We start from the raw sequence: 55,569 nt of genomic DNA on the forward strand, positions 1-55,569 counted from the left end.
GTCCGTTTCACACCTTGTCCCATCGGGTTCTCCATTTATTGGGGGGAAAGGTGTAAACCATATTCAGGACGGGACAGTTGCCACAAAAAAAGCGCCTCAGAGGAGGCGCGGGGAAAAAGACAGATTGGAAGCGTCACATGGGTGCTACTTGAATCAGCGAATGAGCCGTGCCATTCAAGTATGGAGCCATCATGCCAAGCTCAATCTGAAGTAGTTCTGAGGCGATTCTTCATTTTCTGTTCATCTTGTCAGCAAAGCGTGGCTACTGGCTGAAAGCCTTTTCATTTTGGCCACCATATTGTCCCGTTCCTCTCCGGGGCGGTCATCGTGTCATGGGGCCAGCTCGAATGTTGTGCCTGTCTGTTCCAGAGCCAGCAACCAGCGCTTGATGGGAATGCCGCCAGCATAGCCGGTCAGATCGCCGCTGCGTCCGATCACCCGATGGCAGGGTACTATGATGCTCAGCGGATTGCGGCCATTGGCAGCGCCTACCGCCCGCACCGCCTTGGGATTGCCGATAGCCTGGGCAATCTCGAGATAGCTGACGGTCTCGCCATAGGGGATATCGCACAAAGCGTTCCACACCGATTGTTGAAACGGGGTGCCCTTCGTTGCCATGGGCAGATCGAACTGCTGCAATTTTCCGGCGAAATAGGCGGTGAACTGCTCGACGAAAGGAGCAAGAGCCAGGTCATCACGCAGCCACTCATCGGTCGGAGTTACCGGCTGCTCCCCCTGCACGAACTCCACATAGCGCAGGCCATCCTGATCGATGGCAATGAGCAGGGGACCGCGGGCGCTGTCGCAAAAACTGTATCTCATCGGCTGACATCCTTTGGGGGCTGGGGGTTGGCTCAGTCCAGAACCGGTTTGCCGCGGGCGGATTTGATATCCCCCTTGCGCTTTTTGGCATCGACCCGTTTGCGCTGGGAGCTGCGGGTCGGCTTGGTGGCATGACGAGCCTTGGGGCGCCAGGCTGCTTTCTTCAGCAACTCCACCAGACGGCTCATCGCCTCCTTGCGGTTCATGTCCTGGCTGCGATGGCTCTCGACCCGGATCAGGATAAAGCCATCGTGTACCCGGCTGTCGCTCAGCTTGTCGAGACCCTCATTGTAGAGGGGCGTCAGGCTGGGAGAGTTGCGGTAATCGAAGCGTAACCAGACGGCGGAGTCGGTCTTGTTGACGTGCTGTCCACCGTTGCCCTGTGCCCGCATGGTCTGAAATTGCAGCTCATGCCAGGGAATCGTGACGCTGTTGGAGATAACTAACATGCTGTTTTGCTCTTGTTTGGTGCATACCCGCTGACCGCTGCAGCATGGTGCCTCATTATGGGGCGTGCTGGCCAGTTATGGGGATGTGCCTGGCGAATGGCGCCGACATTAAACTCTATCTATATGAAATAAAACAATAAAAATACTTGGCATAAGAATTGAAACCCGATTCATGACACACCATGGATTGGGAGCAACCAGATGAAGCTGATTAGTGCGATTATCAAACCGTTCAAGTTGGACGATGTCCGCGAGGCTATTGCCAACCTGGGGGTGGAAGGGCTGACCGTGTCCGAGGTCAAGGGATTTGGCCGCCAGAAGGGACACACCGAATTATACCGGGGAGCCGAGTATCAGGTCGACTTCCTGCCCAAGGTGAAGCTGGAGATTGCCACCGCTGATGATAACGTGGAAGGGGTGATCGAGGCGATCTGCAAGGCGGCTTATACCGGCAAGATCGGTGACGGCAAGATTTTTGTCTACGACTTGCTGCAAGCGGTGCGCATTCGCACCGGCGAGAGTGACGACGAGGCGCTGTGATGAACCGCATCCGTGACGTACAGATCTGTTGACCTCCCGACCTCGGGGCATCCCGATGGCGTGAGCGCTTATTGAAGCCTGATCAACATAACGTTTTGCTCAGAAGAGGCCGAATGGGATTCCATCCGGCCCTTTTCATTTATAGGCGATTAAATATGTGATGTGGCGACGGCGAGCTTTCTTGATCCGCTTATAAGATGTATGCAGAATGCAAACGGAAATCGTTATCACTCTGTATAGCTAATCAAGGAATGGATGATGAAAATGAAGATGTTGGCACTGGCTTTCTCTGCGTTGGCAGCTCAGTCGGCATTGGCGGCCGGGGAAGTGAATGTCTACTCCAACCGCCAGGATGAGCTGATCAAGCCCATCATCCAGCAGTTCGAGAAGGAATCGGGCATCAAGGTGAACGTGGTGTTTGCCAAAGAGGGGTTGAACGAGCGTCTGGAGCGGGAAGGCAAGCTCTCTCCGGCCGACCTGATGCTGACTGTCGATATCAGCCGTCTGACCGATCTGGTGGACAAGGGGCTGGTGCAGCCGGTGGACAGCAAGATCCTGCAGGAGAACATCCCCGCCATCTATCGTGATCCGGAGAATCGCTGGTTCGCCCTGACCACCCGGGTTCGCGCCATCTACTCCAGCAAGGAGCGCCTCGGCAAGCTCGACACCATCAGCTACGAAGATCTGGCCAAACCGGAATTCAAAGGGAAAATCTGCACCCGCAGCGGCAAGCATGAGTACAATGTGGCGCTGGTCTCCTCCATGATTGCCCATCACGGCATGGCCGAGACCAAAACCTGGCTGGAAGGGGTCAAGGCCAACCTAGCGCGCAAGCCGCAGGGCAACGACCGGGATCAGGTCAAGGCGATCAAGGATGGTATCTGTGACGTGTCACTCGGCAACAGCTACTATCTGGGTGCCATGTTGAAAGATCCTGCTCAGAAGTCCTGGGCGGATGCGGTCTATATCAACTTCCCGAACCAGGCTGACCGCGGTGCCCACGTCAACGTGAGTGGCGTGGCCATGACCAAGTATGCCAAGAACAAGGCCGAGGCCCAGAAGCTGATGGAGTTTCTGGCTGGCGATACCGCCCAGCACATGTATGCGGACGTGAATGCCGAATATCCGGTCAAGGCCGGGGTCGAGCCTTCCGCCATGGTCAAGTCCTGGGGCAGTTTCAAGTCTGACGCACTACCGGTCAGCGATTACGCCAAGCACCGCAAGGACGCCTTGCAGTTGCTGGATGAGGTGAAGTTCGACTTGTAATCAGATGGGGCCAACGGCCCCATCAACATCTGTGGTCTCATGAAAAATTTTGGATGGATGACCGGCAGCTGGGCTATCGCCCTGCTGCTGGGTTTACCGGTTATAGCCCTGCTTTTCTCTGCCTTCTCGGCTGAGGGGGAGCTGTTTCGCCACCTCGCCGATACCGTGCTGCTCGATTATCTGGGCAATACCCTGGGGCTGGTGGTCGGTGTGGTACTGCTCAGCCTGCTGTTTGGTATACCCACCGCCTGGCTGGTGGCCATGTGTCAGGTGCCGGGGCGCCGTGCCCTGCAGTGGGCCTTGATGCTGCCGATGGCTATGCCCTCCTATATCGTCGCCTACGTCTATACCGACTTGCTCGATTACTCGGGCCCGCTACAGGCCGGGTTGCGAGCACTCTTTGGCTGGAACAGTCCTGCCGATTACTGGTTTCCGGCCATTCGTTCCCTTGGCGGCGCCGCCTGGGTGCTGGCGCTGGTGCTGTTCCCCTATGTCTATCTGCTGACCCGCGCCTCTTTTCTCGAGCAGTCAGTCAGCCTGATCCACTCCAGCCGCCTGCTCGGCTGTACCCCGTGGCAGAGCTTTCGCCGCCTCAGTTTGCCGTTGGCGCGTCCCGCTATCATGGTGGCGGTGTCGCTGGTAGCCATGGAGACGCTGGCCGATTTCGCCACCGTCCACTTCTTTGCCATCAACACCCTGACCACCGCGGTCTACGACACCTGGCTCGGTTACGGCAGTCTGGCCACCGCGGCCAAACTCTCCTGCCTGATGTTGCTGGCTGTGGTGCTGCTGATCGCGCTGGAGCGCCGCTCGCGCAGTCGGCAGCAGGTGTTCCAGAAGTCCATGGGCCATGAGCAGCCGCTGCGCTATCCGCTCAAGGGGGTTGGCCGTTGGTTGGCCGGTCTCTGGTGCTGGGGGCTGGTGCTGGCCGGTTTCGGCCTGCCATTCGTCATCCTGCTCGATTACGGCGTGCGTTACTTCGAGTTGTCGTGGACGCCGGAGTTTGTCCGCTTCGCCGGCAACAGCTTAGCTATCTCGGCGCTGACGGCACTATTGGCGATGGGCATCGCCCTGCTGCTCGGCTTCTTCCGCCGCCTCGATGGCGGGATAAAGAGTCTGTTGCCCCTGCGCATCGCCGCCATGGGCTACGCCATGCCGGGGACCGTGCTGGCCATCGGGGTGCTGGTGCCGCTCACCGCCCTCGATTTTGCCATCAACGATCTGGCCGAGTGGCTCGGGCGTCAGGGGCCGGGCTTGCTGCTGACCGGTACCATCACCGCCATCGTGTTCGGTTATCTGGTGCGCTTCGTGGCCATCGCCATCGGCTCGGTGGAGAGCAGCATGGGCAAGATCTCCCCCAGTCTCGACATGGCAGCCCGCTCCTTGGGGCAGGGGGATGGCGGCATGCTGCGGCGGGTCCATCTGCCGCTGGTGCGCCGAGGTCTGTTTGCCGGTGCCATGCTGGTATTCATCGAATCCATGAAGGAGCTGCCCGCCGCCCTGCTGCTGCGGCCGTTCAACTTCGATACTCTGGCGACCCACGTCTACCAATTCGTCTCGGACGAGATGCTGGAGCGCGGCGCGCTGGGGGCCATCGTCATCGTGCTGGTGGGGCTGTTGCCGCTGATCTGGGTCAACCGCAGTCTGGACAGTCCGGGCCACTGAGTCGCCACGTCGGCCAATGAAATTGCATGCGGTGCGCTGAACCAAAAGGCTGCGCGCCGCCAGAAACGAGAGGAAGTCAGCCTTGTCCTGTTTGCAGGTTGAAAATGTCAGCTGCCGTTACAACGGCCGCAATGTGCTGGAACAGCTCTCCCTGACGGTGGCAGACAACGAGATCGTCTGCCTGCTGGGAGCCAGTGGCTGCGGCAAAACCACGCTGCTCAAGGCCATCGCCGGGCTGCTGCCGCTGGCCGATGGCTCGATTCGCCTCGGCGATACCCTGCTCGACGGGCCGGGTGCCAGCGTGCCGCCCGAGGCGCGCAACATCGGCATGATCTTTCAGGATTACGCCCTCTTCCCCCACCTGACGGTGGCCGACAACGTCGGTTTCGGTCTGACCAAATTCGATCGCCGCGCCCGCCAGCAGCAGGTTGACGAGGCGTTGGCGCTGGTCAATCTGCAGGGGCTGGGGGATCGTTATCCGCACCAGCTCTCCGGCGGCCAGCAGCAGCGGGTGGCCATCGCCCGGGCGTTGGTGTGCAAGCCGCGGCTGATGCTGCTGGATGAACCTTTTTCCAACATCGATACCCAGGTGCGGATGAAGTTGATCCTCGAGATCCGCGCCCTGCTCAAGCAGCAGGGGATCGGCGCCATCTTCGTCAGCCACAGCAAGGAGGAGGCTTTCGCCTTCGCCGATCGGCTGGCGCTGTTTCGCGCAGGCCATATCGAGCAGGTGGGTCAGCCGGAGCAGCTCTATCGCCGCCCGCAAAATCGCTTCGTGGCGGAGTTTCTCGGCGGGGTCAACTATCTGGCTGCCGAGGTGGTGGACAGCCACTGCGTGCAGACGGCGCTCGGGGTCATTTGTGGCAGCGAGCCTCATGGCAGGGCGGTGGGCGAGCAGTTGCAGCTGATGCTCAGACCCCAGCAACTGCTGCTGGAGAGTGCCGCAGATGGCGAGCTCGAGGTGGTGGAGCAGCAGTTCCTCGGCCACCACTGTCGGGTGCTGTTCGAGTGTGGCGATCTGCAGCTGGAGGCGAGCATTGGCGAGCCCCTTGATGGGATGCGGGCACGGATCAAGGTCGCACCCCATGGGCTGGTGTTGTTTGACCCTTTGCCCTGAACGCGTGATATCGTCGTGAAATCAAAGAACTGGATCCACTCTGGTTTATAATCGCGCAACGCAAATAGCCCGTAACGCTAACGCCTACTCAGGGGAGAGATATATGAAAGCCCAAGCCGGGATCTGCGCAGAGCCGAATCTGCACGCCCTCTATCTGATGTTCAATCGCACCGGCGACGCCGCCGAACTGGTCGGCCGTCTGGCCAAACTGCCCGCCCTGTGGCAGGCGGTTGCTGCCGATTTCCCTGATGCCGGGTTCAGCGGTCTGGTTGCCGTTGGCGCCGATGCCTGGGATGGTCTCTATCCTGCCGCCCGTCCGCCCCAGTTCCGCAGTTTTATGGCGCAATCCGCCAACGGTCAGGAAGCCCCCAACACCCCGTTTGATCTCTTTATTCAGCTGCGCGCCGATCGGGTGGATGTGCTGCACCACGCCGGTCACCGTGTGATGGCGCTGCTGGCCGGACTGGTCGAGCTGGCCGAAGAGGTGCGCGGTTTCCGCAACCTGGATTGCCGTGACCTGACCGGTTTCGTTGACGGCACCGAGAACCCGCAGGATGAGCACCGTGCCGAAGTGGCGCTGCTGGCCGATGGCGAGTTTGCCGGTGGCTCCTACATTCACGTCCAACGCTGGGTCCACGCCATGAGCGACTGGGAGAAGCTGGCGCAGAAAGAGCAGGAAGACATTATCGGTCGCACCAAGCCCGACAATATCGAGTATGAATCTGCCGCCAAGCCGCTGACCGCCCACATCAAGCGGGTCAACCTCAAAACCCCGAAGGGAGAGTCCATGGAGATCCTGCGCCAGAGCATGCCCTGGGGCACCATGACCGAGCAGGGGCTCTACTTCATCTCCTGCTGCCGCACACCGCAGCACTTCAACGCCATGCTGGCCAGCATGTACAAAGGTGAGGGCAGCCACTTCGACCACCTGCTGCGCTTCACCAGGGCAGTGACCGGCGCGGCTTTCTTCGCACCATCGGAAGGTTTTTTGATGGCGCAGGGCAAATAAGCCCGCCTGACGAAGACTCAGAAAACAAAAATCCCGGCCTTGGCCGGGATTTTTCGTTCTGGCGTGACCGCTATGACGCGGTGGTTGCCATTACGGCGTCTGTTCGAACAACTCGAGGGCGGAGAGGTAGAGCTCTTCGATATCGGTGTCGCTGGTCGGGGTGATGAAGATGGTGTCATCACCGGCGATGGTGCCGAGGATCCCCTCTGCCTTGCCGAGGGAGTCGAGCAGGCGGGCGATCAGCTGGGCTGCGCCCGGGCTGGTGTGGATCACCACCAGTGCGCCGTTGTGATCGACGTCCAGTACCAGATTCTTGAGCGGGCTGGAGGTAGTGGGCACGCCCAGTTCCACCGGCAGGCAGTAGACCATCTCCATCTTGGCGTTGCGAGTGCGAACGGCGCCGAAGCGGCTCAGCATGCGCGATACCTTGGACTGGTTGATGTTCTCGAAGCCCAGCTCTTGCAGGGCGGTGACGATCTCTGCCTGGGAGCCAAAGCGCTCTTCTTTCAGCAAGGCTTTAAAGGCCTTGGCCAGTTTTTCTTGCTTGTCGTTGTGTTTCATCTTGGTCTCACGAATGAGGAGGTGTGGCGGCCTGTGCGATACAGGCGGCAGATACGAACAGCGGGGCCATTTTGCATTCATATGCCGTTTTTTGCAAGGAAGCGGCGCTTGTTCTGCATATTGATTCAAAAATGGCTTGCATCAACCTTTATTAGGGATAGAATCGGGATGAAATTTTGAAAACTTATTCAATTGGGCTGTATGGGTATTGAATTAATAGGTATCGAGAAGTCTTGGCACAAGGTGCCGGTTCTGCAACAGGTCAGCTTTCGGACATCCCCCGGTGAAACCTTGGTGTTGCTGGGCCCGAGCGGTGCTGGCAAGAGTTCCCTGCTACGGATGATGAATCTGCTGGATACCCCGGATGCGGGTGTTCTGCGGATTGGCGAAAGTGAATTTTCTTTCCCGAACTCCCTCTCTGCTGCCGAATTCAACCGCCAGTCCCAACTGCTGCGCCGCAAGGTGGGCATGGTGTTCCAGCAGTACAATCTCTGGCCACATCTCACTGTGATGGAGAATCTGATTGAAGCGCCGGTCAAGGTGCTCGGCATGAGCAAGGAGGCCGCCATCGAGAAGGGGGCCTACCTGCTGGCCCAGCTGCAACTGGCCGACAAGCGCGATGCCTGGCCTGCCCGTCTCTCTGGCGGTCAGCAGCAGCGGGTGGCTATTGCCCGTACCCTGATGATGGACCCGGAAGTGCTGCTGTTTGACGAGCCGACAGCTGCCCTCGATCCCGAGATCACCAAAGAGGTGGCCGAGATCATCCGCAACCTGAGCCAGACCGGCATTACCCAGGTGGTGGTGACCCACGAGGTCGACTTTGCCCGCAAGGTGGCCAGCCAGGTGATTTATCTGGAGAAGGGGCGGATCATCGAATCCGGCACCGCCGCCATTTTCCAATCCCCGCAAACCAGCCGGTTTGCCGAATTCTTGATGCATTGATATTGAATCGATAAGGAAGCTGTCATGAAAAAGAGTCTGTTGTTGGTTGCTGCCATGGGCCTGTTGAGTACCTCCGTCATGGCCAAAGAGATCAAGTTCGCCACCGAGGCCACCTACGCACCGTTCGAATACCTGGATGACAAGAACGAGTTTCAGGGTTTTGACATCGATCTGGCGCGCGCCATCTGCGAGCAGGCCAAGCTGGAGTGCAGCTTCCACAACCAGGCCTTTGACAGCCTGATCCCCAGCCTCAAATTCCGTCGCTACGATGCCGCCATCGCCGCCATGGACGTGACCCCTGAGCGGGCCGCTCAGGTCGATTTCTCTGACATCTACTACGAGAACTCGGCCGTATTCGTCGCCAAGAAAGGGGCCTTCAAGGGGCCGGAAGAGATGGTCGACAAGACAGTCGGCGTGCAGAACGGTACCTCTCACCAGTCCTATCTGGTTGATAACTGGGTGAGCAAGGGTCTGCTGACCGTGCCGTACGCCAGCTACCAGAGCGCCTTCCTCGACATGATGAATGGCCGTACCGACGGTGTGTTTGCTGATACCGCCGTTGCTGCCGACTGGCTGAAGCAGCATAAGGAGTATGCCGTGGTGGGTACGCCGGTGACGGATGCCAAGTACTTCGGTACCGGCTTTGGCATCGCGGTCGCCAAGGGCAATCAGGAGCTGCTGACCCAGCTGAACAAGGGGCTGGCGGAGATCAAGGCCAACGGCACCTATCAGAAAATCTTCGACAAATACTTCGCGCAGTAAGCCATGTTGAGCCTGTTGTTGGATGCAGCCTGGATGACCCTCGGGCTGGCCTTGGCATCACTGGTCGGGGGCATGGTATTGGCACTGGCGTTCAGTGCCGCCGAGCTCAGCAAGCAGCGTGCGCTGGTGTGGCCGGTGGCCACCCTGACCACGCTGATCCGTGGCCTGCCCGAGTTGCTGGTGGTGCTGTTCATCTACTTCGGCTCGACCCAGGTGCTGTTCCTCCTCACTGGCGAGTATGTAGAGTTCAGTCCGTTCGCCTGTGGCGTGCTGGCGCTCTCCCTGCTGTTCGCCAGCTATGCGACCCAGACCCTGCGGGCGGCGCTCAATGCGGTGCCTTCAGGTCAACGGTTGGCGGCGCTGGCGTTGGGGTTGAGCAAGAGCCACATCTTCTTTCGCATCGTGTTGCCGCAGGCGTGGCGTCATGCCCTGCCGGGCCTCGGCAACCAGTGGCTGGTGTTGCTGAAAGATACCGCGCTGGTGTCGCTTATCGGGGTGAACGAGATGATGCGTCAGGCGCAGATGGCCTCGGCCAGTACCTATGAGCCTTTCACCTGGTATGCCGCCGCCGCCCTCATCTATCTGGCCATCAGTCTGGTGAGTGAATATGGCCTCGGGCTGGCTGCCCGCTACACCCGCCGCTACGGAGGCTAACTGATGCAAGAGTATCTCGTTACGTTGCTGGGCGGTCTGGTCACCACGCTGGAGCTGACCCTGTTCAGCCTGCTGCTGGGGATTGTGTTGGCAGCCCTGATGACCTGGGTGTTGGAGCTGCGCCTGCCGGTGGCGACCCAGCTGGTGCAGCTGTGGGTGCTGCTCTTTACCGGCACGCCGCTGCTCATTCAGATCTTCCTGATTTACTACGGGCCGGGCCAGTTCGAGTGGCTGAAAGCCGGCCCGCTCTGGCCGCTGCTCAAGCAGCCCTGGTTCTGCGCCGTGCTGGCGCTGGGTCTCAACACGGCGGCCTACTCCACCCGGTTGTTCAAGGGGGCGCTCGATGCCATCCCGGCTGGTGAGGTGGAGGCGTGCCGGGCGCTTGGTTTTAATGGCCGCCAGACCTTGTGGATGAAGGTGCGCCACGCCGCCCGTCATCTGGTGCCTGCCTACTCCAACGAGGTGATCCTGGTGCTCAAGGGGAGCTCCCTCGCCAGTACTATCACCATCATGGACATCATGGGGCTGGCGCAGGGGTTGAACGCCCAGACCTACGATACCCTGGCTGTGTTCGGGGTGGCTGGTGGGCTTTATCTGGCGATGAACGGATTGTTAACAATTGGTTTTCGCTGGTGTGAAAAACGGGCGCTGGCATTCCAATCCTGAGACCCTCAGATCTACCTCTTTATGGTAAGGAGAAGTGCAGAAAAACTGTGCTTCTCCTCCAACTTTTTGTATTTCCCTCCAATTTTTGCTCCCGCATGTTTCGTGGCTCACAGAACCCGTGACTGCAACTGTTATCAGATTGTTTTTTATGGGGGGATCCATTAAGGTTGGGCGCACAACAACAAACAACCTTAAACCTACGCTTAAACATGGAGTTGATCATGAAAGTTGCCGTTCTGGGTGCCGCTGGTGGCATCGGTCAAGCCCTCGCTCTGCTGTTGAAAAACCGTCTGCCGGCTGGCTCCGAGCTGAGCCTGTATGACATCGCCCCGGTTACCCCGGGTGTGGCCGTTGACCTCAGTCATATTCCTACCGACGTCGCCATCAAGGGCTTCTGCGGTGAAGATCCGACTCCTGCGCTGGTTGGGGCCGATGTGGTGCTGATCTCCGCCGGTGTGGCACGCAAGCCGGGGATGGATCGCTCCGACCTGTTCAATATCAACGCCGGTATCGTCAAGAATCTGGTCGAGAAGTGCGCGGCCACTTGCCCGAAAGCACTGATCGGCATCATCACCAACCCAGTCAACACCACTGTGGCTATCGCCGCCGAAGTGCTGAAGAAAGCCGGTGTCTATGACAAGCGTCGCCTGTTCGGTGTCACCACCCTGGACGTGATCCGCGCCGAGACCTTCGTGGCCGCTGCCAAAGGGTTGAACATCGACAAGGTACGCGTCAACGTGATCGGTGGTCACAGTGGCGTCACCATCCTGCCGCTGCTCTCCCAGATTGAAGGCGCTTCCTTCACCGCTGAAGAAGTGGCAGCCATGACCAAGCGCATCCAGAATGCCGGTACCGAAGTGGTGGAAGCCAAAGCCGGTGGCGGTTCTGCGACCCTCTCCATGGGTCAGGCGGCTTGCCGTTTCGGTCTCTCCCTCATCAAGGGTCTGCAGGGCGAAGCCAACGTTGTTGAGTGCGCCTACGTTGAAGGCAACGGCGAGCACGCCACCTTCTTCGCACAGCCGGTACTGCTGGGCAAGAATGGCGTCGAAACCGTACTGGATTACGGCAAGCTGAGCGCGTTCGAGCAGGAAGCGATGGAAGGCATGCTGGCTACCCTGAAAGCCGATATCCAGCTGGGTGTCGATTTCGTCAAGTAAGCGGGTCAACCGTGCCAACAAGGGAGCTTCGGCTCCCTTTTGTATTGATGAGATCCGCCCGGCAGGCTAAGGGGATGGGGCTTGGTGCCGATAACAGAGTGCAGCAGGAGATCCTTATGATGAAACCCCTTACCCTTCTCATTCTTGTCGGTACATTCACCGCGCCCCTCTATGGTGCCGAGGCGGTATCGGCTGCCGTATCGAGCGATGTGCCTGCAGCAAGTGCATCGGCACCGACCGCAAGCAGTGCTGCGGTGTCAACGGCCCCTGTCTCTGCTGCTACGCCAGCGCCCTCTGAGGCTGTCCCCGTCTTGCTCCCGGCCGAGCCGGTCACCCCCATTGCCAGCAGTGGCGAGGGGGCCGCGCCGCTGCCAAAACCGGTGGAACCTGCTGCTGTGGTGGCGCCTCCCGCACCTCTGGCCGCTGGCGAGTTGCAGGCGGTGCCACTCTATCGTCAGGACGAGTTGCTCAACTGGATTGAGCAGGGGCGTCACCTCACTCAGGTGAAGCAGGATCGCTGTCAGCTGACTCAGGATATCGAAGCGCGCGCCTCGGTGATGAAGATCCCGGCCTATCAATTCCTCTGGGGGGATATGCTGGCGTGGGGTGTCTGTACCAAATCCAATGCCGAACTCGGGGTGCAATATATGTGGGAGGCGGCCAATCAGGGGTTGGCGCCAGCGCTGGAGCAGCTGGGGCGCTACTACTGGAAAGGAACTTTGGTGCAGAAGGATTTGGTGCGAGCCGAAACTCTGATGCGCGAGGCGGCCAGCCTCGGTTTTCTGCGGGCTCGCATCGAGTGGGTCGAGATGCTGTTGCAGGGGATGGGCAGTCCGCTTGATTATGAGGACGCCTATCGCTGGCTCCATGGCTCCGTCATAGGTGACAAGGCGCTGCACCAGAAGGCGGCGAGTCTGCTCAGCCGTCTTGGCAACCGGATGCCGGCCAACGTGGTGGCCCGCGCCAAGGCGATGCACTGATCCAAAAAAATGACCCACAGATCTGCACCTGTGGGTCCGGTTCCAGCCGCCGTGCCATGACAAGCCGGAACCTCCCTCTGTTATATGGCTGCCTGCGCCTTAGAGATCTTGGTGGGGGCCAAAAACTTCGTAATGGAGCTGCCCGGCTGACACCCCAGCCGCCAGCAGCTGCCGCTTGATCTCTTGCATGAAGCCGACAGGGCCACAGAAGTAGTAGTGGGCCTGCGGCGTGATGCGCTCTTTCACGGCAGTCAGATCCATGGTGCCGGCCAGGTCATAATCTTCACCCTGTACATCGCTGGCCTCCGGCTCCCGATACCAGACCCGGCTCAGCAAGTTGGGATGCTGGCGGGATTTTTGCTGAATATCCTCCCGGAAGGCGTGTACAGCGCCCTGTTCGCAGGCGTGCAGCCAGGTGATCTCGGCCTGATGAGCACTTTCCAGCAGCTGGTTGAGCATGCTCATCATCGGCGTCACGCCGACACCGGCTGAGAGCAGTACCACCGGGGTCTGGCTGTCGGCTTTCAGGTAGAAATCGCCGGTAGGAGGCATCACCTCGATCTTGTCACCCGCCTGCAGGTGATCGTGCAGCAGGTTGGAGACCTGACCCTGCGGCTCACGCTTGACGCTGATGCGGTAATCCTGCCCGTTGGGGGCATCGGAGAGGGAGTACTGGCGGATCTCCTGATATTCCAGCTCGGGGTGAACCAGCTTGATGCTGAGGTATTGGCCCGGTTTGAAGGTCAGTACCGGCTTGCCATCTTCCGGTGCCAGCAGGAAGGAGGTGATGAGGTCGCTCTCGGCTCGCTTCTCCTTGATGATGAAGGTGCGGGTACCTTGCCAGCCGCCATCCTGACTTGCCTTCTCCTGATAGATCTCCCGCTCGCGGCCGATGAAGATGTCTGCCAGCACGCCATACGCCTTGCCCCATGCCTCCAGCACCTCGTCGGTGACCGCACTTCCGCCCAATTCTTTGAGCGTGGCCAAGAGATGACTACCTACAATGTGATATTGTTCTGGCTGGATCAGGAATCCGGTATGTTTGTGCGCAATCCGCTCGACCGCACCGGCGAGCGCTCCCAGATTGTCGATATTCTTTGCATACGCGGCGACTGCATTGAACAGGGCCAGCGGCTGGCCGCCACTGCGTTGGTGGGCCAGGTTGAAGATATCTTTCAGCTCCGGGTTATGGCTGAACATCCGTTGGTAGAAGTGCTGGGTGAGGGCAGGACCTGCCGATTCGAGCAGCGGAATAGTGCTTTTGATGACGGCAACGGTGGTTTGATCTAGCATAGGGGCCTCGTTCTAATTGAACATATAAAATGTCATTTAATAAGTGGCATCCTAGATGTTTATTTGATTTGAATCAATACTCCACTTTTCGCATCGCGCTAATCAGGTTTTATGAGACTAACCAGTTATACAGATTTCGGATTGAGAGCCCTGCTCTATCTTGCCACCCTGCCGGAAGGGGAGTTGTCGAGCGTTGCCAAGGTATCAGCCCTGTATGGTGTTTCCCGCAACCACATGGTGAAGGTGGTCAATCAGCTGGTGAAGCTGGGCTATCTGCAATCCCAGCGGGGCAAGAATGGCGGTATTCGCATGGCTTGCGATCCCGCTACCATCAATATCGGGCAGGTGATCAGGGCGCTGGAAGGCAATCTGGACGGCATTGACTGCGGCTCGCCCGCTTGCCACATCGTCTCTGTCTGTCTGCTCAAGAGTGCGCTGAAAGAGGCGATGGATGCGTTTCTGGCGGTGATGGACAGCTATACGCTGCAAGACCTGCTGGCCAACCGTGACGAGCTGCAACGGGTCTTCGGCGAGTTGATCCCGACGCTGGTGCTGGAGCCGGATGATGAAGATGAGCAATGACTATGAGCAATAGAAAAGGGCTGCCACTGGCAGCCCTTTTTCAATCTTGCGAATCCGATTCCGCCCGGTACGATGCCGGCATAATCCGCGCCATCTTGACCATGTTGTTCTCCACATCGAGGATCTCGATAGGATAACCGGCCAGCCGGATCCCGATGTTGGGCTGGGGGATCTCCTCCAGATATTCGAGGATCAGGCCGTTGAGGGTACGCGGGCCATCGATGGGCAGATGCCAGTTCATCTCCTTGTTCAGCTCACGAATATTGGCTGAGCCTTCGACCAGATAAGAACCATCTGACTGGGGATGGATCTCGTCGCTCGGCGCTGGCGTCATGGAGGTGGTAAAGTCGCCCACGATCTCTTCCAGAATGTCGTCCAGAGTGATTAGCCCCTGAATATCGCCGTATTCGTCGACGATCAGGCCAATTCGCTCCTTGTTGCGTTGGAATTTGGCCAGTTGCACGTTGAGCGGCGTTCCTTCCGGAATGAAGTAGATCTCGTCCACTTCCCGCAACAGGCTCGATTTGTTGAACTGATCCCTGGCTACCAGTCGCAGGGCATCGCGCGCGTGCAAAAAGCCGACAACGTCGTCGATATTGTCGCGATAGAGCAGGATCTTGGTGTGAGCGCAGTGGGCCAGCTGGCGCTGGATGCTCTTCCAGTCATCGTTGATGTCGATGGCGTAGATATCGCTGCGTGGCACCATGATGTCCTCGACCAGCATCTTGTCGAGATCCAGAATGCTCAACAGCATCTCCTGATGACGCTGGGGGATCAGGTTACCCGCCTCATTGACTATGGTGCGCAGCTCCTCGGTGTTGAGGGAGTCATCCTTGTTGGGATTGATCTTCAGCATCTTGAGCAGGCCGCTGGTGATGCCGTTGATCAGCCAGACCAGCGGTGAGAGCGGCACCATCAGCCCCTTGAGGATCCAGGAGGCGGGATAGGCGATCTTCTCCGGAAACATGGCGGCCAGGGTCTTGGGGGTCACTTCACCGAATACCAGTACCACCAGGGTCAGCCCGAAGGTGGCGATGGCGACCCCGAGATCACCAAACAGCCGGATACAGACGATGGTGGCGATGGCGGAGGCGAGGATATTGACCAGATTATTGCCGATCAGGATCAGTCCCAGCAGGCGATCGGGGCGGGCGAGCAGTTGCTCGACGCGACGTGCGGCTTTGTGTTTGGTCTGTGCCAGATGCCGAAGTTTGTAGCGGTTGATGGACATCAGGCCGGTTTCGGCACTGGAGAAAAAGGCGGAAAGAAGGATCAAGATAACGAGAACAATCAGTAATGTACTCGTTGAGATGCTGTCCAAAAAGGGCTCCTGTTGGATGGTATGGCTAAAAGAGTATAGGTGTCAGCTCAACAGCACTTCTTTGACGAAGCGACTGCCAAAATAGGCAAGAGTCAGGATGAAGCTGCCGATCAGACTGAGAGTGATGACTTTACGGCCGCGCCAACCATAGGTGTGATGGCCCCACAACAGCAGCACATAGACACACCAGGCCAGAATGGAGAGTACCGCCTTGTGTGATTTGCCCTGGGCGAACATGTCTTCGAGGAAGAACAGGCCGGAGGCAATGGAGAGTGTCAGCAGGAACAGACCCGCCGAGATGAGCTGGAACAGCCGCTTCTCCACCGTCATCAGTGGCGGCATGGCTGGCAGGTTGCTGATTTTTCGAGATTTAAGCTGCTTGTCCAGACAGGCAAGCTGCAACGCAAACAGGCAGGCGATCATCAATACCGCATAGGCCATCAGGGCTAGGCCGATGTGCAGCAACAGCTGGGGATGGGCCTCCAGATGGGTGATGTAGCGACCCGGGATCAAGGCGCTGGCAGCCAGCAACAGGGCCGAGAAGCTATAGACTACCGGCAGCAGGATCCAGCCGTTGAAGCGACGGGTGACGCAGGTCATGAAGCAACTGATGATCAGGCTCACCAGCGAGGCGACGTTGAGCATGCTCAGGTTTTGACCGGAATGGGTCACCATTACTTCGCTGGCAACAGATGCACCATGGGCTACCAGTGCCAGTCCCACGCAAGCGAACAGGGGGGTGTACCCGACTTGTTTGGCATTGAGCAGCAGGTGCAGTGAGGCGATGATGGCCAGCAGATAAAACGCCAGGGCCAGAACAGAGATCACGATCATAACCAGGTCGTTGTTACACAAGCATTTAGGGATATAAGAGGAGCAGTATACCTTGCACAAGATGTGCTCGCCAGTTGTGCAATGGCCGATCCGCCCATATATAGGGACGAAGCATAGATGAGCGACGGTGCGGTGAATAATCGTCCTCGCGGCTGCTCTGGGTTATAATGCCCCCTATTTATTACGCCAAGAACCGGAATGCGTCATGTTTGAGAATTTGACTGAAAGACTCTCGCGCACCTTGCGCAATGTCAGTGGCCGTGGTCGGCTGACCGAAGAGAACATCAAAGAGACCCTGCGCGAAGTCCGCATGGCGCTGCTTGAGGCGGACGTCGCCCTGCCGGTCGTGCGTGATTTCGTGGCGCGCGTCAAGGAGCGTGCCGTCGGGCAGGAAGTGGCCAAATCCCTGAGCCCGGGTCAGGCATTCATCAAGATAGTGCACGGCGAGCTGGTCACCGTGATGGGGGAGGCCAATGAACAGCTCAATCTGGCTGCCCAGCCGCCCGCCATTATCCTGATGGCCGGTTTGCAGGGGGCCGGTAAGACCACCACGGTCGGCAAACTGGCCAAACTGCTCAAAGAGCGCAACAAGAAGAAGGTGTTGGTGGTCAGTGCCGACGTCTATCGCCCTGCGGCGATCAAACAGCTGGAGACCCTGGCGGGTGACATCGGCGTCGACTTCTTCCCGAGCGATGCAAGCCAGAAGCCGGTTGCCATCGCGACTGCCGCTATCGATCAGGCGCGCAAGAAATTCTATGACGTGGTGATCGTCGATACCGCCGGCCGTCTGCATGTTGATAGCGAAATGATGGCCGAGATCCAGGATCTGCATGCCACCATCAAGCCGGTCGAGACCCTGTTCGTGGTGGATGCCATGACCGGTCAGGATGCCGCCAACACCGCCAAGGCGTTCAACGAAGCGCTGCCGCTCACCGGTGTCATCCTTACCAAGGCGGACGGCGATGCCCGCGGTGGTGCCGCCCTGTCGGTGCGCCACATCACCGGTAAACCGGTCAAGTTCATCGGTATGGGCGAGAAGACCGATGCGCTGGAGCCGTTCCACCCTGATCGCCTCGCCTCTCGCATCCTCGGCATGGGCGATGTGCTCTCTCTGATCGAAGAGGTGGAGCGTAACGTCGATAAAGAGAAAGCGGCCAAGCTGGCCAGCAAGGTCAAGAGCGGTAAAGGCTTCGATCTCGAGGACTTCCGCGAGCAGTTGGCCCAGATGCGCAACATGGGCGGCATGATGGGTATGCTCGACAAGCTGCCGGGCATGTCCGGCCTGCCGGACAACATCAAGGATCAGATGGATGACAAACTCACCGTGCGGATGGAGGCCATCATCAGCTCCATGACGCCGAAAGAGCGTGCCCATCCCGACCTCATCAAGGGCTCTCGCAAGCGTCGCATCGCTGCAGGTTCCGGCATGCAGGTGCAGGACGTGAACAAGCTGCTCAAGCAGTTCACAGAGATGCAGCGCATGATGAAGAAGATGTCCGGCAAGGGCGGCGTGCGCAAGATGATGAGCCAGATGAAGAACATGCTGCCACCGGGATTTGGTGGCGGTCGCGGTCCGTTCTGATTATCCGGAGTTAGGTATTGAGCGAGGGTCTGCGAGTTGCAGGCCCTTTTCATTGCAGCCCTGCGCAAAAAATGGCTGGCTTGGTTGCAATTATTACGAATCCAAGTAGAATTATGCGGCTTATTTTAAGCTAGGGTCCGCGTGTTTGCGGGCCTTGTTCATTAGATGTTAATGAGGACGATATGGTAACCATTCGTTTACAACGTGGTGGCGCGAAAAAGCGTCCGTTCTACCAGGTAGTAGTTGCTGACAGCCGTAACGCCCGCGACGGTCGTTTCATCGAGCGCGTTGGTTTCTTCAACCCGGTTGCTTCTGGTCAGGCTGAAAAGCTGAACCTGGACCTGGCTCGTATCGAGCATTGGGTTGCTACTGGTGCCGCTGTTTCTGAGCGCGTTGCCAAGCTGATCAAAGACGCTGCCAAAGCTGCTTAATCAGCCAAACGGTAAGGAGTTAAGGTGGAAAAACCTGTAGTTCTGGGCACCCTGGGGACCGTTTACGGCATCAAGGGCTGGCTTAAAGTGAACTCCTTCACCGATGTTGCCGAAGCGATTTTCGATTACAACCCCTGGCTGATTAATCAGAACGGGGCGTGGCGTGAAATTCGGGTTTCATCCTGGAAACGTCACAACAAGGGTCTGATCTGCAAACTCGATGGTATCGATGTGCGCGAAGATGCCCTGGCATTGACCAATGTCGAGATCGGCGTACCCGCTGATCTATTGCCTGCGTTGCCTGAGGGCGAGTTCTACTGGCGTGACCTGATTGGTTGCTCGGTAGTGACCACCAAGGGATATGACCTAGGCAAGGTGACCGAATTGATGGAAACCGGCTCCAACGATGTGTTGGTGGTTGAGGCCAATGTAAAAGATGCCTTTGGTGCAAAGGAGCGGTTGATTCCGTTCCTGGAAGAGCAGGTGATCAAGAATATTGATCTGACTGCTCGAACAATCGAAGTTGATTGGGATCCTGGTTTCTAGTTTCCCGCGCTAACACGGGTGCCGGAGGTTTCTTATGTGGATTGGGGTTATTAGCCTCTTCCCTGAAATGTTCCGAGCCATTACCGAGCACGGGGTAACGGGTCGGGCCGTCAAGAGTGGCCTGCTGCAGATTGAGTGCTGGAACCCCCGGGAGTTTACCCACGACAAACACCGTACGGTCGATGATCGTCCTTATGGTGGTGGGCCCGGCATGTTAATGATGGTTCAGCCGCTGCGTGACGCGATTCATGCAGCCAAGCAAGCGGCGGGAGACGGGGCGAAAGTCATCTATCTCTCTCCTCAGGGACGCAAGCTGACTCAAGCGGGCGTAACCGAGTTGGCGACGAATCAGAAACTGATTCTGGTAGCCGGTCGATACGAAGGTATCGATGAACGCGTGATACAAACCGAAGTCGACGAAGAGTGGTCTATCGGGGATTACGTGTTAAGTGGTGGCGAGTTGCCTGCCATGACCCTGATCGATGCGGTTTCGCGTCTGGTCCCTGGGGTTTTGGGCGATCAGGCCAGTGCCGAGCAGGACTCCTTTACGGATGGCTTGCTGGATCATCCCCACTACACTCGGCCGGAGGTGTTGGATGGATTGGCGGTGCCCGAGGCGCTGACAAGCGGCAATCACGAAGTGATTCGACGCTGGCGTCTCAAGCAGTCGCTCGGACGAACCTGGCAAAGAAGGCCGGAACTTATTAACAACCTAGCTCTGACTGACGAGCAAGAATCACTTCTTGCCGAGTATGTCCGCGAAGTGCGTGACAGCGTTAAGTAGAGTTTTCAGTTTATCCTAGGTAAGGAAAGACAATGAGCAAGATTATTCAGCAGCTTGAACAAGAGCAACTGCGTACCGACATCCCGGCTTTTGCCCAGGGCGACACTGTACGTGTTCAAGTTCGTGTTAAAGAAGGTGGTAAAGAGCGTCTGCAGGCTTTCGAAGGCATCGTTATTGCCAAGCGTAACCGCGGTCTGCACTCTGCTTTCACCGTTCGCAAGATCTCCAACGGCGAAGGTGTTGAGCGTGTATTCCAGACTCACTCTCCGCTGATCCACAGTGTAGAACTGAAGCGTCGTGGTGATGTTCGCCGCGCCAAACTGTACTACCTGCGCAACCTGTCCGGCAAAGCTGCTCGTATCAAAGAGAAGCTCAACTAATTCGATTCGAATTGGTGTCGGTATGTCGGCAATAGCTCGACAGGTAGTGAAAAGGCTCGCCAATGGCGAGCCTTTTTTGTATCCGTCTATTGGCTATCTGGGTGCCGTTACTGGATGACCCGAACTACCGAGTTGTCTCGCCCGAAGGGGCCTGGCACATAGTCATCCGCTGCCCAGTCATTCTCGTAGAGGGTTTCCCCTGCCGGTGTGATGAGCTGGTAGCAGTATTCGAAGTACCCCGGGCCGTCGGTCGGCAGATTGAGGGTGGCTTTGAACTCGCCGCTCTTCATGCGTTTCAGCTCGACCGGTTGCCACTGGGTGAACTCGCCGATCAGCATCACCTGTTCTGCCCCTGCTGCGGCCTCCTTCTCTACGGCGAAGGTCACCTTGACCTCGGGTTTGGACTTGAGAAACTGCTTGGTAAGTGGCATGACGCCTCCTTGTCTGTGAGTTAAAAATAGCTCCTGTCTATTTTTATACCACCATATGACAAAGATGTTGATAAGGCAGATCAAGTCGGCAAGGCAAAATAGCGTTGCAGTAGACTGTGGGTGAAGTCGATCTTGAGATAGAAGCCGCGGGGCAGGGTCATGATGGGTTGACCATCGCGGCCGATGGCGCGAGTCAGCGCCTTGTTGTTGGCCGCCTTGGGCCGCAGTTGCATCACCTGGCCGTGGCGCGCGCTGATCTGCTCCACTTCTCCCAGCACTATCATGTCCATCAGCTCCTCCCAGTCCTGACGCAGTAGCCGATCTTCCTCTTCATTCGGGCTCCACATCAGCGGCATGCCGACCCGCCGCTCGCCAACCGGGATCTCCCGACTGCCTTCCACCGGGATCCAGAGCACCCGGGATAGCTTGTTGCGCACGTTGGACTCCTCCCAGCGCTGGCCGCTGACGCCGATTAGCGGGGCGACGCAGACGAAGGTGGTTTCCAGCGGTTTGCCTTGAGGATCCACGGGGATCGTCTTGAGTTCGATCCCCAGCTCTGGGAAGTCTTGTTCCGGCTTGCTCCCTGCGCTGGCTCCCAGTTGCAGCTCGATCAACTGACCGACCCACCCCTTGTCACGGCGCAGATCTTTGGGCACCACGACGCCTGCCTCGGCGGCTATCTGCGCCAGGGTGAAGCCGGCCATGGCATTGGCGCGGCTTAATAACTCCTGCTCGGATTGGGGATTGCTTGGCATAGTTGGTTCCATCTTGCTCGCCATATTCTAACAGGGGAGGATCCCGAGAAGGATCGCTGTTTTTATAACCGATCCTGAGTGGATAAGATCAAATGCAGAGAGTTTGGGGGCTATCATCTCATCATTATGATTTTAAAGGATTTTGTCTATTTTATCGAGTAGTGATCCTGGTCTGGTTTGACCTCTAAATAGTTGTCCAAGGGTTTGTGCATGATGTTACACACAGTTATCCACAGAAATCTTGGATAAGTGGATGAAAGTGGTTGGAGTCGCTGATATGTTACAAAAAATTGTGAATGCCACCCCATTTTTACAGGGTAAACGGGGTAGATATTGTGCCACTCCTGTGGATAATTTCGCCACGGTGGATCTTTGAGCAGTTGAACTTGTTCACAATCCGGATCATGGATCAGGCTCTTGGGGTAACATGGATCTAGATCCAGTTATTTTATCTCAAGTTCATAAAAAATAATGATTTTTTATATTTAATGTCGCGTGGTGATACGAAGAGTTACTTTTCGCGTACAGTTAAAAAGTACTGTATATACCCGTTTGCTAACAGCTTTATGCACAGCCTGGGTGGGCAACTTGGGGGCGCGGATCCTTGGATTTGTTTATAAGTATGTTTGAAATTGAAAGTTATTCATGAAACAGGGGATTCACTCCTTGTTTGCTGCCACGGAGTGAATGTGGAACAATCTCCTTATAGATTCAGCCTTTATAAGGTGATCACGTGATTGATGGCGACGGATTTCGTCCCAATGTCGGTATCGTGATCTGTAACCGTGAAGGACAAGTGTTGTGGGCTAAACGCTATGGGCAGCACTCCTGGCAGTTTCCGCAGGGGGGGGTTGATGATGGTGAAACGCCAGAGCAGGCCATGTATCGAGAGCTGTATGAGGAGATTGGCCTCAAGCCCGAAGATGTGACCATCATGGCCACCAGTCGTAACTGGCTAAAGTACCGTTTACCCAAACGTCTTGTCCGCTGGGACAGTTCACCGGTCTGTATTGGCCAAAAACAAAAATGGTTCCTGTTACAGCTGAATTCGGGCAAGGAGTCGCGGATCCAGTTCGGCTGTCATGGCCATCCCGAATTTGACGACTGGCGTTGGGTCAGCTTCTGGTACCCGGTGCGGCAGGTCGTCTCGTTCAAGCGGGAGGTTTACCGCCGGGTCATGAAAGAGTTTGCCCCGCTGGCGATGCCAGTGCCGGCAGTGCAGGTCAACAAGAAGGATGGGCGGCGCAACCGCGCCCGTTAAGGAGCACAGATTAGTTGTTAACGGAACTGAGACGTATCGTCGAGAGCATGGCCGAGGCCAATACCCTCGAGCAGGCCTTGCAAGCATTGGTGAGCCAGACCCGGCACGCCATGGCAGTGGACTGCTGCTCCGTCTATGTCTCGGAACCCGAGGTGCGTCGCTATCGTCTGGCGGCTACCGACGGCTTGGCCCCGTCCGCAGTCGGCAAGGTGACCCTGCCCTACGAGCAGGGCATCGTCGGTCTGGTGGGTCAGCGGGAAGAGCTGATCAACCTGGCTGATGCCCCCGCGCACCCCAGTTTCAAATTCCTGCCCGATGTTGCCGAAGAGGCGTTCCGCTCCTTCCTCGGTGCCCCCATCATGCACCAGCGTCAGGTGGTTGGCATTCTGGTGGTGCAGCAGAAGGAGAGTCGCCGCTTCGATGAGGGGGAAGAGTCCTTCATGGTCACCCTGGCGGCCCAGCTGGCGGCGCGGATTGCCCAGGCGCAGGCCAAGGGGTGGTTGCAGAAGACCGACTGGAGCAAGCCGCTGCGCGGTATTGCCGGTGCCAGCGGTATCGCCATGGCCAAGGCCTGGGTGTGGCGGCCCCGCAAGGCGCTCTCGTCCATTACCCCGCGCAAGGATGAAGACCATGCCAGCCAGCTGGCGCGGCTGGAGCTGGCCGTGGAGGAGGTTCGTCACGATCTGGAGAGTCTGGCGCTGCGTTTTCGCGAGAGCTACAGCCAGGATTCGGTGGCGATCTTCGATATCTACCTCCATCTGCTGAACGATCCCGGTTATATCAAGCCGATCCGCAACAAGGTGAGCAAGGAGCACTGGACTGCGGTATCTGCGGTCAAGCTGATCAGCGATCGCTTGATCGAGCAATTCAAGGGGATGAAGGATCCCTACCTGCAGGAGCGCTCCACCGACGTGAAGGATATTGCCCAGCGGTTGATCAGCCGACTGGTGCAGAATGAACCGGAACATATCTCCATCGGTGAGCCGGTGGTGCTGGTTGCTGACGAGGTGACCGCCACCATTTTGGCGGAAGTGCCCCGCGAGTATCTGACCGGGGTGGTCTCGCTCAAGGGGGGGACCAACTCCCACGCGGCCATTCTGGCCCGCGCCATGGGGGTGGCCGCCATCATGGGGGTCGATCTGCCGCTCGGCGACATCGGCGGTCGCATGTTGGTGGTCGATGGCTACAGCGGCGATCTCTTCATCGAGCCCAATCAGGTGATCCTGACCGAGTATCGTCAGCTGCTGAGCGAAGAGCGGGCGCTCGATACCCTGGTGCGCAGCGTCGATAACCTGCCATCCGAGACGGCCGATGGCACCAAGGTCTCCCTGTTGCTCAACGCCGGCCTCAGTGCCGATACCGAGATCTCCCTCAACCAGCTGGCGGACGGGGTGGGTCTCTATCGCACCGAGATCCCCTTCATGCTGCAGGAGAGCTTCCCCTCCGAGTGGGAACAGACTGCCCGCTATCGCGGCATTCTGGAGACCTACCGCAACCGGCCGGTCTGCATGCGGACGCTGGATGTGGGCGGCGACAAGCCGTTACCCTATTTCCCCATCGTCGAGGAAAACCCCTTCCTTGGCTGGCGGGGGATCCGGATCACCCTGGATCACCCCGAACTGTTTCTGGTGCAGCTCAAGGCGATGCTGCGGGCCAGTGAAGGGCTGGACAATCTGGCCATCATGCTGCCGATGATCAGCAGCGTCAGCGAAATCAAGGCCTCCCGTCGTCTGCTGGATCAGGCGTGGCGAGAGGTGTCGGAAGAGGCGGCGAGTCGCGATGCGGTGATCCGCTATCCCAGCCTCGGGGTGATGATCGAGGTGCCCTCAGCCCTCTTTATTTTGCCGGAGATGGCGCCGCTCATCGACTTCTGGTCTGTGGGCAGCAATGACCTTACCCAGTACCTGCTGGCGGTGGATCGCAACAACTCCCGCGTTGCCAACATCTACGATGCCTTCCATCCTGCGGTGATCCGCGCCCTGCAACAGCTGGTTGATGCTTCCCATCGCTACCAGAAGCCGGTGTCGGTGTGTGGCGAGCTGGCCGGTGATCCGGTCGGTGTATTGCTGCTGCTGGCCATGGGTTATCGCCGCTTCAGTATGAATACCCACAACATCGCCCGGATCAAGTACGTGCTGCGTCAATCCACCCTGAGCGAGTTGACCGAACTGATGGCCGATGGCCTCAAACATGACAACCCCCACGTACTGCGCGGCCTGTTTGCCCGCTATCTGGAGGAGCATGGTTTGGGCGGTTTGCTGCGAGCCGGTCATAAATCGAAACAGAGTGATTGATAATCATGCCTTGTCCCTGCTGACGAATGATCGGAAAATGCGGCTTTTATTTTGACTGGGGCCGCATATGCAGCACGATGGATATTGGGTTTTCTCGCAGATTGATCCCGTAGCATTCAGTTTGGGACCACTATCGGTACGCTGGTATGGTCTCATGTACCTGTTCGGTTTTGCGTTTGCCATGTGGCTTGCCGGCCGTCGCGCCGATACACCGAACAGCGGCTGGACCCGCAACGAGGTGTCGGATCTGCTGTTCTACGGTTTCCTCGGGGTGATCCTCGGTGGCCGTGTCGGTTACGTGCTGTTCTACAACTTCGATCTCTTCCTCGCGGATCCCACCTATCTGTTCAAGATCTGGACCGGCGGTATGTCGTTCCACGGTGGTCTGATCGGGGTGATCACCGCGATGATCTGGTTTGCCCACAAGACCAAGCGCCACTTCTTCACCGTGGCCGACTTTGTGGCACCGCTCATTCCGTTCGGTCTCGGCGTCGGCCGGATCGGCAACTTCCTCAACGGCGAGCTGTGGGGCCGGGTCACCGATGTACCCTGGGCCATCATCTTCCCGGAGGCCGGCCCCGAGCCGCGTCATCCCTCCCAGCTTTACCAGTTCGCACTGGAAGGGGTGGTGCTGTTCATCATCCTCAATCTCTTCTGGCGCAAGAATCCGCCGCGCGGTGCCATCTCCGGCATGTTCCTGCTGTTCTACGGCCTGTTCCGCTTCCTGGTGGAGTTTGTGCGCCAGCCGGACAGCCAGCTTGGTCTCTATTTCCAGGAGATCAGCATGGGCCAGATCCTCTCCACCCCGATGATTATCGCCGGTGCCCTGATGATCTGGGCCGCCTACAAGCGTCCGCAGTTGTTCGGTAATGCCGTGAAGGAGGCGAAATAATGCGAGCTTATCTCGACCTGATGCAGAAAATCCTCGATGAGGGGACCGTCAAGTCTGACCGTACCGGCACCGGTACCATCTCCCTGTTCGGCCATCAGATGCGCTTCAATCTGGCGGAGGGTTTCCCGCTGGTGACCACCAAGAAGTGCCACCTGCGCTCGATCATTCACGAGCTGCTCTGGTTCCTCAATGGCGATACCAATACCGCTTATCTGAAGGAAAATGGCGTCAGCATCTGGGATGAGTGGGCCGACGAGAATGGCGATCTGGGGCCGGTTTACGGCGCGCAGTGGCGCTCCTGGCCTGCCGCTGACGGGTCTGTCATCGACCAGATCCAGAAGGCGGTGGATGACATCAAGCACAACCCGGATTCGCGCCGCATCATCGTCTCCGCCTGGAACGTGGGCGAGCTGGACAAGATGGCGCTGGCTCCCTGCCACGCCTTCTTCCAGTTCTATGTGGCGGACGGCAAGCTCTCCTGCCAGCTCTACCAGCGCAGTTGTGATGTGTTCCTCGGCCTGCCGTTCAACATCGCCAGCTACGCCCTGCTGACCCACATGATGGCCCAGCAGTGCAATCTGGAAGTGGGTGACTTTGTCTGGACTGGCGGTGATGTGCATCTCTACTCCAACCACATGGAGCAGACAGCTCTGCAGCTCTCCCGCGAGCCGCGCCCGCTGCCGACCCTGCTGATCAAGCGCAAACCTGACTCCATCTTCGACTACAAGTTCGAGGATTTCGAGATCGAGGGTTATGACCCCCATCCCGGCATCAAGGCGCCCGTCGCCATCTGATAGCAAGGCGCCTCAGGGCGCCTTTTTTATGCAGTTAAATAATTGAAAATTCATTTTATTGATTAATAAGACGGTAGCCAGAGACGAGGAAAAACCTGCTTATAGCAGGTATGTTCTATTTTGCTTTCGGTTTTTTCGTTGTATTGAGCAGCAAGAAACGATTTTCCATTGGTTGTTGCAAGAGATAGACTCAAACCAAAGCAATACGGTGGAAAATTTAACCATGAGTGATGTAATCAAAAAGTTCCTGAAGCTGGAGGCCGCCTCCGGAATTATTCTGATCATGGCTGCCATGCTGGCAATGATTTTAGCCAATACCGCGCTGGCTGGCGGGTACCAGGCGTTTCTCGACACGCCGGTGCAGGTGCGCATCGCGGCTCTCGACATCAACAAGCCACTGCTGCTCTGGATCAACGATGGCTTTATGGCGATCTTCTTCCTGCTGGTTGGCCTGGAAGTGAAGCGTGAAATGCTGGAGGGGGCGCTCTCCTCCCGGGTGCAAGCGACTTTTCCGGCCATCGCGGCGGTGGGCGGCATGCTGGCTCCAGCCTTGATCTACGCCTTTTTTAACTATTCGGACGAAGTGGCGCGTGCTGGCTGGGCGATCCCGGCTGCGACCGACATCGCCTTTGCCCTCGGGGTGATGGCGCTGCTCGGCAAGCGGGTGCCGGTGAGCCTCAAGGTATTCCTGCTGGCGCTGGCCATCATGGATGACCTCGGCGTCATCATCATCATCGCACTCTTCTATACCCAGCAGTTGTCGCTTGAGGCGCTGGCGATCGGCCTTCTGGCTACCTTTACCCTATTCTGGATGAACCGTCGTGGCGAGGACAGGATCAGCCTCTACATGCTGGTTGGTCTGGTGCTCTGGGTTGCTGTACTCAAGTCGGGCGTTCACGCGACGTTGGCCGGTGTGGTGGTCGGATTTATGATCCCGCTCAAGGGGAAGCGTTATGAGTCGCCACTCAAGCATCTTGAGCACTCGTTACATCCCTGGAGCGCCTATCTGATCCTGCCGCTGTTTGCCTTTGCCAACGCAGGGGTATCCCTTGAGGGGATAGGTCTCTCCTCCCTGTTGAATCCGGTGCCCATGGGCATCATGCTGGGACTGTTTATCGGCAAGCCGCTCGGGGTGTTTACCATCAGCTGGCTGTCGGTCAAACTGGGTATCGCCCAGTTGCCGCCCGGGGTTAACTTCAAGCAGATTTTTGCGGTCAGCATCCTCTGTGGTATCGGATTCACCATGTCGATGTTTATCGCGTCACTGGCCTTTGAGCATGGTGGGCTGGATTACGGCAGCTACTCGCGCCTCGGGATCCTCGTTGGATCCAGCATTGCAGCGCTGGTTGGCTATCTGGCCTTGCGATTGTCACTCCCCAAGAGTGATGGGGACCAGAATGCGGAGGGTTTATGAGAAAACAGGCATGGTTACTGCTCTTCTTGGTCAGTCCTATGGGATTAGCTGGCGGGTTTGAAGAGTGTCGACAGGAGGCTGGTTCGGCCAGCTGTTCGGCCTATCTCAACGGGGTGGTAGACAGCGCCCTGCTGCTGGGGGACAAGCAGGCCAAGGCGCGCTTTGGCGAGACCTTCTCCGAACGGGCGCTGAGCAGCCGGGCTGGCGAGATGGTCAAGCGTTCCAACAAGCGTTATTGCGCTGACCGGATGCCTGACAAGGCACGCCTCAAGGCCAGTCTGATGGAGCAGTTTGGCGCGAACAAGGTTGACTCGGTCAGCGACATGTATGACATTCTGGCGGTTGAACTCAGCTGCTACCGGAGTCCGCGTCAAGCGGGAACCCCATCGGATGTCACACCTTAACTACAACCATCTCTACTATTTCTGGATGACTCAGAAGAAGGGCTCCGTTACCCAGGCAGCGGAAGCCCTTTTTTTGACCCCGCAAACCGTCACCGGTCAGATCAAGCTGCTGGAGCAGCGCCTCGGGGGCAAGCTGCTCAAACGCAAGGGGCGCTCTCTTGAGGCGACCGAGCTGGGCCAGCTGGTGTTTCGTTATGCCGACAAGATGTTCAGCCTCTCCTACGAGATGCTCGATATCGTCAACTACCGCAAGGAGAGCCAGATCCTGTTCGACGTCGGCATCGCCGATGCCCTCTCCAAGCGCCTTGCCAGCCGCGTGCTGCTCTCTGTCATCCCCAATGATGGCTCCATCCATCTGCGCTGTTTCGAATCGACCCACGAACTGCTGCTGGAGCAGCTGAGCGAGCACAAGCTCGATATGATCCTCTCCGACTGTCCGGTGGACTCCAGCCAGCATGCGGGGCTGCTCTCCAAACGGCTGGGCGGCTGTGGCGTCAGCTTCTTCTGCAAGGCGCCGCTGCCTGAAAAGCCCTTTCCCGCCTGTCTGGAAGAGCGCAAGCTGCTGATCCCCGGTCGCCGTACCGCCATGGGGCGTCAGTTGACCCAGTGGTTCGAGCAGCAGGGGGTTTCTCCCAGCATTCTTGGCGAGTTTGATGATGCCGCCTTGATGAAGGCGTTTGGCTTCTTCAATCAGGGCATCTTTATGGCTCCCACCATCTATCGGGAGGAGATCCTCGAGGGGGAGGGGGTGATGCTGATCGGGGAAACTCAGGATCTGATGGAGGAGTATTACGTCATCTTCGCCGAGCGGATGATCCAGCATCCGGCGGTGAAGCGGGTCTGCGAGAGCGATTTTACCTTTCTCTTTTCCGGCCAGGAGAACTTCTCCGCCATCCAGCCGGCCACCCTGTCGTTTTAAAACGACCCGTCACCACGTATCATCGGCGATGAGTGGTAGAGGAGAGATGTGATGCAACTTGAAGAGATGGAAGCCAATGCGAGTAAAGCGGTGGCCTTGCTCAAGGCGCTGGCCAACGAACGGCGGCTGTTTATTCTGTGCCAGTTGCTGGAGCGCGAACTGTCAGTGGGGGAGCTCAACGAGCGATTGGGATTGAGTCAGTCGGCCTTGTCACAGCATCTGGCGCTGCTGCGGCGGGATGAGCTGGTGACGACGCGCAAAGAGGCCCAGACGGTCTACTATTCGCTGCGCAGCCATGAGGTGCGTGAAATGATCAGTTTGCTGCATCGCCTTTATTGCAGCGCAGATAAATAAAAAACCGGCACTAAGGCCGGTTTTTTCAGCTTTGATCAGCAGAAGCTGATTAAGCCATAGCTTTGATCTGGGCAGACAGGCGGCTCTTGTGACGAGCAGCTTTGTTCTTGTGGATCAGGCCTTTGGTCGCCATACGATCCATGATCGGCTGAGCAACAGCGAAAGCGGCAGTCGCAGCAGCTTTGTCGCCAGAGGCGATAGCAGCAATGACTTTCTTCAGGTAGGTACGGGTCATGGAACGACGGCTGGCGTTGTGCTGACGGCGTTTTTCTGACTGAAGAGCGCGCTTCTTAGCAGATTTGATGTTAGCCAAGGTAAAACTCCTAAAACTGTCTTAGCGAGTGTATTGAAAAGGCCCGGAAATATGCCCTTCCAACCACATATTGTCAAATGATTTGTGCAAATAAACACCGCCTCCCGGTGGTGTGTCAGTAGGGAGACGGTTAAACTGTCGGCCGATTCTAGCAGCATTCTTTTCATTCTGACAGTTCCAGAGGCCTCGTCTTGAGTAAGAAATTGATCAAATCCGGCATGATAGTGTCCGGAATGACGCTGGCATCCCGCGTAATGGGCTTGGTTCGCGATGTGGTCATCGCAAATCTGCTTGGTGCCGGGGTGGCCGCCGACGTCTTCTTTTTTGCCAATCGCATTCCCAACTTTCTGCGTCGTCTGTTCGCCGAAGGTGCCTTCAACCAGGCCTTTGTTCCCGTGATGACGGAGTACAAGAAAAATGGCGACGAGGGGGAAGTGCGTGAATTGCTGGCGGCGGTAGCGGGCACGCTGGGGGGGATAGTGACTGTGGTCACCCTGCTCGGGGTGCTGGGGTCGGGTGTGCTGACTGCCCTGTTTGGTTGGGGCTGGTTCTGGGATTGGCTGCACGGTGGCCCCGCGGCCGAGAAGTTCGAGCTCGCCAGTCTGATGCTCAAAATCACCTTCCCTTACCTATGGTTCATCACCTTTACCGCCATGGCGGGGGCTATCCTCAACACCTTCGGCCGCTTTGCGGTCTCGTCGTTTACGCCGGTGTTTCTCAACATCACCATGATTGCGGCGGCCTGGTGGATTGCGCCACTGATGGACAAACCTGAGATCTCGCTGGCAATTGGTGTCTTTTTGGGCGGTTTGGTGCAGTTTCTGTTCCAGTACCCCTTTTTGCGCCAAATCAACATGCTGGTATGGCCCAAGTGGGGATGGAATCACCCTGGGGTGGTGAAGATCCGCACACTGATGATCCCGGCCCTGTTCGGGGTATCGGTCAGCCAGATCAACCTGCTGGTCAACACCATGCTGGCTTCGTTCCTGGCGACCGGTGCCATCAGTTACCTCTACTACTCTGATCGCCTGCTGGAGTTCCCCCTCGGGCTGTTTGCGGTAGCCATCAGTACCGTGATCCTGCCTGCGCTGGCGAAGAAGCATGTGGATGCCGATCCGGCGGACTTCTCCCGCACCATGGATTGGGGGGTGCGGATGGTGATGCTGCTCGGCCTGCCCGCCATGATAGGCATTGCGGTCATGCGCGAGCCCATTTTGCGAGTGCTGTTCATGCGCGGCGAGTTCGGCCTGCATGAAGTGAGCATGTCGAGCGCGAGCCTGCTGGCCTCCACTACCGGTCTGCTCTCCCTGATGCTGATCAAGGTGCTGGCGCCCGGTTACTATGCCCGTCAGGACACCAAGACGCCAGTGCGGATCGGGGTGATGTCGATGATTGCCAACATGGTCTGCAACCTCATCTTTATCTACCCGCTCGGTTACGTGGGGCTGGCGCTCTCGACCGCCTGCTCGGGCACTCTGAATGCGGCCTTGCTGTTCAAGGGGTTGTACCAGCAGAGCGTCTATCGTCCCTCCCGCCATACTGGCGTGTTCTGCCTCAAGCTGCTGGTCGCCAGCGTGCTGATGGGGGGCGTGCTCGCCTATCTGTCGCCAGATTTGGCCCAGTGGGGCGCATGGAGCATGGGCAAGGCCAGTTTGCAGCTGACCATGCTGCTGTCGCTGGGGGCTGCGGTCTATGCCGTGGTGTTGCTGCTGCTGGGCATTCGGCCGCGTCACCTTAAATCGGGGCAGCAGGGGGCGTGATTGGGCCCGGATAGTTGAAATCAGGCTATGAGGGCTGACCCTGCCTGCTGCCTGATATATAATCCGCCGATTTCCATGGCAGCAACGCACAAGGCACTGATGGAGCTTATTCGCGGCATTCACAATCTCAAGCCCCGTCACCGGGGATGTGTATTAACCATTGGCAACTTTGATGGGGTTCATCAGGGTCACCATGCGGTATTGGCACGTCTCAAGGAGAAAGCGGCCCAGCTGGGATTGCCCGCCTGCGTCATGCTGTTTGAGCCGCAGCCGCTGGAGCTGTTTGCCGGCACAGCTGCGCCCGCTCGGCTGAGCCGGTTGCGGGAGAAGTATGAAGCGCTGCAGGGGCTGCATATCGACCGCATGCTCTGTGTGCGCTTCAGCCACCGCTTTGCCGAGCAGGCGGCCTCGACATTCATCGAGCAGTTGCTGGTGGAGAAGCTCGGAGTGCGCTATCTGGTGGTCGGCGATGATTTTCGCTTCGGCAAGGGGCGGGAGGGTGACTTCCACCTGCTGGAGGCGGCGGGCCATCGCTTCGGCTTCGAGGTGATCAGTACCCAGAGCTTCCAACTTGAACGGCAGCGGGTCAGCAGCACCCTGGTGCGTGAAGCCCTCAAGGCGGGCCGGATGGCGGAAGTGGAGCTGATGCTTGGCCGTCCCTATACCATCAGCGGCCGGGTGGCCCACGGCGACAAGTTGGGGCGCACCATAGGTTTTCCCACCGCCAATCTGGCCCTCAAGCGTCAGGTGATCCCGGTCGGTGGCGTGTTTGCGGTGGAAGTGATATGTTCCGGCAAGACCTTCCCCGGTGTAGCCAATGTGGGTGTACGGCCGACCTTGAGCGGTACACAAGCCAGATTGGAAGTACATCTATTTGATTTTTCTGGTGATCTATATGGTCAGCAGGTCAAGGTGCTGCTTCGCCACAAGCTGCGCGAAGAGCAGAGGTTTGCCTCTTTCACTGCCTTGAAAGAGCAGATCGAACGAGATGCCCTGGCGGCCCGAGCCTGGTTCGGGCTGCCACAATTCAATTTACCCAGCACTCTTTTAGAAAAGAAGGGAACCCAGGACTGATGAGCGACTATAAACACACCCTGAATCTTCCGGAAACCGAGTTTCCGATGCGTGGCGATCTGGCCAAGCGCGAACCCAACATGCTGAAGCGTTGGTATGATCAGGATCTCTACGGCGCTATTCGCCGCGCCAAAGCGGGCAAGCCTTCTTTCATTCTGCATGATGGCCCCCCCTATGCGAACGGCAACATTCACATCGGTCACTCGGTCAACAAGATCCTCAAAGACATCATCATCAAGTCCAAGGGCCTCTCCGGTTTCGATTCCCCCTATGTGCCGGGTTGGGATTGCCACGGTCTGCCTATCGAACTGAAAGTGGAAGGCATGGTCGGCAAGCCGGGCGAGAAGGTTTCCGCTGCCGAATTCCGCGCCGAGTGCCGCAAATACGCCAAGACCCAGATCGAAGCGCAGAAGACCGACTTCATCCGTCTGGGTGTGCTGGGTGACTGGGAACACCCCTACCTGACCATGGATTTTGGCACCGAAGCCAACATCATCCGCTCCATGGCCAAGATCGTTGAAAACGGCCACCTGCACAAAGGCTCCAAGCCGGTGCACTGGTGTACCGATTGCGGCTCCGCCCTGGCTGAAGCCGAGGTTGAGTACTACGACAAAAACTCCCCCTCCATCGATGTGCGCTTCAAGGCCGTCGATGAGGCATCTGTTGCCGCCAAGTTTGACTGCGCCGAAGGCCACACCGGCAAGGGCCCGATCTCTGCGGTGATCTGGACCACCACTCCGTGGACCCTGCCAGCCAACCGCGCTATCGCCATGCACGCCGACCTCGACTACGCACTGGTGCAGGTTGAAGGTGAGCACCCCGAGCGTCTGATCCTGGCCGCCGAGCTGGTCAAGGACGTGATGGATCGCGCCGGTATCGAGAAGTTCCACAATCTGGGCTATGCCAAGGGTGCCGCGCTCGAGCTGCTGCGCTTCAACCACCCCTTCTACAGCTTCGATGTGCCGGTGGTACTGGGTGATCACGTTACCCTGGATGCCGGTACCGGCGCCGTACACACCGCCCCTGGCCACGGTCAGGAAGACTTCGTGGTCGGCCAGAAATACGGTCTGGAAGTGGCCAACCCGGTTGGCAGCAATGGCGTTTACCTGCCTGATACCGAACTGTTTGCCGGTCAGCATGTGTTCAAGGCCAATGCCTCCGTGATCGAAGTGCTGACCGAACGCGGCGCCCTACTGCATCACAAGGTGTTCAACCACTCCTATCCGCACTGCTGGCGTCACAAGACCCCGATCATCTTCCGTGCTACTCCGCAGTGGTTCATCAGCATGGAGCAGAAGGGTCTGCGCAAGCGCGCGCTGGAAGAGATCGAGCGCATCGAGAAGGACGGTATTGCCCAGCAAGGCCAGAGCGGCTGGGTACCGGCCTGGGGTAAAAACCGCATTCAGGCGATGGTTGAGAACCGTCCTGACTGGTGTATCTCCCGTCAGCGCACCTGGGGTGTGCCTATCTCCCTGTTCGTCCACAAAGAGACCCAGGAACTGCATCCGGAATCCGTGCGCCTGATGCACGAAGTAGCCAAGCGGGTCGAGCTGTCCGGTATTCAGGCATGGTGGGATCTGGACAAGGCCGAGCTGCTGGGTGCCGATGCAGACATGTACGACAAGGTGCCTGACACTCTGGACGTCTGGTTTGACTCCGGTTCTACCCACGCCTCCGTGGTCGATGCCCGTCCCGAGTTCAACGGCAAGCCGGCCGACATGTATCTGGAAGGTTCTGACCAGCACCGTGGCTGGTTCATGTCCTCCCTGATGATCGGTGTGGCCATGAAAGACAAGGCTCCCTATAACCAGGTGCTGACTCACGGCTTCACTGTGGATGGTCAGGGTCGCAAGATGTCCAAGTCCATCGGCAACGTGGTGAGCCCGCAAGACGTAATGAACAAGCTGGGTGCCGACATCCTGCGTCTGTGGGTAGCGAGCACTGATTACACCGGCGAGATGACTGTCTCCGATGAGATCCTCAAGCGCTCTGCCGATGCTTATCGCCGTATTCGCAATACAGCCCGCTTCCTGCTGGCCAACCTGAACGGCTTCAATCCGGCGACCGACATGGTGGCACCTGCCGACATGGTGGTGGTGGATCGCTGGGCTGTGGGTCGTGCCAAAGCGGTACAGGCCGAGATCATGGCGGCATTCGACGAGTACAACTTCCACGGTGTAACCCAGAAGCTGATGCAGTTCTGCTCCATCGAGATGGGCTCCTTCTATCTGGATGTCATCAAGGATCGTCAGTACACCGCCAAGGCTGACAGCCTGGCCCGTCGCTCCTGCCAGACAGCCCTCTATCACATCGCCGAGGCCATGGTGCGCTGGATGGCGCCGATCATGAGCTTCACCGCCGATGAAATCTGGGCACTGCTGCCGGGTGAGCGCGGCGAGTTCGTCTTCACCGAAGAGTGGTACGACGGCCTGTTCGGGCTGGAAGCGGGTGAAACCCTCAACGACGATTTCTGGGCCGAGATCCTCACCGTGCGTGGTGAAGTGAACAAGGCGCTGGAAGTGGCCCGTGGCGAGAAGCGTATCGGCGGCTCCCTGCAGGCCGAGCTGACCCTGTTCGCCAAGCCGGAGCTGGCTGCACGCCTGAATGCCCTGGCTGATGAGCTGCGCTTCGTGCTGCTCACCTCCAAAGCCAATGTGGTTGAGGCTGACACTGCGCCGGAAGGCTCTGTGGCGACCGAGCGTGATGACCTGTGGCTGAGCGTGGCCCAGTCTGCTGCCGCCAAGTGCGACCGCTGCTGGCACCATGTAGAAGATGTGGGCACCATAGCCGGTCACGAAGAGATCTGTGGTCGCTGTGTGACCAACGTTGAGGGTGACGGCGAAACGCGTCAATTTGCCTGATGAACATGACTCAACATAAAAGCGGCCTGCGTTGGCTGTGGCTGGCAGTGCTGGCCTTTGTTCTGGACCAGGCGAGCAAGCTCGCCGTGGTCAAGTTGCTGCCATTTGGTTACCCGGGGGTGGAGATCACCCCCTTCTTCAATCTGGTTCACGTCTACAACAAGGGCGCCGCATTCAGCTTTCTGGCTGATCAGGGGGGCTGGCAGCGCTGGTTCTTCGCGGTGCTGGCTTTTGCCATCTGTGGATTGCTGATCCACTGGCTGCGCAAGCAGTCGGTGACCCAGCGTTGGAGCGGTATCGCCTATTCACTCATCATCGGCGGCGCCCTCGGCAACGTCTTTGATCGACTGGTGTTGGGCCATGTGGTCGATTTTCTCGACTTCTACTGGCAGCGTGCGCATTGGCCGGCATTTAATCTGGCCGACAGCTTTATCTTTATCGGGGCCGCCATGATCGTGCTGGACGGTTTCCGTGGTGAGAAAAAGGAGCAGGCATGAGCCAGCAGATCACCGCTAACAGCAGCGTGCTGTTCCACTTCTCCATCAAGCTGGAAGATGGCTCGGTTGCCGACAGCACGGCGCTGCACGGCAAACCTGCCCGCCTGCGGATGGGCGATGGCAGCCTGACCCCCACCTTCGAGCAGTGCCTTTTGGGGCTGAGCGAAGGGGAGAGCAAGAGTTTTACTCTGGCGCCGGAAGAGGCCTTTGGTCTCTCCAATCCCGACAACATCTACCATCTCGACCGTGCCAAATTTGGCGCCGATGTGGAGCCAAAAGTCGGCACCATCATCCTGTTCGATCAGCCCAATGGCAGCGAGCTGCCGGGCATTATCCGGGCGGTAGCCGGGATGTCGGTGACGGTCGATTTCAACCACCCGCTGGCCGGTCATACCGTCACCTTCGAGGTGGAGATCCTGGGCGTTGATGATGAGGAGAAGGTGCATTAATGGATATTCTGCTCGCTAACCCTCGCGGTTTTTGCGCCGGTGTCGATCGCGCCATCAGCATTGTCGAGAGCGCGTTGGAGAAGTTCGGTGCCCCCATCTATGTCCGCCACGAAGTGGTGCATAACCGCTATGTGGTGAACAAGCTGAAAGATGCGGGTGCCGTCTTCGTCGAGGAGCTCGATGAGGTGCCGGATGACAGCATCGTCATTTTCTCTGCTCACGGCGTGGCCAAAACAGTGCGCGAGATGGCCAAGTCCCGCGCCCTCAAGGTATTTGATGCCACCTGTCCGCTGGTGACCAAGGTTCACATGGAAGTCCATCGCGCCAGTCGCAAGGGCTCCGAAGCCGTGCTTATCGGTCATGCTGGCCACCCCGAGGTGATCGGGACCATGGGGCAATACGAGAATCGCGAAGGTGGCATGTATCTGGTGGAGACACCGGAAGATGTGGCCAGGCTCAAGGTGAAGAATCCGGATGACCTCTGCTTCGTCACCCAGACTACCCTGAGCGTGGATGAGACCTCTGACGTGATCGATGCGCTGCGCAAGCACTTCCCCAAGATCCAGGGGCCGCGCAAGGACGATATCTGCTACGCCACCCAGAACCGTCAGGATGCGGTGCGGGAGATGGCGGGGCTGGTGGACGCCATGCTGGTGGTGGGGTCTCGCAACTCCTCCAATTCCAACCGTCTGCGCGAGCTGGCCGAGAAGGTGGGCGCCAGAGCCTATCTTATCGACGATGCGTCGATGATTGAGGCGAGCTGGCTGGAAGGGGTGAAGGCGATAGGCGTCACTGCCGGCGCATCCGCCCCCGAGGTGCTGGTGCAGTCCGTGATTGCCCGCCTGCGGGAGCTGGGAGGCAAGGTGGTCGCCGAGCATCCTGGCCGTGAAGAGAACGTTGTGTTTGAAGTGCCGCCAGAGCTGCGGATCCTCTGATCCCTCTCATCTCGCTGGATGTCGGTTTATTGCCAGAGCCACCTCGTTGAGGTGGCTTTGTTTTTTTTGGCTCTAACGAGTCCTCTTTGCATGTTCGCAACTAGATTGCAGCGAAAATTGATGATGCAGCTCGAACTTTTGCATTGCCGGGATTGAAACACCAAGTGCCCGGCATAGACTGCCATCAAGCCCTTACTCTGGCTTAGCACACATGGAGTGTGTCTGTCCTCCTGGAACAAATCAGAGCGAAACAGGATGTTTTTGCGTTCAGGTTTTAGCCTTATCGAGCTTATGGTCACCATAGCGCTCGTCTCTTTGTTACTCACGTTGGGGGTTCCTTCCTTCAACGCTTTGCTGCGCACTATTTCTCTCAATACTCAGGCTAACAACTTTGTTGCGGCCATCAACCTTGCCCGCTCAGAAGCCATTCGCCGCAACACGGTAGTGACCCTCTCCGCCTCTGCCGATAACCTGACCCAGCATCACTGGGAGGCTGGCTGGCAGATCTGGGTCGATGGCAACGGTAACGGCATACTGGATAATGGTGAGTTGTTGCGAGGCTTTCCCGACATGGGGGGCGGGGTATTGAGCAGCAATACCTCCCTGCTGCGTTTTAATAGCGAGGGTTTTCTTGATGGCCGCACTCCGTTGGCACGGGTATTTTCCCTGCGTCCTGATGAGTGTCGGAATGAGCCCTCCCGTGATATCAACATCACAGTGGCTGGTCGCCCTTCCATTACCGAGGCTAGCTGCCCATGATGCGAGAACGGGGTTTGTCACTGCTTGAAATCATGATCTCGGTACTGGTGCTCTCCATCGGTATTCTGGGCATGGCGACTCTGCAACTGCAGGCTCTCAAGAGTAACCAGTCGGCGCTGATGCGTACCGAGGCGACCCAGTATGCATACATGATCAACGACATGATGCGGGCTAATCGCAGCGCGGCTCTGAACGGGCAATACAATATCGACTTGGGCGAAACTGTCTCGGGTAGCTCTATGGCGGTTCAGGATCTGCAACACTGGAAGCGGGTCGTAGCCGAGCTACCAGGTGGCGATGGCGCCGTATCGGTCAGTGCCGGAAGGGCCACCATCACTATTCAGTGGGATAGCAGTCGGCTGTCGACTGATCCTGCGTCGCGCAGCATGATCCTGAGGACGGACCTATGAGCAGGAGCGGTTTGCCGCTACACCAGCACGGGATCGGCTTGGTCGAGGTGATGATCGCCTTGGTGCTCTCGCTGATAACGGTGGGGGTCATGATTCAGGTGTTTCTCGGCAATCACAAAACCTATCTCACTGGCGAGGCCATTGCCCGGGTGCGGGAAGATAGCGGATTTGCCACCAATCTGCTGCAAAAAGAGCTGCGTATGGTGGGCTATCAGGGGTGTCTCAGCAAACAGGGGGTCAATATCACCAATACCCTCAATAACAGTACGGCACTGCCCTACAACTTCACCACCTTTTTGCGTGGTTACGACAATGTGACGTCCACTTTGCCAGCCGAGCTGTCTGCTTTGTTCAGCGGTTCCGAGCCCAGACCCATGCCGGGTAGCGATATCCTGTTGGTTCAGGGGCCGGTTGGGGTTGGGGTTCCGCTCAGTCGTGATAATCATAACAGTGCCGCCCAGCTGTTTGTGCAGCAGCTATCCAGCAAGGCCGACTATTGTGGTTCCGGCGCACAGGGTTATAGCGATCTGTGCGAGGGAGATATTGTCATGGTCTCCGACTGTCAGAAGGCCAGAATATTTCAGGTCACCAAAGTACAGGGCGTGGCAGGGGGGCGTGAGGTCAATATCGTCCACTCCAATGACAACAAATATACGCCAGGCAATGCCAGCAGTTCCTGGGGGGGGGCCAGCAGCCCACCCGAGGAGCGATTCGGTCTTGGCTCGGTCGTGAACAGGGTGGAAACCCGTCTCTACTATATCGCCCGCCCCTCTGCCAGCAGCCCCTACGCGCTTTATCGCAAGAACGGGGTGGCTGCAGGTATGCCCCTTATCGAAGGGGTGGCCAATATGCAACTTACATTCGGCGAGGATCAGAACCGGGATCGGGCGGCAGATCGCTATGTGAGCGCCGCCAGCAATCCAAACTGGAACAATGTACTGGGGATTGGAGTACAGCTTCTTATGCGCAGTAACCAAGGCAATGTGGTGTCGTCTCCGCAGGCCCTTAGCTTTGCCGGAGCCACCTTCCGGGCGACCGATCGCAACTGGTACTGGGTCGCCGAAACCACAGTTGCGCTGCGCAACCGGCTACCTTGAGGAGCCCAGTCATGATGGATCGACAGCAGGGGATGGCGCTGGTGATCAGCCTGATTTTTCTGGTCATGGTGAGCCTGCTGGGTATGGCCAGCATGCGTGGGGCGCAGTTGCAAGAGAAGATGGCGGGTAACCAGAAAGAGGCACTGCAGGCATTGCAGGCGGCAGAAGCGGGCCTGCGCGCTGCCGAGCGCTATATCGAGGCTGGCAACTCGGGTCCCTATGACAACAGCGCGGGCCTGTATGAATTTATCGACACCGCGGTGGATCCTGCCTCCCCTTCGACCGCCTGGCGTACCTATACCAACAGTGGTCTGGCGGGGCGCGCTCCCGAATACTTTATCGAACGGTTGCCCTATACCCAGGGGGGGAGCGAGGATCTGGCAGTCGATGAGCCCATCAGTGAGCGTCGTCTATATCGTATTACTGCAAGGGGATTTGGTCTCTCTGACGAGAGCCGGGTGCTGTTGCAATCGACCTATAGTCGCTAGGAGGCGGTGTATGGGCAAACTTGGTTTTGGCCTTTCAGTGATGCTCTGCTGTGCTTCGGCACAGGCGGCGCTCGATATTGCCCAGGTTCCCCTCTATCTCGGCACCCGGGCCGATCCCAATATCATGTTTACCCTGGATGATTCGGGTTCGATGCATTTCGAGATCATGCCCGAGTCCTTGATCGAGAACGATGCGCGTTATGTCTATCCACGCGCTAGCCAAGTCTACGGGAGTGATGATTACGACAACTATACGATCACCTTTGCCAGCGACAACGCCCGCAATGCCTACGTGCGCTCCAGCCATAACAACAAGCTCTATTACAACCCGCAGCTGACCTATCGTCCCTGGGCCAATGCGGATGGCTCCTTGATGGCCAATGCCAAAGTGACCTGTGCCCCTCACAACCCTATGAAGACGGCGGCCGGTTGTCGCAACCTGACTGAAACTAATCGGGCTTGGTGGGCCATCTATTACACTGATTTTTCTCCTTATTATTTCAACCGTGACGAGAGTTTCTGGCCGGCTGTCTATTTCGACTATAAGGGTAGCGGTAATGTGAAGCTGGCAAACAGCTATACCCGAGTGGAAATTCAGTCTGGCAAAACATATGGTGACCGTTCCAATCGCAGTGACTGCAAAAACGCTCCCGTTTGTAGCTATGACGAAGAGATCCAGAATTTTGCCAACTGGTATACCTATTACCGCTCGCGGATTTTGGCTGCTCGGGCAGGCGTGGGACGAGCTTTTGCCAGTCAGGGAGAGGGAATTCGGGTCGGCTTTGCCACCATCAATGCCAAGGATAGTGTTATTCGTGGTGTCACCCCTTTTTCGGGTACCGACAGAAGCGCATTTTTCAATGAACTGTATGGCCGCGATATTTTGGCGAAGGGGACACCGCTGCGTACCGGTCTGAAAGAGGTAGGGGAGTATTTTTCCCGCAGTGACAATAATGGCCCTTGGTCTGCCCGTGCCGGCAGCACGCTTCCTCATCTGACTTGCCGCCAGAGCTACAACATCCTGATGACTGATGGTTACTGGAACGGGGATTCGCCCTCGGTCGGCGATCAGGACCTGGATGGCATCAAGAACACCTTGGCGGACGTGGCCTTCAAATACTGGAAAACCGACCTGCGTGCCGATTTGGCCGACAAGGTGCCGGCCAGCACGGCGGATCCTGCCAACTGGCAGCATCTGGTCAACTTTACCGTCGGACTCGGGGTCAACGGGTCGCTCAATCCTGCCAACGGTATCCCGGGCAGTTGGCCGAATCCTTATGATTCCGATGAGTTCAAGATCGACGATCTGTGGCATGCGGCTGTCAACAGCAAGGGGAGCTTTTTCAGCGCGGCAGATCCCGATACCTTCGCCGCAGCCCTGAGCAGTACGCTGGCACAGATTGCCGCCCGTAACAGCTCAGCCAGTTCAGTGACCGCCAACGCAACCCGGCTGGACAGCAATACCCACATCTACCAGGCCCGCTACAACAGCGGCGACTGGTCGGGGCAACTGGTCTCGATCCCGCTGAACAGCGATGGCACCCTTGGGGAGATCGCTTGGGATGCCGCTACCTTGATCCCCGAGCCTTCGGCACGCAATATCTTCACCCGGCAAGATGGTGTCGGCATCCCCTTTCGTTGGGATACGCTGAATGTGACCAACCGGGCTCTATTCAATGTCGCTGGTGACAACCAGGGAGAAAGCCGTGTCGCCTATCTGCGCGGTGATCGCAGTGGTGAGCAGCGCAATGGTGGTGCGTTTCGTAATCGTAGTGATCTGCTCGGCGACATCATCAATTCTGATCCCGTCTACGTGGGCAAGCGTGATTACGGTTACAGCAGTGCAGCCGGTCTGACCCAGACCGAGCGGGAGGGTTACCAAGCTTTTCTAAGCTCGACGGCGATTACCCGGCGCCCACCCATGCTCTATGTCGGTGCCAATGACGGTATGCTGCACGGATTTCGAGTCGCCGACGGTGTCGAGCGACTGGCCTATATCCCGTCCAGCCTGCTGGGCGAGCTGAATCAGTTGACCAGACCGAATTACAGCCATCGCTACTATGTGGATGGGACGCCCAGGGTAGGCGATGCCTATCTGGGCAGTCGCTGGAAGAGCATCTTGCTGGGATCCACCGGTGCCGGTGGCAAGGCGGTATTTGCCATCGATGTGACGGCCCCGGATAACTTCACCGCCGACAAGATGCTGTGGGAGTTCACCGATAGCGAAATGGGGGTTGCACTGGCGGCACCCACTCTGGTACGTGTCAAAGCCGACAACAAATGGGTTGCTCTGGTTGCGAATGGTTACAACAGCACCAGTCAGACTGCGAGGCTTTTTGTGCTGGATCTGGCGACTGGCGCCATCATCAAAGAGATTGATACCGAGGTAGGGTCTTCCAGCGAGCCCAACGGTCTATCTTCCCCCTTGCCGGTAGATCAAGACGGGGACAGGGTTGTCGACTATGTCTATGCCGGTGACCTGCACGGCAATCTGTGGAAATTCGATCTGACTGACAGAAACAGTGCCCAGTGGGGAAGTGCTTTGAAAACGGGCAACAAGCCCAAGCCGCTGTTCCAGGCCTGTAATGGCAGCTGCAGTGCCGGTACGCGTCAGCCGATCACCATGCGTCCTTTGGCTATTCGGCACCCTAAAGGGGGGGTTATGGTGATGATGGGGACTGGCAGTTATTTTACCAATGATGACAAACTGGTTCCCGCCACGCCGAGGCTGGAAGCGGTGTACGGTATCTGGGATACGGGGGCTACCGTGCTCAGTAGCCAGCTGTTGCAGCAGATCATCACCCATGAGTTTGTGGCCAACGGCACCACTATCAAGTTCAACGTGAGGGTTGTCTCCAACCGGAATGTCAATTACACCAGCCAAAAGGGTTGGTATCTGCTATTGAAATCGCCAAGCTTGAGCAAGGGGGTCGGTGAGCGGGCCGTCTCCGAGATGCTCTATCGGCATAAGCGACTGATCTTCAATACTTTGATCCCGTCGGCGGATGCCTGTGACTTTGGTGGCCGCTCTTGGTTGATGGAGCTGGATCCCATCTCGGGGGCCAGACTCACCTACTCGGTGTTCGACGTTAACGGCGACGGGGCTGTCAACGATGATGACTACGTCGCGATCAAGGATGATTCTGGTAATGACATCAAGGTGCCGGTCAGCGGCAAGCAATTTGATGAGCTCACCACGACGCCAAGCGTAGTGGAAGATGCCGAGATGGAGCGCAAATATATCAGCGGCTCCAGCGGAAATATCTCGGTCACGCTGGAAGAGGGGGCAGGCGATCTGGGTGGCCGCCAGTCCTGGTTGCAACTGGAGTAGAGGTTGGCATGGAACGTGGTTTTACCCTGATTGAGTTGATGATAGTGGTCGCAGTGGTCGCCATTCTGGCCGCGATCGCGTATCCCAGTTACAACAACTACATGGCGGCTGCCAAGCGGGCCGAAGCCAAGGCAGTGTTGCTGGAAGCGGCGCAATATCTGGAGCGGGAGTTTACTGCCAATGGCAATTACGACGCCGGTAACCTAGCCTCTGCCGGCTTGGCGACCCTGCCGAGGGATGGGGGGGCTGCGTATTACAATGTAGCGCTCAATGCCAGTGGGGCCCGTTATACCCTGACCGCCATTCCGACAGGTGTGATGAATGGCGATCCCTGTGGATTGTTGACTCTCGATCAGAGCGGACTGCAGGGGGTATCACGAGCCACCATGACAGCCACCGAATGCTGGTAGCGTTCAGTTCCAGCACTCGGCAGGCGTCTTGATGTCGGCCTTGTTGATAGTCAGGGTATCACAGGCCGTATTGCCGGCCTTGTCGCCGACCTGGGCCCCCTTGCTGGTGGCCACTAGTGTGTAGGCGGTGGCGCTGGCGCCAGAAATGCTAAAGGTGTAGTAATCGCTGGTTGGGTTGCCCACACTGGCTATCGCACTGCTGTAACTGGCATTGGAGATGCGAAATTCTTCTTGTTTGAGCTGCATGGTCAGCAAGCCCTTGATGGCATCGGCTCGACGAGATTTACGCAGACCGTCAGTAAAGCTCGGGTAGGCGACAGCGGCAATGATGGCAACGATGGCAACGACCACCATCAATTCCAGCAGGGTGATTCCGGATTGTTTGATTCTCATGGGCGCGGCAGGGTTCGTTAAACAGATAGATACTATAGGATAGTACTGACATCATACTCTACTGGCATGTGCGAAAAGAAAGGAGTCTTTAGCCAATGGAATTCGCAGAGGGGCGCTCAGCCGGTTTTACCATGATTGAATTGATGATCGCCATGGCTCTGGTCGCCCTGCTGCTAACCGTAGCCATCCCCAGTTATCAGTCATTGCGCCAGGAGCAGATGGTCAAGGCGGCTACCCAAGCCGTTTACACGGATATCATGCTGCTCAAGTCTGAGGCTATCAAACGTAATAAGCCGATAATCTTCAAGATATTCAATGCGGGGCAGGCCAATTGGTGCTATCGCATCGCTCTTGATTCGGCATGTAATAGCTGCTCGGATTCATGTTCTGTTATTGAAGGTCGCAAGGGCGTTGATGCCAGCGAGTTTAACGGCATTACTCTGACGACAAACTATGAATTATCCGGTTCTGAAAATGCTCTTGAAATCAATAACCGTAGAGGCTCATTCAAAGATCTTCACGGCAGTGGCGGTTTGGGCAATGGTTCTATTTGTCTGAAGAACGGGACCTCTGAGCACAGGGTTATTATTGCCACAAATGGGCGAGTGAGAACCGAGCCAGTCACGGGGAGCTCTCCATGCGATTAGGTCTGGCACGAGGCTTTAACATCGTCGAGTTAATGGTGGCCATGGTCGCAGGTCTGTTTTTGGTCGCAGCCGTAACATCCTTGTTCGCCACTATTCTCAAGGCCAATCAAACATCGATGCAGGTAAGTCGTCTAAATCAGGAGCTGCAAAGTATCACGGACATGATTGCCCGTGATGTACAGCGAACTGGTTACGATCAGGGAGCTACTGTGTTTCTCAATGCTGCATCAGGCTCCAGATCCCCCTTCTATTTTGATACTGGCAGCGACCTGATGAATGAGACGATCACTGGTTCCAAGATTTATCGCTGTATCCGGCTGAAATACGATGATGATAACAATGGAACCCTCGGTGCCAATGAGATCTTTATTTACAGCTACGACAGTACCGACAAAGGGGTGCAGCTCGGTACCAGTTGCAGCACGGGGAATTTACTCAGTACCGATGACACCATTGAGGTGACTGACCTCACTTTTTCGCTGCTTGGAAGCAGTGCGTCGGCTGGCGCGAGAACGGTGCGCTTGGCCATATCGGGTCAGTTAAAGGCAAATAGTGCACTTAAACTCACCTTGCAGCGTGATATCAAGCTGCGTAACGACGGGTATTGATGCCATGAAACGTTATCTTGGCTTTACCACATTCACTATTACGCTGCTGCTTATTGTGATCCTGCTTGGCATCTCTTTGCTGGTGGGCAAGCTGATGGTTGCTGACCGTCGTGTCAGTCTTAATGAAGTACAGTACCGGCAGGCGTTGGCACTGGCCGAGCTGGGTCTCTCGGATGGGGTCGGACGGCTTGCGCAGGATGCAGCTTGGCGCACCCCCAGTAGCGGTATATCTATCACTGTTTCGGCTGGCAATTATACCCTGTGGGCTCTGGATGAACCGACCGTGATTGTCGGTGGGGCGAACGTAGTTCCGGTTAAAGTGCGCACTATGGCAACCCTGGTGGACAGTACCGCCAATGCAGAGGTTGAGGTGAAGGCCATCAAGATAAGCGTGTTGGCCGGCACTCCCGCAGCCCCCCTGACAGTTGCCGGTGGTATGGCAGTATCCGGCAACTTCACTGTGGTGGCCAACCCTAACGGTGGGGGGCCAGGGGTTCCGTTATCTGTCTGGACGAATGGCAATGTGGATTTGACCAATGGTTCTGGTCAGACTTGCCACCAGGGAGACTACAGCGGCGGGTGTAGTACCTACATTAGCCAGAAGGGTGATAAGCAGTCGGACATCAAAGATAATGATACGGCATTCCCCACAGACCTGGTCTGGTATCTGTTTAACGAGAATGATGACGCTACGGGGTGGGCCAATCTGGAGTCACGAGCAGTACAACGGTTGAATAATTGCGACTCGCTCTCGACCGCCTCAAGCGGCCTGATTATCGTCGATGGAGACTGCAAACCGGGTGGGTCTATCGGCTCGGTTGCTGCGCCCGTGGTACTCATCGTTCGCAATGGCAATCTGATGGTCAATGGGAGCGCTACCCTCTATGGGCTGGTGTTTGCCTATTCATCCACGCCTGCTACGGCGACTACTGATATCAGCTTGAAGGGGGGGGCTATCGTCAACGGTGCCGTGGTGGCCAACTATCAACTGGGCAAAACGGCTAACGGCACCTTTGATGCCAAGTATGATCAGGCGGTGTTGAGCAATATCGAAAATGGAGCTGCGTTTCAGAGCATCAATCTGGTGCCTGGTAGCTGGCGCGACTGGTAGGAGCATGTATGAAACCGCACAAGGGATTTGGGCTGTTAGAGATTTTGATCACCCTGGTTCTGCTGGGAGTGGGGGTCGCAGGACTGGTGGCTATGTCTCGTTCGTTGCTCAATACCTCCCAGGATAGCCGCCGTTATGAGGTAGCCATGCGTCTGGCGGAGTCAAAACTGGATGCGTTTCGTACCTTCAATGGAGTGGTAAGCGCGGTTTCACCGCTTACTGCTTATAACAGTATCGCGGCAGGTTCCAGTTCGGCAACACCTCCTGATGGCGGTGGTACTTATGCCCTTAGTTGGAGCGTCAGCAATCAGTACTGGAATGGCTCTGGCTGGCAGACGGCTATCCCGGCGGGTTATTTGCATGCCTATCCTGGCCGAAAGTTGGTCAATGTCACTGTCAGTTGGAGCGACAGCGTCGGGCAGTCCCATTCCTTGTTGCTTTCCGGTGCGGTATCGCCTGTTGAGTCATTAACCCAGAATCAGTTTAACGGGGGGTTGGATACCAGTCGTGAACCGCCCCATGTGGTTTATACCCCCGGGGTCGCGCCCGATGTCATTTCCATCCAGATTGACCAGGAAGGGCGCAAGCAAGAGACCAGCAAGCCATTGCCCACCGTGACCTCCAAGGATGGTTCTGTTGGCAAACTGGTGCAATTCGAGACTGTTACCTATAAGCCAGACAATGGTGGCAATACTCAACAGGTGCTGCAGGATCTGGCATCGGTCTCCTGTTCCTGCAGTTATGGCTCGAGTGTCAATGCCTACCTGCCCGGTAAGGCCATTTTGACCAGCAGCAACCTGTTGTACTGGAATGTGGGCTCCCAGGTTACCAAGCAGACCGGGGTACTCAACAGCAGTGTCAGAGATCAGCCGAGTCTCTGCACCAGTTGCTGCAAGGATCATTTCGATGGCAGCGGCAGCAGTTTCGAACAGTTTTACGCTCCACTCAATACCAGTCGACTGCGTTACAACAGTGGCCTCTCATCGGTCAATAGTGGCGATTATGTGGATGCCTGCCGCTTTGTCAGACTTGATGGTTACTATCGCCCGCTGCCTGACTGGAACCTGATCAAAGTTGTCGTGACCAGCGCTGATTTTCTTGCCAAGCCCGCAAACCAGACCAGCTATCAGAACTACATCAAGTACGTAGTTACTACCTACATCACCTGGCAGAAAAACACCCTCAACTGGACCGCAAACCCCACGGCCACGCCGCCGACGATCACCGAATTTGCGGATTGGTTGCCTGCCAATGCTGCGACAGGGGGAGATACCAGCACCAAGATCACCATGAATACGGGGACCGCCCAGTTGATTGCTAGAGGTATCTACGTGGATCTGCTCTCGCCGGACAGTCTCTCGAAGCTCGATCTGACCTCTCAGGATCTGTTGGCCAAGGTTCCGTTTCAGGATATCAATCTGACCATGCTGGCGGAGTGGAGCTTGGTGCCATTGAGTGGCCAGTTGACTGGCAGTGCCTCTGACTATGTCGGTGTGACCAACGAGCCTGTCAAGACAGTCGTTGATCTTGGCAGCTATTATTTTGGTAGCTACAGCCGTGGTTATTTGTCCGCCAAGAAGAGCACCAAGGATGCATCCAACGTGTTGCAAAGTGCATCGATCAAGGTGACGGCCTACCAAGGTAACTCGGGGATCACAGCTTCACTTATCTCACCGGTAGATCGAAGTGAGGCCAAGGTCGCCACCATGCCTATCTCGATCGATACCAGCTCCCAGACTGTGCCAACTCTCACGGTATCGGGACGGATCGAGTGTCTTGAGCAGGGGAATGGCAACAATACTGCGCCAGTATCTTGCAGCAAAAATACCTTCGGTGGCTTGAATGTCAGTACCACAACTACGGGGGCTACTTGCCGTATTGATAAACCCCAGGCTAACAACCAGCCGGCTACCTATGTCTGTACGGCAGCGCAAAATAGTAGCTTGGTGGTGAACTTCTCCTACAGTGCACAGGGAAATAAAACTTACTTGTTGAAACCAGCTTCCCTCAGCATCGCCATGACGCCACCCGCCAACGGTCAGGTGATTAGTGGTCCTTGTGCCCTGCTGGTGGATAATGGTGTAACCAATGCGGCCAATCTAAGTTGTACCCCTTGAATCCGGGGCGCTGGCACAGCCAGCGCCTTTTCTTTATCATTCCCCATCATTTTCGAATACAAGATGCATCGCCATGGCAAAAGCCCTCTCTCTGATGCTTGCCCAGTTGAATCTGACGGTAGGCGCCATCGAAGATAACACTGACAAAGTGCTCGCTGCGGCGGCTCAGGCCGAGCAGCAAGGTGCCGATCTGCTGGTCTGCTCCGAGCTGGCCCTGACCGGTTATCCACCGGAAGATCTGCTGCTGCGCGCCGATCTGATGATGCGGGTCGATGCCGCGCTGGCTCGCATTGCCGAATGGCAGGGCAACTGCGCCATTTTGGTCGGGCATCCCTGGCGTGAAGGTAAGGCTCTTTATAACGCAGCCTCCCTCTATGAGCGAGGCAAGTTGATTGCCCGTTACTTCAAGCAGGACCTGCCCAACTACGGGGTATTCGACGAGAAGCGCTACTTCACCGCCGCGGCCGAGACTTGTGTGGTTCCCTTCCGTGGTCACAATCTGGGTCTACTCATCTGCGAAGACCTGTGGCAGCCTGGCCCGGCGCTGGCCGCCAAGGCTGCGGGGGCCGAGCTGCTGCTCACCATCAACGCCTCGCCCTATGATCAGGAAAAACCCTGGATCCGCCGCGAGCTGATGGCCGAGCGCTGCGATCAGACCGGTCTGCCGCTGGTCTACCTCAATCAGGTCTGCGGTCAGGACGAGCTGATTTTCGACGGCTGCTCCAAGGTGTTCAGCAGCCAGGGCGAGTTGACTCACAAGCTGGCCCCGTTTGCCGAAGAGCTGGCGCTGGTACGTTTTGCCGATGGCCAGCCAGTGAAGGCGCGGGAACCCGCTGCACCGCTGGAGCCGTTGGCCGAGACCTATAAGGCGTTGGTGCTGGCAGTGCGCGACTACGTTACCAAAAACGGCTTCCACGGCGCTGTGCTGGGCCTATCCGGCGGCATCGACTCGGCGCTGACGTTGGCCATCGCGGCCGATGCCATCGGGGCCGACAAGGTGCAAGCGGTGATGATGCCGTTCCGCTACACCGCCCAGATGAGTGTGGAAGATGCCAAGGAGCAGGCTGAGCGGATGGGGGTTGAGTTCAACATCATCTCCATCGAGCCGATGTTCGAAGGATTTATGACCCAGCTGGCGCCGTTGTTTGAAGGTACCGCTCGCGATACGACCGAAGAGAATCTGCAGGCCCGCTGCCGCGGCGTGCTGCTGATGGCGCTCTCCAACAAACGTCGTCGTATCGTGCTGACCACTGGCAACAAGAGTGAAATGGCTGTTGGCTATGCCACGCTGTACGGTGACATGGCTGGCGGTTTTGACGTGCTGAAAGATGTGCCCAAGACGCTGGTCTTCAAGTTGTGCGAATATCGCAACTCGGTCGACTATGTGATCCCGCAGCGGGTTATCGACCGCCCCCCTTCAGCAGAGTTGGCGCCGGATCAGGTGGATCAGGACAGTCTGCCGCCATACGACATCCTCGATGCCATCCTCAAGCGTTATGTGGAAGAGGATGCGTCCGTGGCCGACATGGTGGCGGAGGGCTTCGAGGAAGCTGTGGTACGCAAGGTGATCCGACTGGTGGATCTCAACGAATACAAGCGCCGTCAGGCGGCGGTCGGGCCCCGCATTACGGCTCGCAACTTTGGTAAGGATCGCCGTTACCCCATTACATCCGGGTTCGGCAAACAGAACTGGTAAGGAGTCACCATGAAGAAGATTGAAGCCATCATCAAACCGTTCAAGCTGGACGATGTGCGCGAGGCCCTGGCAGAGATCGGCATCAACGGCATGACCGTATCCGAAGTCAAAGGCTTCGGCCGCCAGAAGGGCCATACCGAGCTCTATCGCGGCGCCGAATATATGGTCGACTTCCTGCCGAAAGTGAAGGTGGAGCTGGTGGTGCAGGATGAGGATCTCGATGCTTGTCTGGAAGCGATCCAGAACACCGCCCGCACCGGCAAGATTGGTGACGGCAAGATCTTCGTTTGCGAGGTGGAGCGCGTCATTCGTATCCGTACCGGCGAAGAGAACGAAGACGCTATCTGATGTCGTTTTTGCCTCGTTATGTTCAGGAGAGCAAATCAAGTTCTGCTCTGATGTCCCGAAAGCGCATCGTGGCGGTGGCAGGCCTGCTGGCAGTACTCACTGCGTGCAGTACCCGCCCGCCGGCTCAGCCGGAAAACCTGTGCCAGATCTTTCGCGAGAAGCCGGAGTGGCACAAGGCCGCGCTCAAGATGAACGAGAAGTGGGGGACGCCGATCCATGTGGTGATGGCCATGATGTATCAGGAGTCCTCCTTCGTACACGACGCCCAGCCGCCGATGGAGTATTTCCTCTTTATTCCGACCGGGCGGGCGAGCTCGGCTTATGGCTACGCTCAGGTGAAAGACGAGACCTGGGCTGATTACCAGCGAGAGACCGGCAATAGCTGGAGCGATCGCGATGACTTTGCCGACGCCATCGATTTTATGGGCTGGTACACTAACAAGGCCCAGCGGCTCAATGGCACCTCCAAGTGGGATGCCTATGGCCAGTACCTCAACTATCACGAAGGGTGGGGTGGCTACCGGCGTGGCAGCTATCGCAGCAAGGGGTGGTTGATGAAAACCTCGCGCAAGGTAGAGGCTCGCGCCCAGCGCTACGGCGCCCAGTATCGACAATGCAAGGATCAGCTCTCCCGCGGGGGCTGGTTCTGGTAACCCAATCAGGAGTCAGAAATGCCGTTATTGGACAGTTTTACCGTTGACCACACCCGTATGGAAGCGCCAGCGGTGCGTGTGGCCAAGACTATGCAGACCCCGAACAAGGACACCATTACCGTGTTCGACCTGCGTTTCTGTGTGCCGAACCAGGAGATCCTCTCCGAGCGCGGTATCCATACGCTGGAGCACCTGTTCGCCGGTTTTATGCGTGATCACCTGAACGGCAACGGCGTGGAGATCATCGATATCTCCCCCATGGGTTGCCGTACCGGCTTCTACATGAGCCTGATCGGCGCGCCGGACGAAGCCCGTGTTGGCGCAGCCTGGCAGGCGGCCATGAGCGACGTGCTGACCGTGCAGGATCAGGCCAAGATCCCCGAGCTGAACGAGTATCAGTGCGGCACCTACAGCATGCACTCGCTGGAAGAAGCGCACGCCATCGCCCGTCATGTGCTGGAGCGTGGCATCGGTGTTAACCACAACGACGAGTTGGCTCTGCCGGAAGAGAAACTGAAGAGCCTTTGAGGCGGATGAGCTATCGCTCATCTGATAACCTCTTCAGGGAATCTTAAAAGAGCCGGTCAGCCATGCTGACCGGCTCTTTCTATCTCAACCGACCGCAAAAATTGGGATGGCTTGCTCCCCTTGTCGACTCTGATTAGGATGGTTTTTGACCTGAACCTGTTGGCGGAGGTGTGACGATGAAAGGGGTATTGCTGCGTTGGCTGGCCCGTTACGATGCGTGGTGCGAGGAGTGGGGGCTCACTCAGGAGAACCGGCGCTGCTGCACACCGGTTCGTTATAATGAGGACTCAAGCAAAGAGCGAGCTTGCGCAGAAGAGGCTGAGCTCAATCAAAATTGCGGGTCACGGCACCGGTAACACTGTTGTACTCGAAGCCGAGGCCGTTGGGGTGATCCGGGAAGCGGCCGATAGAATCACGCAGGATATAGCGGCAGTTGTGATGCTCTAACCCTCCGATCTCAGTTTGGTCATCTGCAATAATAAGTTCGGAACTATAGTCAGTTTCAGTGTTGTTATTGTCTAAGTCAGGAACAGTCTGCTCTGTATCAAGTAATCCAGTGAAGAGTAGCTTGCAGTCATCTTCGTTGTTAACAGAGATCTGGTTTTCGTTAGAGCCAGGTGGAAATGTTGTATCTGGCGCTTGGTTATAGTCCTCTTTCGTACCTACAGGCCAACCATAGCGATTAATATCAAGATCGCCTTTGCCAAAGCTACTCAAGTTGTAGAGCCCGATAGACTCCCCCTTCACTTTCACCGACCAGCCGGCATTTGCCAGTTGAACTGCACTGGCAAAGCTGCCAGCAGTCGCCGAGACCGTGCTTTTCAGGGCATCATCCTTGATATTGATAAAGCGTGGCAGGGCGGTGACGGCCAGGATCCCCAGCACTATGATCACCAACACCAGTTCAATCAGGGTAAAGCCGTTGTTTCTGTTGTTCATCATGTTCAATGACCCATTAAATACCGCAAACAGGTGTGAGTGATATGCAGCTGATAGATACCCATTGCCATCTCGACTTTCCGGTGTTCGACCAGGACAGGGAGGCGCTGCTGGCCCGTTGCCGGGCATTAGGGGTGACGCAGTATATCATTCCTGCCATCGCAGAGGATAACTGGACTCGTGTGATGGCACTGGCAGATCAGCATGACGGACTTTTTTATGGTTTGGGCATTCATCCCTGGTATACCGGTGAGCAGCGGGAGGGGGTGATGGAACGGCTGCGAGCGTTGGTGATGAGTCAACCTGCCAGGCTGGTGGCCATTGGTGAGTGCGGGCTGGACCTCCGTTCTCACGTGCCGCAGGAGGGGCAGCTTGCGCTGTTTGAGGCTCAGATCCGGCTGGCTGCAGATGCCGGGCTCCCCCTGATGATCCACTCGGTGCGCGCCAATGACACTGTGGCCAAGCTGTTGCGCCGCTTCAAGCTGCCTCGTGGCGGGGTGATCCATGCTTTCAGCGGTTCGTTGCAGCAGGCGGAGGCCTTCTGGCAACTGGGCTTTCGACTCGGGGTGGGCGGGGTGATCAGTTTTGAACGGGCGAACAAGACGCGAGAGGTATTTCGGGCTATGCCGCTCGAGGCTCTGGTGCTGGAAACCGATTCGCCAGATATGCCGTTGCAAGGCGCACAAGGCTCCCGAAATACACCGGAAGCGCTGCCAAAAATAGCGGAAATATTGATGACCTTGCGGGATGAACCATCGGCAGATGTTGCCAAGGTGTTATTTGAAACTGCCCGGCATATTTTCCATCACGACCAATGGCCATGAAACAAATTCGCAACACCTGATTTAGTTGTCAGGAAAAAAAATGAGCGTAAAAATCGTTTGCTGTCTAATTTTGTGACACTTGGACATTTTGATAACGATAAAATGTGACCAGCATTCTATTTTATCGGACTTTAATTAGTATAATGCGCTCCCCTTGATTAGTTGGGTTTAATAACAACTCGCTAACAAGCCAGGTGCTACTAGAGGAAGATAATAATGAATTTGTTCATGGGTCTGGTAGGGATGGCGACGCTCGTCCTTATCGCGGTGCTGTTCTCCAGCAATCGCAAGGCAATCAACGTGCGTACCGTTGTCGGTGCGTTCGCTATTCAAGCCGGTCTGGGGGCGTTTGTTCTCTATGTTCCGGTTGGTCGCGATATCCTGGTCGGCGTGTCCGACGCGGTATCCAGCGTGATCAGCTACGGCCAGAACGGGATCGACTTCCTGTTTGGCGGTCTGGTCAGCAACAAGATGTTTGAAGTGTTCGGTGGCGGCGGCTTTGTCTTTGCCTTCCGTGTTCTGCCGGTCATCATCTTCTTCTCTTCCCTGATTGCAGTGCTCTACTACCTGGGCATCATGCAGATGGTCATCAAGTTGCTGGGTGGCGGCCTGCAGAAAGTGCTGGGTACTTCCCGCACCGAATCCCTCTCTGCAACTGCCAACATCTTCGTCGGTCAGACCGAAGCGCCGCTGGTGGTTCGTCCCTACATCTCCAAGATGACTGACTCCGAGCTGTTCGCCGTCATGTGTGGTGGTCTGGCTTCCGTTGCCGGTTCCGTACTGGCCGGCTACGCCTCCATGGGCGTGAAGATGGAGTACCTGATTGCTGCCTCCTTCATGGCTGCACCGGGTGGTCTGCTGTTCGCCAAGCTGCTGGTTCCCGAGACCGAGACCCCGAACTACGACGAAAGCTCTGCCGATGCCGAGCTGGATGACAAGCCTGCCAACGTCATTGACGCTGCTGCTGCTGGCGCCTCTGCCGGTATGCAACTGGCCCTGAACGTCGGGGCCATGCTGCTGGCCTTCATCGGTCTGATCGCCATGATCAACGGCATCTTCTCCGGTGTTGGTGGCTGGTTCGGTTATCCGCAACTCTCTCTGGAACTGCTGTTGGGCTGGATCTTCTCCCCGCTGGCCTTCCTGATCGGTGTTCCTTGGAATGAAGCAGTGGTTGCTGGTTCCTTCATCGGTCAGAAGCTGGTAGTGAACGAGTTCGTGGCTTACCTGAACTTCGCTCCGTACCTGAAAGACGAAGTGCTGATCAACGGTGTGGCCATGTCCGATCACACCAAGGCGATCATCTCCTTCGCGCTGTGTGGTTTTGCCAACCTCTCCTCTGTCGCCATCCTGCTGGGTGGTCTGGGGTCCATGGCGCCGAACCGCCGCGGCACCATTGCACGCTTTGGTCTGAAAGCCGTACTGGCTGGCTCTCTGTCCAACCTGATGTCTGCCACTATCGC

Annotated in this window: 58 protein-coding genes (1 of these 58 only partly in view); 47 read left to right on the plus strand and 11 right to left on the minus strand. The window is 57.3% G+C overall.

Annotated elements, in window-relative coordinates; genetic code table 11:
- Positions 1–330 precede the first annotated feature (330 nt).
- Together G5306_RS17130 and arfB are read right to left on the minus strand one after the other, a co-directional pair.
- Positions 331–822 carry a methylated-DNA--[protein]-cysteine S-methyltransferase gene (locus tag G5306_RS17130; protein ID WP_368177496.1) on the minus strand — a complete coding sequence of 164 codons (492 nt, stop codon included), beginning with the start codon at positions 820–822 and terminating at the stop codon, positions 331–333.
- A gap of 32 nt (positions 823–854) precedes the next feature.
- Positions 855–1,271: an alternative ribosome rescue aminoacyl-tRNA hydrolase ArfB gene (gene arfB / locus G5306_RS17135; protein ID WP_421270830.1), complete on the minus strand. Its 417-nt coding sequence runs from the start codon at positions 1,269–1,271 to the stop codon at positions 855–857.
- 201 nt (positions 1,272–1,472) lie between these two features.
- On the opposite strand from arfB, the gene glnK reads away from it, so the two are divergent.
- The 5 genes from glnK to G5306_RS17160 all read left to right on the plus strand — a co-directional run bounded on the left by glnK (position 1,473) and on the right by G5306_RS17160 (position 6,868).
- Entirely contained in the window at positions 1,473–1,811 is a 339-nt protein-coding gene (gene glnK, locus G5306_RS17140) for a P-II family nitrogen regulator (protein WP_005341406.1), read from the plus strand.
- A gap of 258 nt (positions 1,812–2,069) precedes the next feature.
- On the plus strand, positions 2,070–3,077 hold the full coding sequence (locus G5306_RS17145) for a Fe(3+) ABC transporter substrate-binding protein (RefSeq protein ID WP_005357960.1): 1,008 nt from the start codon (positions 2,070–2,072) through the stop codon (positions 3,075–3,077).
- 39 nt (positions 3,078–3,116) lie between these two features.
- Entirely contained in the window at positions 3,117–4,742 is a 1,626-nt protein-coding gene (locus tag G5306_RS17150) for an ABC transporter permease (protein ID WP_421313283.1), read from the plus strand.
- Between the two features lie 82 nt (positions 4,743–4,824).
- Entirely contained in the window at positions 4,825–5,859 is a 1,035-nt protein-coding gene (locus G5306_RS17155) for an ABC transporter ATP-binding protein (RefSeq protein WP_421313285.1), read from the plus strand.
- Positions 5,860–5,962: 103 nt separating this feature from the next.
- On the plus strand, positions 5,963–6,868 hold the full coding sequence (locus G5306_RS17160; protein ID WP_236376002.1) for a Dyp-type peroxidase: 906 nt from the start codon (positions 5,963–5,965) through the stop codon (positions 6,866–6,868).
- Between the two features lie 90 nt (positions 6,869–6,958).
- Here G5306_RS17160 and argR read toward each other — a convergent pair whose 3' ends face one another.
- Entirely contained in the window at positions 6,959–7,429 is a 471-nt protein-coding gene (gene argR, locus G5306_RS17165) for a transcriptional regulator ArgR (protein WP_005340378.1), read from the minus strand.
- A 201-nt stretch (positions 7,430–7,630) separates the two neighbouring features.
- On the opposite strand from argR, the gene G5306_RS17170 reads away from it, so the two are divergent.
- From G5306_RS17170 to G5306_RS17195, 6 genes are all read left to right on the plus strand, one after another.
- Positions 7,631–8,371, plus strand: a complete 741-nt coding sequence (locus tag G5306_RS17170) for an ATP-binding cassette domain-containing protein (protein WP_005357971.1) — start codon at positions 7,631–7,633, stop codon at positions 8,369–8,371.
- A gap of 24 nt (positions 8,372–8,395) precedes the next feature.
- Positions 8,396–9,133, plus strand: coding sequence for a transporter substrate-binding domain-containing protein (locus G5306_RS17175; RefSeq protein ID WP_005348898.1), 738 nt, complete (start codon positions 8,396–8,398; stop codon positions 9,131–9,133).
- A 3-nt stretch (positions 9,134–9,136) separates the two neighbouring features.
- Positions 9,137–9,787 carry an arginine ABC transporter permease ArtQ gene (gene artQ / locus G5306_RS17180; RefSeq protein ID WP_064337352.1) on the plus strand — a complete coding sequence of 217 codons (651 nt, stop codon included), beginning with the start codon at positions 9,137–9,139 and terminating at the stop codon, positions 9,785–9,787.
- 3 nt (positions 9,788–9,790) lie between these two features.
- Positions 9,791–10,453 (plus strand): arginine ABC transporter permease ArtM, encoded by a 663-nt coding sequence (gene artM, locus G5306_RS17185; protein WP_216952846.1) that lies wholly within the window; start codon positions 9,791–9,793, stop codon positions 10,451–10,453.
- Between the two features lie 221 nt (positions 10,454–10,674).
- Entirely contained in the window at positions 10,675–11,610 is a 936-nt protein-coding gene (gene mdh, locus G5306_RS17190; RefSeq protein WP_005340384.1) for a malate dehydrogenase, read from the plus strand.
- A 395-nt stretch (positions 11,611–12,005) separates the two neighbouring features.
- Positions 12,006–12,590 carry a tetratricopeptide repeat protein gene (locus G5306_RS17195; protein ID WP_103251390.1) on the plus strand — a complete coding sequence of 195 codons (585 nt, stop codon included), beginning with the start codon at positions 12,006–12,008 and terminating at the stop codon, positions 12,588–12,590.
- Between the two features lie 99 nt (positions 12,591–12,689).
- On the opposite strand, the gene hmpA is transcribed toward G5306_RS17195, so the two are convergent.
- Positions 12,690–13,883, minus strand: coding sequence for an NO-inducible flavohemoprotein (gene hmpA / locus G5306_RS17200; RefSeq protein ID WP_201990764.1), 1,194 nt, complete (start codon positions 13,881–13,883; stop codon positions 12,690–12,692).
- A 111-nt stretch (positions 13,884–13,994) separates the two neighbouring features.
- On the opposite strand from hmpA, the gene G5306_RS17205 reads away from it, so the two are divergent.
- Positions 13,995–14,465, plus strand: coding sequence for an Rrf2 family transcriptional regulator (locus G5306_RS17205; RefSeq protein WP_005340388.1), 471 nt, complete (start codon positions 13,995–13,997; stop codon positions 14,463–14,465).
- Between the two features lie 40 nt (positions 14,466–14,505).
- Here G5306_RS17205 and G5306_RS17210 read toward each other — a convergent pair whose 3' ends face one another.
- Both G5306_RS17210 and G5306_RS17215 read right to left on the minus strand, forming a co-directional pair.
- Positions 14,506–15,786: an HlyC/CorC family transporter gene (locus G5306_RS17210; RefSeq protein WP_005348906.1), complete on the minus strand. Its 1,281-nt coding sequence runs from the start codon at positions 15,784–15,786 to the stop codon at positions 14,506–14,508.
- A gap of 42 nt (positions 15,787–15,828) precedes the next feature.
- Positions 15,829–16,620, minus strand: a complete 792-nt coding sequence (locus G5306_RS17215) for a cytochrome C assembly family protein (protein ID WP_227341902.1) — start codon at positions 16,618–16,620, stop codon at positions 15,829–15,831.
- Between the two features lie 205 nt (positions 16,621–16,825).
- Between G5306_RS17215 and ffh the strand changes: the two genes are divergently transcribed.
- The 5 genes from ffh to rplS all read left to right on the plus strand — a co-directional run bounded on the left by ffh (position 16,826) and on the right by rplS (position 20,343).
- Positions 16,826–18,202, plus strand: coding sequence for a signal recognition particle protein (gene ffh, locus G5306_RS17220; RefSeq protein ID WP_421313288.1), 1,377 nt, complete (start codon positions 16,826–16,828; stop codon positions 18,200–18,202).
- Between the two features lie 182 nt (positions 18,203–18,384).
- Positions 18,385–18,633, plus strand: coding sequence for a 30S ribosomal protein S16 (rpsP, locus tag G5306_RS17225; protein WP_216952849.1), 249 nt, complete (start codon positions 18,385–18,387; stop codon positions 18,631–18,633).
- Positions 18,634–18,657: 24 nt separating this feature from the next.
- Positions 18,658–19,179 (plus strand): ribosome maturation factor RimM, encoded by a 522-nt coding sequence (gene rimM, locus G5306_RS17230; RefSeq protein ID WP_005340394.1) that lies wholly within the window; start codon positions 18,658–18,660, stop codon positions 19,177–19,179.
- Positions 19,180–19,213: 34 nt separating this feature from the next.
- On the plus strand, positions 19,214–19,963 hold the full coding sequence (trmD, locus tag G5306_RS17235) for a tRNA (guanosine(37)-N1)-methyltransferase TrmD (protein WP_005340400.1): 750 nt from the start codon (positions 19,214–19,216) through the stop codon (positions 19,961–19,963).
- Positions 19,964–19,995: 32 nt separating this feature from the next.
- The gene (gene rplS / locus G5306_RS17240) at positions 19,996–20,343 is read left to right on the plus strand and encodes a 50S ribosomal protein L19 (RefSeq protein WP_005313505.1); all 348 of its coding nucleotides are present in this window, start codon (positions 19,996–19,998) and stop codon (positions 20,341–20,343) included.
- Positions 20,344–20,450: 107 nt separating this feature from the next.
- Here rplS and G5306_RS17245 read toward each other — a convergent pair whose 3' ends face one another.
- On the minus strand, positions 20,451–20,774 hold the full coding sequence (locus G5306_RS17245; RefSeq protein WP_042053334.1) for an isoamylase early set domain-containing protein: 324 nt from the start codon (positions 20,772–20,774) through the stop codon (positions 20,451–20,453).
- Positions 20,775–20,854: 80 nt separating this feature from the next.
- A complete protein-coding gene (mutH, locus tag G5306_RS17250; RefSeq protein WP_421172262.1) occupies positions 20,855–21,529 on the minus strand; it encodes a DNA mismatch repair endonuclease MutH in 675 nt (224 codons plus the stop codon).
- 733 nt (positions 21,530–22,262) lie between these two features.
- On the opposite strand from mutH, the gene rppH reads away from it, so the two are divergent.
- From rppH to G5306_RS17290, 8 genes are all read left to right on the plus strand, one after another.
- Positions 22,263–22,790, plus strand: a complete 528-nt coding sequence (gene rppH / locus G5306_RS17255) for an RNA pyrophosphohydrolase (protein WP_005340421.1) — start codon at positions 22,263–22,265, stop codon at positions 22,788–22,790.
- Positions 22,791–22,804: 14 nt separating this feature from the next.
- On the plus strand, positions 22,805–25,084 hold the full coding sequence (gene ptsP, locus G5306_RS17260) for a phosphoenolpyruvate--protein phosphotransferase (RefSeq protein ID WP_005340422.1): 2,280 nt from the start codon (positions 22,805–22,807) through the stop codon (positions 25,082–25,084).
- 67 nt (positions 25,085–25,151) lie between these two features.
- On the plus strand, positions 25,152–25,976 hold the full coding sequence (gene lgt, locus G5306_RS17265; RefSeq protein ID WP_042084341.1) for a prolipoprotein diacylglyceryl transferase: 825 nt from the start codon (positions 25,152–25,154) through the stop codon (positions 25,974–25,976).
- Positions 25,976–26,770 carry a thymidylate synthase gene (thyA, locus tag G5306_RS17270; protein WP_330124901.1) on the plus strand — a complete coding sequence of 265 codons (795 nt, stop codon included), beginning with the start codon at positions 25,976–25,978 and terminating at the stop codon, positions 26,768–26,770. The genes lgt and thyA overlap by 1 nt, the downstream gene beginning before the upstream one ends.
- A gap of 223 nt (positions 26,771–26,993) precedes the next feature.
- Positions 26,994–28,184, plus strand: coding sequence for a Na+/H+ antiporter NhaA (gene nhaA / locus G5306_RS17275; protein WP_005341370.1), 1,191 nt, complete (start codon positions 26,994–26,996; stop codon positions 28,182–28,184).
- 38 nt (positions 28,185–28,222) lie between these two features.
- Positions 28,223–28,588 carry a hypothetical protein gene (locus G5306_RS17280; protein ID WP_227342980.1) on the plus strand — a complete coding sequence of 122 codons (366 nt, stop codon included), beginning with the start codon at positions 28,223–28,225 and terminating at the stop codon, positions 28,586–28,588.
- Positions 28,575–29,507: a transcriptional activator NhaR gene (nhaR, locus tag G5306_RS17285; RefSeq protein WP_005340434.1), complete on the plus strand. Its 933-nt coding sequence runs from the start codon at positions 28,575–28,577 to the stop codon at positions 29,505–29,507. The genes G5306_RS17280 and nhaR overlap by 14 nt, the downstream gene beginning before the upstream one ends.
- 51 nt (positions 29,508–29,558) lie before the next feature.
- Positions 29,559–29,861: an ArsR/SmtB family transcription factor gene (locus G5306_RS17290; protein ID WP_013724128.1), complete on the plus strand. Its 303-nt coding sequence runs from the start codon at positions 29,559–29,561 to the stop codon at positions 29,859–29,861.
- 49 nt (positions 29,862–29,910) lie between these two features.
- On the opposite strand, the gene rpsT is transcribed toward G5306_RS17290, so the two are convergent.
- Positions 29,911–30,174 carry a 30S ribosomal protein S20 gene (rpsT, locus tag G5306_RS17295; RefSeq protein WP_005308808.1) on the minus strand — a complete coding sequence of 88 codons (264 nt, stop codon included), beginning with the start codon at positions 30,172–30,174 and terminating at the stop codon, positions 29,911–29,913.
- Between the two features lie 191 nt (positions 30,175–30,365).
- Here rpsT and murJ point away from each other — a divergent pair, with 191 nt between their 5' ends.
- The 12 genes from murJ to tppA all read left to right on the plus strand — a co-directional run bounded on the left by murJ (position 30,366) and on the right by tppA (position 44,245).
- Complete coding sequence (gene murJ, locus G5306_RS17300) at positions 30,366–31,934, plus strand: murein biosynthesis integral membrane protein MurJ (protein ID WP_335812311.1); 1,569 nt, start codon at positions 30,366–30,368, stop codon at positions 31,932–31,934.
- A gap of 99 nt (positions 31,935–32,033) precedes the next feature.
- Positions 32,034–33,008: a bifunctional riboflavin kinase/FAD synthetase gene (gene ribF / locus G5306_RS17305; protein WP_421313318.1), complete on the plus strand. Its 975-nt coding sequence runs from the start codon at positions 32,034–32,036 to the stop codon at positions 33,006–33,008.
- The gene (gene ileS, locus G5306_RS17310; RefSeq protein ID WP_227341908.1) at positions 33,008–35,869 is read left to right on the plus strand and encodes an isoleucine--tRNA ligase; all 2,862 of its coding nucleotides are present in this window, start codon (positions 33,008–33,010) and stop codon (positions 35,867–35,869) included. The genes ribF and ileS overlap by 1 nt, the downstream gene beginning before the upstream one ends.
- The gene (lspA, locus tag G5306_RS17315) at positions 35,869–36,366 is read left to right on the plus strand and encodes a signal peptidase II (RefSeq protein WP_005340447.1); all 498 of its coding nucleotides are present in this window, start codon (positions 35,869–35,871) and stop codon (positions 36,364–36,366) included. Before ileS ends, lspA begins: the two co-directional genes overlap by 1 nt.
- Positions 36,363–36,815, plus strand: a complete 453-nt coding sequence (gene fkpB / locus G5306_RS17320) for an FKBP-type peptidyl-prolyl cis-trans isomerase (protein WP_005341354.1) — start codon at positions 36,363–36,365, stop codon at positions 36,813–36,815. The genes lspA and fkpB overlap by 4 nt, the downstream gene beginning before the upstream one ends.
- Complete coding sequence (gene ispH, locus G5306_RS17325) at positions 36,815–37,750, plus strand: 4-hydroxy-3-methylbut-2-enyl diphosphate reductase (protein WP_216952856.1); 936 nt, start codon at positions 36,815–36,817, stop codon at positions 37,748–37,750. Before fkpB ends, ispH begins: the two co-directional genes overlap by 1 nt.
- Before the next feature lie 255 nt (positions 37,751–38,005).
- Entirely contained in the window at positions 38,006–38,509 is a 504-nt protein-coding gene (gene tppE, locus G5306_RS17330; protein ID WP_100646794.1) for a type IVa pilus pseudopilin TppE, read from the plus strand.
- 14 nt (positions 38,510–38,523) lie between these two features.
- Positions 38,524–38,919 (plus strand): type IV pilus modification protein PilV, encoded by a 396-nt coding sequence (gene pilV, locus G5306_RS17335; RefSeq protein WP_421231203.1) that lies wholly within the window; start codon positions 38,524–38,526, stop codon positions 38,917–38,919.
- Positions 38,916–40,016: a PilW family protein gene (locus G5306_RS17340; RefSeq protein WP_123173791.1), complete on the plus strand. Its 1,101-nt coding sequence runs from the start codon at positions 38,916–38,918 to the stop codon at positions 40,014–40,016. Before pilV ends, G5306_RS17340 begins: the two co-directional genes overlap by 4 nt.
- Positions 40,017–40,027: 11 nt before the next feature.
- Positions 40,028–40,504 carry a pilus assembly PilX family protein gene (locus G5306_RS17345; protein WP_123173790.1) on the plus strand — a complete coding sequence of 159 codons (477 nt, stop codon included), beginning with the start codon at positions 40,028–40,030 and terminating at the stop codon, positions 40,502–40,504.
- Between the two features lie 10 nt (positions 40,505–40,514).
- Positions 40,515–43,835 carry a pilus assembly protein gene (locus G5306_RS17350; protein WP_421313290.1) on the plus strand — a complete coding sequence of 1,107 codons (3,321 nt, stop codon included), beginning with the start codon at positions 40,515–40,517 and terminating at the stop codon, positions 43,833–43,835.
- Between the two features lie 8 nt (positions 43,836–43,843).
- The gene (tppA, locus tag G5306_RS17355) at positions 43,844–44,245 is read left to right on the plus strand and encodes a type IVa pilus pseudopilin TppA (RefSeq protein WP_100654567.1); all 402 of its coding nucleotides are present in this window, start codon (positions 43,844–43,846) and stop codon (positions 44,243–44,245) included.
- A 3-nt stretch (positions 44,246–44,248) separates the two neighbouring features.
- Here the strand turns inward: tppA and G5306_RS17360 are convergent, their stop codons facing one another.
- Positions 44,249–44,638, minus strand: a complete 390-nt coding sequence (locus tag G5306_RS17360) for a type IV pilin protein (protein WP_100654566.1) — start codon at positions 44,636–44,638, stop codon at positions 44,249–44,251.
- 95 nt (positions 44,639–44,733) lie between these two features.
- Here G5306_RS17360 and G5306_RS17365 point away from each other — a divergent pair, with 95 nt between their 5' ends.
- The 8 genes from G5306_RS17365 (at position 44,734) to luxS (ending at position 52,346) form a co-directional block, all read left to right on the plus strand.
- Positions 44,734–45,285 carry a GspH/FimT family pseudopilin gene (locus G5306_RS17365; protein ID WP_266134750.1) on the plus strand — a complete coding sequence of 184 codons (552 nt, stop codon included), beginning with the start codon at positions 44,734–44,736 and terminating at the stop codon, positions 45,283–45,285.
- Between the two features lie 20 nt (positions 45,286–45,305).
- Positions 45,306–45,893, plus strand: coding sequence for a PilW family protein (locus tag G5306_RS17370; protein WP_216954532.1), 588 nt, complete (start codon positions 45,306–45,308; stop codon positions 45,891–45,893).
- A gap of 4 nt (positions 45,894–45,897) precedes the next feature.
- The gene (locus G5306_RS17375) at positions 45,898–47,004 is read left to right on the plus strand and encodes a PilX N-terminal domain-containing pilus assembly protein (protein ID WP_216952861.1); all 1,107 of its coding nucleotides are present in this window, start codon (positions 45,898–45,900) and stop codon (positions 47,002–47,004) included.
- 8 nt (positions 47,005–47,012) lie between these two features.
- Positions 47,013–49,121: a type IV pilus modification PilV family protein gene (locus G5306_RS17380; RefSeq protein WP_421313291.1), complete on the plus strand. Its 2,109-nt coding sequence runs from the start codon at positions 47,013–47,015 to the stop codon at positions 49,119–49,121.
- Positions 49,122–49,194: 73 nt separating this feature from the next.
- Positions 49,195–50,817, plus strand: a complete 1,623-nt coding sequence (locus G5306_RS17385; protein ID WP_421313292.1) for an NAD+ synthase — start codon at positions 49,195–49,197, stop codon at positions 50,815–50,817.
- 9 nt (positions 50,818–50,826) lie between these two features.
- Positions 50,827–51,165, plus strand: coding sequence for a nitrogen regulatory protein P-II (gene glnB, locus G5306_RS17390; protein WP_005308848.1), 339 nt, complete (start codon positions 50,827–50,829; stop codon positions 51,163–51,165).
- A gap of 50 nt (positions 51,166–51,215) precedes the next feature.
- On the plus strand, positions 51,216–51,818 hold the full coding sequence (locus G5306_RS17395; RefSeq protein ID WP_042030721.1) for a transglycosylase SLT domain-containing protein: 603 nt from the start codon (positions 51,216–51,218) through the stop codon (positions 51,816–51,818).
- 18 nt (positions 51,819–51,836) lie between these two features.
- Positions 51,837–52,346, plus strand: a complete 510-nt coding sequence (gene luxS / locus G5306_RS17400; RefSeq protein ID WP_005340462.1) for an S-ribosylhomocysteine lyase — start codon at positions 51,837–51,839, stop codon at positions 52,344–52,346.
- Between the two features lie 324 nt (positions 52,347–52,670).
- Here the strand turns inward: luxS and G5306_RS17405 are convergent, their stop codons facing one another.
- Positions 52,671–53,288, minus strand: coding sequence for a type II secretion system protein (locus G5306_RS17405; protein ID WP_421172251.1), 618 nt, complete (start codon positions 53,286–53,288; stop codon positions 52,671–52,673).
- A 41-nt stretch (positions 53,289–53,329) separates the two neighbouring features.
- Here G5306_RS17405 and G5306_RS17410 point away from each other — a divergent pair, with 41 nt between their 5' ends.
- Together G5306_RS17410 and G5306_RS17415 are read left to right on the plus strand one after the other, a co-directional pair.
- On the plus strand, positions 53,330–54,109 hold the full coding sequence (locus G5306_RS17410; RefSeq protein WP_421313294.1) for a TatD family hydrolase: 780 nt from the start codon (positions 53,330–53,332) through the stop codon (positions 54,107–54,109).
- A 216-nt stretch (positions 54,110–54,325) separates the two neighbouring features.
- A protein-coding gene (locus tag G5306_RS17415; protein WP_019445565.1) for a NupC/NupG family nucleoside CNT transporter crosses the window boundary here: on the plus strand, positions 54,326–55,569 show its 5' portion. 31 nt of this gene lie beyond the right edge of the window; the window shows 1,244 of its 1,275 coding nt (coding positions 1–1,244); the start codon lies at positions 54,326–54,328; its stop codon lies beyond the right edge, outside the window.

This window comes from Aeromonas sp. 603404, from assembly GCF_049171775.1.
Taxonomy (GTDB): Bacteria; Pseudomonadota; Gammaproteobacteria; order Enterobacterales; family Aeromonadaceae; genus Aeromonas; species Aeromonas veronii_A.

What these genes read in the sequence shown, in the direction of transcription:
- G5306_RS17130 (WP_368177496.1), bottom strand. Translation starts at nt 822, where the DNA reads ATGAGATACAGTTTTTGCGACAGCGCCCGCGGTCCCCTGCTCATTGCC.
- G5306_RS17350 (WP_421313290.1), top strand. Translation starts at nt 40,515, where the DNA reads ATGGGCAAACTTGGTTTTGGCCTTTCAGTGATGCTCTGCTGTGCTTCG.
- ileS (WP_227341908.1), top strand. Translation starts at nt 33,008, where the DNA reads ATGAGCGACTATAAACACACCCTGAATCTTCCGGAAACCGAGTTTCCG.
- ribF (WP_421313318.1), top strand. Translation starts at nt 32,034, where the DNA reads ATGGAGCTTATTCGCGGCATTCACAATCTCAAGCCCCGTCACCGGGGA.
- G5306_RS17175 (WP_005348898.1), top strand. Translation starts at nt 8,396, where the DNA reads ATGAAAAAGAGTCTGTTGTTGGTTGCTGCCATGGGCCTGTTGAGTACC.
- G5306_RS17340 (WP_123173791.1), top strand. Translation starts at nt 38,916, where the DNA reads ATGAGCAGGAGCGGTTTGCCGCTACACCAGCACGGGATCGGCTTGGTC.
- glnB (WP_005308848.1), top strand. Translation starts at nt 50,827, where the DNA reads ATGAAGAAGATTGAAGCCATCATCAAACCGTTCAAGCTGGACGATGTG.
- G5306_RS17145 (WP_005357960.1), top strand. Translation starts at nt 2,070, where the DNA reads ATGAAAATGAAGATGTTGGCACTGGCTTTCTCTGCGTTGGCAGCTCAG.
- tppE (WP_100646794.1), top strand. Translation starts at nt 38,006, where the DNA reads ATGTTTTTGCGTTCAGGTTTTAGCCTTATCGAGCTTATGGTCACCATA.
- G5306_RS17215 (WP_227341902.1), bottom strand. Translation starts at nt 16,620, where the DNA reads ATGATCGTGATCTCTGTTCTGGCCCTGGCGTTTTATCTGCTGGCCATC.
- luxS (WP_005340462.1), top strand. Translation starts at nt 51,837, where the DNA reads ATGCCGTTATTGGACAGTTTTACCGTTGACCACACCCGTATGGAAGCG.
- G5306_RS17395 (WP_042030721.1), top strand. Translation starts at nt 51,216, where the DNA reads ATGTCCCGAAAGCGCATCGTGGCGGTGGCAGGCCTGCTGGCAGTACTC.
- tppA (WP_100654567.1), top strand. Translation starts at nt 43,844, where the DNA reads ATGGAACGTGGTTTTACCCTGATTGAGTTGATGATAGTGGTCGCAGTG.
- G5306_RS17385 (WP_421313292.1), top strand. Translation starts at nt 49,195, where the DNA reads ATGGCAAAAGCCCTCTCTCTGATGCTTGCCCAGTTGAATCTGACGGTA.
- G5306_RS17170 (WP_005357971.1), top strand. Translation starts at nt 7,631, where the DNA reads ATGGGTATTGAATTAATAGGTATCGAGAAGTCTTGGCACAAGGTGCCG.
- argR (WP_005340378.1), bottom strand. Translation starts at nt 7,429, where the DNA reads ATGAAACACAACGACAAGCAAGAAAAACTGGCCAAGGCCTTTAAAGCC.
- G5306_RS17365 (WP_266134750.1), top strand. Translation starts at nt 44,734, where the DNA reads ATGGAATTCGCAGAGGGGCGCTCAGCCGGTTTTACCATGATTGAATTG.
- thyA (WP_330124901.1), top strand. Translation starts at nt 25,976, where the DNA reads ATGCGAGCTTATCTCGACCTGATGCAGAAAATCCTCGATGAGGGGACC.
- lgt (WP_042084341.1), top strand. Translation starts at nt 25,152, where the DNA reads ATGCAGCACGATGGATATTGGGTTTTCTCGCAGATTGATCCCGTAGCA.
- G5306_RS17405 (WP_421172251.1), bottom strand. Translation starts at nt 53,288, where the DNA reads ATGATGAACAACAGAAACAACGGCTTTACCCTGATTGAACTGGTGTTG.
- hmpA (WP_201990764.1), bottom strand. Translation starts at nt 13,883, where the DNA reads ATGCTAGATCAAACCACCGTTGCCGTCATCAAAAGCACTATTCCGCTG.
- rplS (WP_005313505.1), top strand. Translation starts at nt 19,996, where the DNA reads ATGAGCAAGATTATTCAGCAGCTTGAACAAGAGCAACTGCGTACCGAC.
- artM (WP_216952846.1), top strand. Translation starts at nt 9,791, where the DNA reads ATGCAAGAGTATCTCGTTACGTTGCTGGGCGGTCTGGTCACCACGCTG.
- G5306_RS17290 (WP_013724128.1), top strand. Translation starts at nt 29,559, where the DNA reads ATGCAACTTGAAGAGATGGAAGCCAATGCGAGTAAAGCGGTGGCCTTG.
- G5306_RS17360 (WP_100654566.1), bottom strand. Translation starts at nt 44,638, where the DNA reads ATGAGAATCAAACAATCCGGAATCACCCTGCTGGAATTGATGGTGGTC.
- arfB (WP_421270830.1), bottom strand. Translation starts at nt 1,271, where the DNA reads ATGTTAGTTATCTCCAACAGCGTCACGATTCCCTGGCATGAGCTGCAA.
- ffh (WP_421313288.1), top strand. Translation starts at nt 16,826, where the DNA reads ATGTTTGAGAATTTGACTGAAAGACTCTCGCGCACCTTGCGCAATGTC.
- G5306_RS17280 (WP_227342980.1), top strand. Translation starts at nt 28,223, where the DNA reads ATGGGATTAGCTGGCGGGTTTGAAGAGTGTCGACAGGAGGCTGGTTCG.
- glnK (WP_005341406.1), top strand. Translation starts at nt 1,473, where the DNA reads ATGAAGCTGATTAGTGCGATTATCAAACCGTTCAAGTTGGACGATGTC.
- nhaR (WP_005340434.1), top strand. Translation starts at nt 28,575, where the DNA reads ATGTCACACCTTAACTACAACCATCTCTACTATTTCTGGATGACTCAG.
- G5306_RS17150 (WP_421313283.1), top strand. Translation starts at nt 3,117, where the DNA reads ATGAAAAATTTTGGATGGATGACCGGCAGCTGGGCTATCGCCCTGCTG.
- G5306_RS17345 (WP_123173790.1), top strand. Translation starts at nt 40,028, where the DNA reads ATGATGGATCGACAGCAGGGGATGGCGCTGGTGATCAGCCTGATTTTT.
- mdh (WP_005340384.1), top strand. Translation starts at nt 10,675, where the DNA reads ATGAAAGTTGCCGTTCTGGGTGCCGCTGGTGGCATCGGTCAAGCCCTC.
- rpsP (WP_216952849.1), top strand. Translation starts at nt 18,385, where the DNA reads ATGGTAACCATTCGTTTACAACGTGGTGGCGCGAAAAAGCGTCCGTTC.
- G5306_RS17380 (WP_421313291.1), top strand. Translation starts at nt 47,013, where the DNA reads ATGAAACCGCACAAGGGATTTGGGCTGTTAGAGATTTTGATCACCCTG.
- lspA (WP_005340447.1), top strand. Translation starts at nt 35,869, where the DNA reads ATGAACATGACTCAACATAAAAGCGGCCTGCGTTGGCTGTGGCTGGCA.
- ispH (WP_216952856.1), top strand. Translation starts at nt 36,815, where the DNA reads ATGGATATTCTGCTCGCTAACCCTCGCGGTTTTTGCGCCGGTGTCGAT.
- G5306_RS17245 (WP_042053334.1), bottom strand. Translation starts at nt 20,774, where the DNA reads ATGCCACTTACCAAGCAGTTTCTCAAGTCCAAACCCGAGGTCAAGGTG.
- mutH (WP_421172262.1), bottom strand. Translation starts at nt 21,529, where the DNA reads ATGCCAAGCAATCCCCAATCCGAGCAGGAGTTATTAAGCCGCGCCAAT.
- G5306_RS17375 (WP_216952861.1), top strand. Translation starts at nt 45,898, where the DNA reads ATGAAACGTTATCTTGGCTTTACCACATTCACTATTACGCTGCTGCTT.
- trmD (WP_005340400.1), top strand. Translation starts at nt 19,214, where the DNA reads ATGTGGATTGGGGTTATTAGCCTCTTCCCTGAAATGTTCCGAGCCATT.
- G5306_RS17160 (WP_236376002.1), top strand. Translation starts at nt 5,963, where the DNA reads ATGAAAGCCCAAGCCGGGATCTGCGCAGAGCCGAATCTGCACGCCCTC.
- fkpB (WP_005341354.1), top strand. Translation starts at nt 36,363, where the DNA reads ATGAGCCAGCAGATCACCGCTAACAGCAGCGTGCTGTTCCACTTCTCC.
- nhaA (WP_005341370.1), top strand. Translation starts at nt 26,994, where the DNA reads ATGAGTGATGTAATCAAAAAGTTCCTGAAGCTGGAGGCCGCCTCCGGA.
- G5306_RS17410 (WP_421313294.1), top strand. Translation starts at nt 53,330, where the DNA reads ATGCAGCTGATAGATACCCATTGCCATCTCGACTTTCCGGTGTTCGAC.
- artQ (WP_064337352.1), top strand. Translation starts at nt 9,137, where the DNA reads ATGTTGAGCCTGTTGTTGGATGCAGCCTGGATGACCCTCGGGCTGGCC.
- G5306_RS17205 (WP_005340388.1), top strand. Translation starts at nt 13,995, where the DNA reads ATGAGACTAACCAGTTATACAGATTTCGGATTGAGAGCCCTGCTCTAT.